51 protein-coding genes and 1 tRNA gene (2 of these 52 running past the window's edge) are annotated in these 57505 nt (G+C 69.7%); 21 read left to right on the top strand and 31 right to left on the bottom strand.

Features of this window, described 5'->3' with window-relative positions:
• Both ACN27E_RS17165 and ACN27E_RS17160 read right to left on the bottom strand, forming a co-directional pair.
• Positions 1-2203: the 5' portion of a DEAD/DEAH box helicase gene (locus ACN27E_RS17165; protein WP_422743250.1), read on the bottom strand. 326 nt of this gene lie to the left of the window's left edge; 2203 of the gene's 2529 nt are visible here — the first part of the coding sequence; it begins with the start codon at positions 2201-2203; its stop codon lies beyond the left edge, outside the window.
• Positions 2200-3516: an acyltransferase family protein gene (locus ACN27E_RS17160; RefSeq protein WP_422743249.1), complete on the bottom strand. Its 1317-nt coding sequence runs from the start codon at positions 3514-3516 to the stop codon at positions 2200-2202. Before ACN27E_RS17160 ends, ACN27E_RS17165 begins: the two co-directional genes overlap by 4 nt.
• A 59-nt stretch (positions 3517-3575) precedes the next feature.
• Between ACN27E_RS17160 and ACN27E_RS17155 the strand changes: the two genes are divergently transcribed.
• Positions 3576-5054: a phospholipase D-like domain-containing protein gene (locus ACN27E_RS17155; protein ID WP_422743248.1), complete on the top strand. Its 1479-nt coding sequence runs from the start codon at positions 3576-3578 to the stop codon at positions 5052-5054.
• A gap of 18 nt (positions 5055-5072) precedes the next feature.
• Here the strand turns inward: ACN27E_RS17155 and ACN27E_RS17150 are convergent, their stop codons facing one another.
• The 5 genes from ACN27E_RS17150 to ACN27E_RS17130 form a co-directional block, all read right to left on the bottom strand.
• The gene (locus ACN27E_RS17150) at positions 5073-6299 is read right to left on the bottom strand and encodes a sensor domain-containing phosphodiesterase (RefSeq protein WP_422743247.1); all 1227 of its coding nucleotides are present in this window, start codon (positions 6297-6299) and stop codon (positions 5073-5075) included.
• A 79-nt stretch (positions 6300-6378) separates the two neighbouring features.
• A complete protein-coding gene (locus tag ACN27E_RS17145) occupies positions 6379-7449 on the bottom strand; it encodes an aldo/keto reductase (protein ID WP_422743245.1) in 1071 nt (356 codons plus the stop codon).
• Positions 7442-8350 carry a sucrase ferredoxin gene (locus ACN27E_RS17140; protein WP_422743243.1) on the bottom strand — a complete coding sequence of 303 codons (909 nt, stop codon included), beginning with the start codon at positions 8348-8350 and terminating at the stop codon, positions 7442-7444. Before ACN27E_RS17140 ends, ACN27E_RS17145 begins: the two co-directional genes overlap by 8 nt.
• Complete coding sequence (locus ACN27E_RS17135) at positions 8347-9558, bottom strand: cupin domain-containing protein (protein ID WP_422743242.1); 1212 nt, start codon at positions 9556-9558, stop codon at positions 8347-8349. Before ACN27E_RS17135 ends, ACN27E_RS17140 begins: the two co-directional genes overlap by 4 nt.
• Before the next feature lie 11 nt (positions 9559-9569).
• The gene (locus ACN27E_RS17130; RefSeq protein WP_422743240.1) at positions 9570-9818 is read right to left on the bottom strand and encodes a BatC protein; all 249 of its coding nucleotides are present in this window, start codon (positions 9816-9818) and stop codon (positions 9570-9572) included.
• Between the two features lie 76 nt (positions 9819-9894).
• On the opposite strand from ACN27E_RS17130, the gene ACN27E_RS17125 reads away from it, so the two are divergent.
• From ACN27E_RS17125 to ACN27E_RS17100, 6 genes are all read left to right on the top strand, one after another.
• Positions 9895-10377, top strand: coding sequence for a nuclear transport factor 2 family protein (locus tag ACN27E_RS17125; protein ID WP_422743238.1), 483 nt, complete (start codon positions 9895-9897; stop codon positions 10375-10377).
• Entirely contained in the window at positions 10374-11090 is a 717-nt protein-coding gene (locus ACN27E_RS17120) for an NUDIX hydrolase (RefSeq protein ID WP_422743236.1), read from the top strand. Before ACN27E_RS17125 ends, ACN27E_RS17120 begins: the two co-directional genes overlap by 4 nt.
• 29 nt (positions 11091-11119) lie before the next feature.
• Positions 11120-11824, top strand: coding sequence for a GAF and ANTAR domain-containing protein (locus ACN27E_RS17115; RefSeq protein WP_422743234.1), 705 nt, complete (start codon positions 11120-11122; stop codon positions 11822-11824).
• Between the two features lie 61 nt (positions 11825-11885).
• Positions 11886-13820 carry a flavin-containing monooxygenase gene (locus tag ACN27E_RS17110; protein ID WP_422743232.1) on the top strand — a complete coding sequence of 645 codons (1935 nt, stop codon included), beginning with the start codon at positions 11886-11888 and terminating at the stop codon, positions 13818-13820.
• Positions 13813-14838: a zinc-binding dehydrogenase gene (locus ACN27E_RS17105; protein ID WP_422743231.1), complete on the top strand. Its 1026-nt coding sequence runs from the start codon at positions 13813-13815 to the stop codon at positions 14836-14838. The genes ACN27E_RS17110 and ACN27E_RS17105 overlap by 8 nt, the downstream gene beginning before the upstream one ends.
• Before the next feature lie 12 nt (positions 14839-14850).
• A complete protein-coding gene (locus ACN27E_RS17100) occupies positions 14851-15588 on the top strand; it encodes an SDR family NAD(P)-dependent oxidoreductase (protein ID WP_422743229.1) in 738 nt (245 codons plus the stop codon).
• A gap of 4 nt (positions 15589-15592) precedes the next feature.
• Here ACN27E_RS17100 and speB read toward each other — a convergent pair whose 3' ends face one another.
• Genes speB through ACN27E_RS17085 form a run of 3 tightly spaced genes read right to left on the bottom strand, consistent with a single transcriptional unit; the run spans position 15593 to position 18896 of the window.
• A complete protein-coding gene (gene speB, locus ACN27E_RS17095; RefSeq protein ID WP_422743227.1) occupies positions 15593-16702 on the bottom strand; it encodes an agmatinase in 1110 nt (369 codons plus the stop codon).
• Complete coding sequence (locus ACN27E_RS17090) at positions 16702-17340, bottom strand: TetR/AcrR family transcriptional regulator (protein ID WP_422743225.1); 639 nt, start codon at positions 17338-17340, stop codon at positions 16702-16704. The genes speB and ACN27E_RS17090 overlap by 1 nt, the downstream gene beginning before the upstream one ends.
• A complete protein-coding gene (locus ACN27E_RS17085) occupies positions 17337-18896 on the bottom strand; it encodes an ABC transporter substrate-binding protein (RefSeq protein ID WP_422743224.1) in 1560 nt (519 codons plus the stop codon). The genes ACN27E_RS17090 and ACN27E_RS17085 overlap by 4 nt, the downstream gene beginning before the upstream one ends.
• A gap of 179 nt (positions 18897-19075) precedes the next feature.
• On the opposite strand from ACN27E_RS17085, the gene ACN27E_RS17080 reads away from it, so the two are divergent.
• Together ACN27E_RS17080 and ACN27E_RS17075 are read left to right on the top strand one after the other, a co-directional pair.
• On the top strand, positions 19076-19855 hold the full coding sequence (locus tag ACN27E_RS17080; protein ID WP_422743222.1) for an SDR family NAD(P)-dependent oxidoreductase: 780 nt from the start codon (positions 19076-19078) through the stop codon (positions 19853-19855).
• A 30-nt stretch (positions 19856-19885) separates the two neighbouring features.
• Positions 19886-21088 (top strand): metallophosphoesterase, encoded by a 1203-nt coding sequence (locus ACN27E_RS17075; protein ID WP_422743221.1) that lies wholly within the window; start codon positions 19886-19888, stop codon positions 21086-21088.
• 5 nt (positions 21089-21093) lie between these two features.
• On the opposite strand, the gene ACN27E_RS17070 is transcribed toward ACN27E_RS17075, so the two are convergent.
• Positions 21094-21762, bottom strand: a complete 669-nt coding sequence (locus ACN27E_RS17070; protein ID WP_422749938.1) for a potassium channel family protein — start codon at positions 21760-21762, stop codon at positions 21094-21096.
• 53 nt (positions 21763-21815) lie between these two features.
• On the opposite strand from ACN27E_RS17070, the gene ACN27E_RS17065 reads away from it, so the two are divergent.
• Together ACN27E_RS17065 and ACN27E_RS17060 are read left to right on the top strand one after the other, a co-directional pair.
• Positions 21816-23312, top strand: a complete 1497-nt coding sequence (locus ACN27E_RS17065) for a potassium/proton antiporter (RefSeq protein WP_422743219.1) — start codon at positions 21816-21818, stop codon at positions 23310-23312.
• Positions 23313-23359: 47 nt separating this feature from the next.
• A complete protein-coding gene (locus ACN27E_RS17060; protein ID WP_422743218.1) occupies positions 23360-24586 on the top strand; it encodes an HNH endonuclease signature motif containing protein in 1227 nt (408 codons plus the stop codon).
• 43 nt (positions 24587-24629) lie between these two features.
• Here ACN27E_RS17060 and ACN27E_RS17055 read toward each other — a convergent pair whose 3' ends face one another.
• Positions 24630-26894: a molybdopterin-containing oxidoreductase family protein gene (locus ACN27E_RS17055; RefSeq protein WP_422743216.1), complete on the bottom strand. Its 2265-nt coding sequence runs from the start codon at positions 26892-26894 to the stop codon at positions 24630-24632.
• Positions 26895-26951: 57 nt separating this feature from the next.
• Positions 26952-27932, bottom strand: a complete 981-nt coding sequence (locus tag ACN27E_RS17050; protein WP_422743214.1) for a DNA polymerase domain-containing protein — start codon at positions 27930-27932, stop codon at positions 26952-26954.
• 40 nt (positions 27933-27972) lie between these two features.
• Between ACN27E_RS17050 and ACN27E_RS17045 the strand changes: the two genes are divergently transcribed.
• The 3 genes from ACN27E_RS17045 to ACN27E_RS17035 all read left to right on the top strand — a co-directional run bounded on the left by ACN27E_RS17045 (position 27973) and on the right by ACN27E_RS17035 (position 29876).
• Positions 27973-28617: a DUF3159 domain-containing protein gene (locus ACN27E_RS17045; protein WP_422743213.1), complete on the top strand. Its 645-nt coding sequence runs from the start codon at positions 27973-27975 to the stop codon at positions 28615-28617.
• The gene (locus ACN27E_RS17040; protein WP_422743212.1) at positions 28614-29282 is read left to right on the top strand and encodes an isochorismatase family protein; all 669 of its coding nucleotides are present in this window, start codon (positions 28614-28616) and stop codon (positions 29280-29282) included. Before ACN27E_RS17045 ends, ACN27E_RS17040 begins: the two co-directional genes overlap by 4 nt.
• 75 nt (positions 29283-29357) lie before the next feature.
• Positions 29358-29876 carry a hypothetical protein gene (locus tag ACN27E_RS17035; RefSeq protein WP_422743210.1) on the top strand — a complete coding sequence of 173 codons (519 nt, stop codon included), beginning with the start codon at positions 29358-29360 and terminating at the stop codon, positions 29874-29876.
• 3 nt (positions 29877-29879) lie between these two features.
• Here the strand turns inward: ACN27E_RS17035 and ACN27E_RS17030 are convergent, their stop codons facing one another.
• The 4 genes from ACN27E_RS17030 to ACN27E_RS17015 all read right to left on the bottom strand — a co-directional run bounded on the left by ACN27E_RS17030 (position 29880) and on the right by ACN27E_RS17015 (position 33810).
• Complete coding sequence (locus tag ACN27E_RS17030) at positions 29880-30899, bottom strand: CobW family GTP-binding protein (RefSeq protein WP_422749936.1); 1020 nt, start codon at positions 30897-30899, stop codon at positions 29880-29882.
• Positions 30872-31762, bottom strand: a complete 891-nt coding sequence (locus ACN27E_RS17025) for an endonuclease/exonuclease/phosphatase family protein (protein WP_422743209.1) — start codon at positions 31760-31762, stop codon at positions 30872-30874. Before ACN27E_RS17025 ends, ACN27E_RS17030 begins: the two co-directional genes overlap by 28 nt.
• The gene (locus ACN27E_RS17020; RefSeq protein ID WP_422743208.1) at positions 31759-32964 is read right to left on the bottom strand and encodes a mechanosensitive ion channel family protein; all 1206 of its coding nucleotides are present in this window, start codon (positions 32962-32964) and stop codon (positions 31759-31761) included. Before ACN27E_RS17020 ends, ACN27E_RS17025 begins: the two co-directional genes overlap by 4 nt.
• 138 nt (positions 32965-33102) lie before the next feature.
• A complete protein-coding gene (locus tag ACN27E_RS17015; RefSeq protein WP_422743206.1) occupies positions 33103-33810 on the bottom strand; it encodes a TVP38/TMEM64 family protein in 708 nt (235 codons plus the stop codon).
• 87 nt (positions 33811-33897) lie between these two features.
• On the opposite strand from ACN27E_RS17015, the gene ACN27E_RS17010 reads away from it, so the two are divergent.
• From ACN27E_RS17010 to ACN27E_RS17000, 3 genes are all read left to right on the top strand, one after another.
• Complete coding sequence (locus ACN27E_RS17010; protein WP_422743205.1) at positions 33898-35367, top strand: diguanylate cyclase domain-containing protein; 1470 nt, start codon at positions 33898-33900, stop codon at positions 35365-35367.
• Between the two features lie 20 nt (positions 35368-35387).
• Positions 35388-36149 carry an ANTAR domain-containing protein gene (locus tag ACN27E_RS17005; protein WP_422743204.1) on the top strand — a complete coding sequence of 254 codons (762 nt, stop codon included), beginning with the start codon at positions 35388-35390 and terminating at the stop codon, positions 36147-36149.
• A 130-nt stretch (positions 36150-36279) separates the two neighbouring features.
• The gene (locus ACN27E_RS17000) at positions 36280-36660 is read left to right on the top strand and encodes an STAS domain-containing protein (protein WP_422743203.1); all 381 of its coding nucleotides are present in this window, start codon (positions 36280-36282) and stop codon (positions 36658-36660) included.
• Between the two features lie 138 nt (positions 36661-36798).
• Here the strand turns inward: ACN27E_RS17000 and nrfD are convergent, their stop codons facing one another.
• The 3 genes from nrfD to fdh all read right to left on the bottom strand — a co-directional run bounded on the left by nrfD (position 36799) and on the right by fdh (position 42080).
• A complete protein-coding gene (gene nrfD, locus ACN27E_RS16995; protein ID WP_422749934.1) occupies positions 36799-37743 on the bottom strand; it encodes an NrfD/PsrC family molybdoenzyme membrane anchor subunit in 945 nt (314 codons plus the stop codon).
• Between the two features lie 159 nt (positions 37744-37902).
• Entirely contained in the window at positions 37903-38808 is a 906-nt protein-coding gene (locus ACN27E_RS16990) for a 4Fe-4S dicluster domain-containing protein (RefSeq protein ID WP_422743202.1), read from the bottom strand.
• Positions 38808-42080, bottom strand: a complete 3273-nt coding sequence (gene fdh / locus ACN27E_RS16985; RefSeq protein WP_422743200.1) for a formate dehydrogenase — start codon at positions 42078-42080, stop codon at positions 38808-38810. The genes ACN27E_RS16990 and fdh overlap by 1 nt, the downstream gene beginning before the upstream one ends.
• 127 nt (positions 42081-42207) lie before the next feature.
• Between fdh and ACN27E_RS16980 the strand changes: the two genes are divergently transcribed.
• The gene (locus ACN27E_RS16980; protein ID WP_422743198.1) at positions 42208-43221 is read left to right on the top strand and encodes a TerC family protein; all 1014 of its coding nucleotides are present in this window, start codon (positions 42208-42210) and stop codon (positions 43219-43221) included.
• On the opposite strand, the gene ACN27E_RS16975 is transcribed toward ACN27E_RS16980, so the two are convergent.
• The 5 genes from ACN27E_RS16975 to ACN27E_RS16955 all read right to left on the bottom strand — a co-directional run bounded on the left by ACN27E_RS16975 (position 43174) and on the right by ACN27E_RS16955 (position 49494).
• The gene (locus ACN27E_RS16975; RefSeq protein WP_422743197.1) at positions 43174-45066 is read right to left on the bottom strand and encodes a glycoside hydrolase family 15 protein; all 1893 of its coding nucleotides are present in this window, start codon (positions 45064-45066) and stop codon (positions 43174-43176) included. The genes ACN27E_RS16980 and ACN27E_RS16975 overlap by 48 nt on opposite strands.
• Before the next feature lies 1 nt (position 45067).
• The gene (nhaA, locus tag ACN27E_RS16970; RefSeq protein WP_422743196.1) at positions 45068-46243 is read right to left on the bottom strand and encodes a Na+/H+ antiporter NhaA; all 1176 of its coding nucleotides are present in this window, start codon (positions 46241-46243) and stop codon (positions 45068-45070) included.
• Positions 46244-46415: 172 nt separating this feature from the next.
• A complete protein-coding gene (locus ACN27E_RS16965) occupies positions 46416-48119 on the bottom strand; it encodes a SelB C-terminal domain-containing protein (RefSeq protein ID WP_422743194.1) in 1704 nt (567 codons plus the stop codon).
• Positions 48107-49387 (bottom strand): L-seryl-tRNA(Sec) selenium transferase, encoded by a 1281-nt coding sequence (gene selA, locus ACN27E_RS16960; RefSeq protein WP_422743192.1) that lies wholly within the window; start codon positions 49385-49387, stop codon positions 48107-48109. The genes ACN27E_RS16965 and selA overlap by 13 nt, the downstream gene beginning before the upstream one ends.
• A gap of 15 nt (positions 49388-49402) precedes the next feature.
• Positions 49403-49494 (bottom strand) — tRNA-Sec (locus ACN27E_RS16955).
• Between the two features lie 38 nt (positions 49495-49532).
• Here ACN27E_RS16955 and selD point away from each other — a divergent pair.
• The gene (gene selD / locus ACN27E_RS16950) at positions 49533-50540 is read left to right on the top strand and encodes a selenide, water dikinase SelD (RefSeq protein ID WP_422743190.1); all 1008 of its coding nucleotides are present in this window, start codon (positions 49533-49535) and stop codon (positions 50538-50540) included.
• A complete protein-coding gene (locus ACN27E_RS16945; RefSeq protein WP_422743189.1) occupies positions 50537-50917 on the top strand; it encodes a VOC family protein in 381 nt (126 codons plus the stop codon). The genes selD and ACN27E_RS16945 overlap by 4 nt, the downstream gene beginning before the upstream one ends.
• Here the strand turns inward: ACN27E_RS16945 and ACN27E_RS16940 are convergent.
• Entirely contained in the window at positions 50914-51849 is a 936-nt protein-coding gene (locus ACN27E_RS16940; RefSeq protein ID WP_422743187.1) for an SDR family oxidoreductase, read from the bottom strand. The genes ACN27E_RS16945 and ACN27E_RS16940 overlap by 4 nt on opposite strands.
• A gap of 83 nt (positions 51850-51932) precedes the next feature.
• Positions 51933-52829, bottom strand: coding sequence for a hypothetical protein (locus ACN27E_RS16935; protein ID WP_422743185.1), 897 nt, complete (start codon positions 52827-52829; stop codon positions 51933-51935).
• A gap of 69 nt (positions 52830-52898) precedes the next feature.
• Here ACN27E_RS16935 and ACN27E_RS16930 point away from each other — a divergent pair, with 69 nt between their 5' ends.
• A complete protein-coding gene (locus ACN27E_RS16930; RefSeq protein ID WP_422743183.1) occupies positions 52899-54074 on the top strand; it encodes an acyl-CoA dehydrogenase family protein in 1176 nt (391 codons plus the stop codon).
• 2 nt (positions 54075-54076) lie between these two features.
• On the opposite strand, the gene ACN27E_RS16925 is transcribed toward ACN27E_RS16930, so the two are convergent.
• The 4 genes in view from ACN27E_RS16925 to mycP are tightly spaced (at most 32 nt apart) and all read right to left on the bottom strand, a layout consistent with a single transcriptional unit that may run on beyond the window.
• Positions 54077-54394 carry a YbaB/EbfC family nucleoid-associated protein gene (locus tag ACN27E_RS16925; RefSeq protein WP_422749933.1) on the bottom strand — a complete coding sequence of 106 codons (318 nt, stop codon included), beginning with the start codon at positions 54392-54394 and terminating at the stop codon, positions 54077-54079.
• 8 nt (positions 54395-54402) lie between these two features.
• Positions 54403-55926 (bottom strand): PPE domain-containing protein, encoded by a 1524-nt coding sequence (locus tag ACN27E_RS16920; protein ID WP_422743182.1) that lies wholly within the window; start codon positions 55924-55926, stop codon positions 54403-54405.
• A 32-nt stretch (positions 55927-55958) separates the two neighbouring features.
• On the bottom strand, positions 55959-57365 hold the full coding sequence (gene eccE / locus ACN27E_RS16915; RefSeq protein ID WP_422743181.1) for a type VII secretion protein EccE: 1407 nt from the start codon (positions 57363-57365) through the stop codon (positions 55959-55961).
• Between the two features lie 13 nt (positions 57366-57378).
• On the bottom strand, positions 57379-57505 hold the 3' portion of the coding sequence (gene mycP / locus ACN27E_RS16910; RefSeq protein ID WP_422743179.1) for a type VII secretion-associated serine protease mycosin. 1220 nt of this gene lie beyond the right edge of the window; 127 of the gene's 1347 nt are visible here — the last part of the coding sequence; its start codon lies off the right edge, out of view; it ends in the stop codon at positions 57379-57381.

Here is a 57505-nt window from a genome sequence, read left to right as displayed (position 1 = left end):
CGTTGCGGACCATCGCAGTGAACGCCCGCTCGTTTCCGGTCAACGGCCGGGGTCGGCTCGGAACCTGAACGGGCGCGTCCAACGGCTGTTCCGGACTGGTGAGCTTCTCCCACTCGTCGAGCAGGCTCGAGTCGACCTGGCGGACCAGCTCGCCGAGCCATTCGACGATGTCGGTGAACTCCTCGGTGCGGGCGGCCGCGGGAACCCCGGAGCGCAGGGCCTTGAAGACGTCCGAAAGATAGCGCAGCACAGCGCCTTCCGAGCGCGTCAGACCGTAGACGCTGACGTACTCGCGGAAGGTGAATCCACGTTCCCACATCTCCCGGGCCACCGACTTGGGGGACAGCACGGCGTCCGCGGCCCAGGGGTTGGTCTGTAGGTACACCGCGAAGGCATGGGCGAGGAGCTCTTCGAGCGGCTTGGGATAGGTGACCTCGTCGAGCAGCTCGATCCGCTCGTCGTAGTCGATGCCGTCGGCTTTCATCTGGGCCACCGCCTCACCGCGGGCCTTGTTCAACTGTGCGGCCAGGATCTGACGCGGATCCTCCAGCGTTGACTCGATCACCGAGAGGATGTCCAACGCATACGTTGCAGGGTCTTCAGCGTCCTGGTCGAGCAGGTCGATGGCGGCCAGCGCGAACGTGGACAGCGGCTGGTTGAGGGCGAAATCGGCCGGCAGGTCGACGGTCAGGCGGTAGCGCCGGCCGTCGGGCTCCGGAGCATCGAGGCGTTCGAGCACTCCGGCCTGCAGCAGCGAGCGGGCGATACCCACGGCTTCGCGGATCAGGCGCAACTGCTTCTTACGCGGTTCGTGATTGTCGGTGAGCAGGCGCCGCATCGCCAGGAACGGGTCCCCGGGGCGATCGACGACATCGAGGATCATCGCGGTGGAGACGCGCATGTTGCTGGTCAGCGGTTCGGGAGTCGCCTCGACCAAGCGGTTCATGGTCGATTCGCTCCACGGCACCATGCCCTCGGGCGCCTTGCGGCGCACCAACTTCCGCCGCTTCTTGGGATCGTCGGCCACCTTGGCGAACTGCTTGAGGTTCTCGACTTCGTGCTCGGGGGCCTGAACCACCACGGTGCCGGCCGTGTCGTATCCGGCGCGTCCCGCCCGTCCCGCGATCTGGTGGAACTCGCGGGCATTGAGCTGCCGGGTGCGGGTGCCGTCGTATTTCGACAGCGCCGAGAAGACCACCGTGCGGATCGGCACGTTGATCCCGACGCCGAGGGTGTCGGTACCGCAGATGACTTTGAGCAGGCCGGCCTGAGCGAGCTGTTCGACCAGCCGTCGATACTTGGGCAGCATGCCCGCGTGGTGCACCCCGATGCCGTGGCGGACCAGGCGCGACAATGTGGTGCCGAAGGCCGAAGAGAAGCGGAAGGCGCCGATGTGCTCGGCGATCGCGGCCTTCTCCGCCTTGGTGCTGACGTTCACGCTCATCAGCGCCTGGGCTCGCTCGAGCGCCGAAGCCTGGGTGAAGTGCACGACGTAGATCGGCGCCTGTTTGGTCTCGAGCAGGTCGGCGATCGTCTCGTGCATCGGTGTGGTGGCGTAGGAGAAGAACAGCGGCACCGGACGTTCGGCGTTCGCGACCAGCGCCGTCGGCCTGCCGGTGCGCCGGGTCAGATCTTCGCGCAGCGTGGTGACGTCGCCGAGCGTCGCCGACATCAGGAGGAACTGCGCCCTGGGCAGTTCGAGCAGCGGCACCTGCCAGGCCCAGCCGCGCTCGGGATCGCCGTAGAAGTGGAACTCGTCCATGACGACCAGGCTCGAATTTTGGTTCGTCCGGCCTCCGCTGCCCTCGCGCAGCGCGATGTTCGCCAGCACCTCGGCGGTGCACGCGATGATCGGCGCGTCGGAGTTCACCGCGGCGTCGCCGGTGAGCATGCCGACGTTCTCCGCGCCGAACACCGCGCACAGCGCGAAGAACTTCTCGCTGACCAGTGCCTTGATCGGAGCGGTGTAGAAGCTCACCCGGTCGGCGGCAAGCGCGGCGAACTGGGCGCCGGTGGCCACCAGCGACTTACCCGAGCCGGTCGGCGTCGCCAGCACCACGTTGGAACCGCTGACCAGCTCGATCAGCGCCTCTTCCTGAGCCGGGTACAAGACGGTGCCGCGATCCTGCGCCCAGGCCGCGAACGAGGTGAAGAGCTCGTCGGGGTCGGCGCCCTCGGCGGCCAGCGTGGACAGATCGGTCATCGCGCCACGCGGTTCACCATCGACCGCTCCTTCGGCCGCACCCCGACCAGCAGTGCACCGGCGCCGAACAGCACGGCGACCAGCACGGGGAACCGGCCGTCCGGGGCGAAGCCGGCCGCCGAGAGCAGCGACAGCGCCAATGCGCACGCCGCCGTCCCCAGATACAGCGAACCCTCGGCGACTGCGGCGGAAACCGGTGCGGCGAAGGTCGGGATCGGTGGGGTGAACAGGCGACGCTGCCACGCCATCAGCGCGAGCAGCGCCGCGACCACCACCGCCAGCACCAGCTCCCATTCGAGCCGGGCCAGCCACCACGCCGCCGAACCCAGCGGGGGCTGGGGCAGCAGCCCGGTGGGATATCCGACGAGGGTCACCACGATGACCGGCAGCATGTGCCACAGGTACAGCGCCATCACATTGTTGTTCGCCACGCCGATCATCCGCGGCCAGGCGCCGCGGGTGAGTACCCGGTTCAGCAGGGGAACCAGCGCGAACAGCACCCCGATCTGGACCAGCGCCAGCGCCAGCAGCGCCACCGACGGGGGTGCGCTGTTCTCCACCCGGTCGCCCGGCACGCCGATCATGGCGATCGGATAGGGGCCCCAGGTGACGAGCGCGGGCAACGCCAGGGCGGCGAACACGGCCATTGCGGTGAGCAGGCGCCGACACAACAACCCGCCGTGCCAGGCGATGCCGAGCTGGTAGATCGCTGCCCAGCAGAAGAAGTAGTTGGCCATCCGGATCTCGGGAATCCCGGTGCCGATCCCGACCACGTCGACGATCACCACGCCCGCGCACAGCACCGCGGGCACGGCGAGGCCCCACCGCCGGTGCGCGGCCACCGCGATCGGGGTCAGGGCCACCACCATCAGATACACCGCCAGAAACCACAGATGCATGGCCACTGCCCAGCCACCCAATTCCAGCACCGCACCGCTGATCCCGGCCGCCATCAGCGCGGCGATCACCGCGAGGATCGCCACCGCGTAGACCGCCGTCGGCCCGAGGGTGCGGGCGACCCGTCGGCGAATCCACTCCTGCCGGGATTCGCTGCCATCAGCCGGCCGCCGCGACCAGGACACCGCGCTGGCGTACCCGGCCACCGCGAAGAACACCGGGACGACTTGGAAGAACCAGGTGAGCCACTGCGTCCACGGCATCAGCACCAGCGGGTTGTCGCGGCCGAACTCGCCGTCCCGGTACGTCATCACCGACAGCAGCCAGTGCCCGATGACCACGAGCAGTACGGCCGCCGACCGGTACAGGTCGAGGGCCAGCTCGCGCGCGGGCTGTGCGGCCCTGGTCTCGTCCACGGTTCGCACGGTAGTCGAACCCGGGTTCGCAGCCCTGCCCATGTGGTAGACACACCGCTGTGTCTGGGGGCGACGGAGGTTTGCTGCTACCCGGCGAGACCTGCTGGCGGGTCGAGCGGGCCGACCGCTACGCCTGCATCGTCGACGGCGCCGACTACTTCGTCCACGTGAAGGCGGCGATGCTGCGTGCCCGGCACCGGGTGATGCTGGTCGGGTGGGACTTCGACACCAGGATGGTGTTCGAACCCGCGGACAAATCCGTCCGCGGCCCCAATCAGCTGGGCATGTTCCTGCGCTGGCTGGTCCGCGTGCGGCGACAGCTCGACGTGTATCTGCTGCGCTCGAATCTGCGTCTGGTGCCTGCCCTGGGCGGCATCTGGGGTCAGATGACCCCGGTGGCGTTGCTGAACTGGCTCAGCAGCGAACGGTTGCACTTCGCGATCGACGGCGCGCATCCGACCGGGTCGGTGCACCATCAGAAGATCGTGGTGATCGACGACGCGGTCGCGTTCTGCGGTGGCATCGACCTGTCCGTCGACCGCTGGGACACCCCCGCCCACGAAGACCGAAATCGGTTCCGCCGCAACCTCGGCCACCCGTACGGTCCGCGGCACGACGTCGTGGTGGCAGTGGACGGCGGGGCCGCGCGGGCGCTCGGTGAGCAGGCCCGCGACCGCTGGCGGACCGCGACCGGGCAGTCGCTGGATCCGGTCGAATCCGGCCACGACACGTGGCCGCGCGGACTCGAGCCGACGCTGCGTAATCTCGATGTGGGGGTCGCCCGCACCCTGCCGGCGCTGGGCTCCCGCGCGGAGGTGCGGGAAGTCGAGGCGCTCAACCTGGCCGCGATCGCCTCGGCGCGCGACATCATCTACCTGGAGAACCAGTACCTGGCCTCGCGCGCCATCGCCGACGCCCTGTGTGCGCGACTGCAGGAGGCCGACGGACCCCAGATCGTGGTCGTCATGCCCCGCAGTTCCGAGAGCCGCCTGGAACAGCAGGCGATGGACAGCGCGCGGCACAGATTGCTGCAGAAGCTCTGGGCGGCCGACGCCTACGGGCGGATGGGCGTCTACTGGCCGGTGACCGACGCCGGCACCCCGATCTACGTGCACTCGAAGGTAATGGCGATCGACGACCGGCTGCTGCGCATCGGCTCGTCGAATCTGAACAACCGGTCGATGGGCTTCGACAGCGAATGCGATCTCGCGGTGGACGCCACCGAACCCGAGGAGCGCGGGGATGTCCGGGCGGCCGTGGTGGCGATCCGCAACGCGCTGATCGCCGAACACCTCGGGGTGTCGTTCGGGCATCTCGACGCGACGATGCGCGAATGCGGCGGCTTGCTCGAGGCCATCGAGGGTCTTCGCGGCCACGGAATGGCCGCCGGAAAGACCCTGCGACGCTTCACCCAGGAGACCGTCGCCGGCGAGGCCAGCCTGTTCGCCGAGAACGACCTGATGGACCCGGCGAGCGTGCCCCAGTCACTGACCCGCAGCGTCCAGCGCTGGATCGCCGGGCTCACCGACCAACCCTGACGCCGAATCCGTTGCCCGTCAAGGGATTCGGGCCAACAGATCGCGCGCCAGCTCGACCACCAGGGCGCGGTCATAGGTCAGGGCCACATCGGTGCGGACATCGTCCCACGGACCCGACAGATCCTTGGTCACGTCCTCGAGCCGGGTCACCAGTGCCGCGGCGAAATGTGGACCCAGCGCGAGCAGCACCCATTCGTCGCGCAGCGGATCGCCCGGATCGAGCTCGACACCGCGCACACCCGCGCCGAAGTCGGCGTCGGCCCGGTCGGCGAAGACGGCCACCAGCGGCGAATTCCGGGCGATGGCGCCGTAGCGATCGCACAGGCCCGCGTTGTAGAACTCGGCCCGCTGGATCGCGGTCAGCACGATCGCCGGATCGGCCGATTGGCCCGCCTGGTCGGCGACGAGTTGCGACAGCGCCACCATGGTGTCGATCGGCGCCGCCCGGATCGTCGTGCGCACCCCGACCGCGTCGAACAGCGAGCGGGTGGCCGGGGCCGGCAGGACATCCACCGGCGAGCGCATCCACGCGACGGGGTCAGCGTCGAATCGCAGCACCGGACGGCCGAAACGGTACCCCTGGCCGAAGGCGGCGCCGAGGCTGAGCGCCTGCTCGACGTGCTGATCGGTTTCGATGCCCTCGGCGACGATCGTCGCGCCGGTGCGCTCGTGGTACGCCAGGACCGCCGCGATGGTGCGGGTCTGCTCGCGGCCGGGCCGGCGCTCGAGCAGACCCATGTCCAGTTTCACCAGATCCGGCCGCAGGAGGTCCAGAAGCGCCACCGAGGCCGGATCGCTGCCCACGTCGTCCAGCGCCACGGACACGCCGCCGGCTCGCAATTCGGTGACCTTGCGGAGCAGACCACCCGGGTGGGCCAGCAGGTTGCGCTCGGTGAGCTCGAAGACCAGGTCGAAGTGTTCACGCGCATGCGTCACCACGGGGTCGTCGGCCATACCGTGGTGGTCGCTGCCGGGTTCACAGTTGACGAGGAGAAGGGAACCGTCGGGAAGCTGTTGATCCACAGCACCGTTGATCGCGGCGGCGATACAGGCGCGGTCGAGCGCGTCGAGTCCGCCGTGTGCCTCGGCGTAGGCGATCACCTGCTGCGGCGGGGGATCGCCCAGGCCGGGCCAACGGGCGAGCGCCTCATAACCGACGACCCGTTCCTCGGGTAACTCGACGACCGGCTGGAACGCCGACACCAACCCATCGCCCGACGCGGCGGCGCGGAGTCTCTCCGGCAAGCTGTCACCTCTGTCGTCGGGTGTTCGCGGAAGCCCAGCTGTATTCTCGCCGCAGCGCCGGGATTTCGCCTGCGATCCCTCAGATGTCGGAGCTCTCGCGCCACAGATCGATGCCCGATTCGGAGGCGTACCGGTCGATCTCGGTGAGTTCCTCCTCGGTGAAATCGAGCTTCGCCAGCGCCGCGAGGTTCTCTTCGAGCTGCGCCACACTCGACGCCCCGACGAGGGTGGAGGCCACGGCGGGGTCGCGCAGCACCCACGCCAGCGCCAGCTGTGCCAGCGTCTGACCCCGTCGCTCGGCGATGCCGGCCAGCGCTCGCAGCCGCTCCCGTACCTCGTCGGTGACCAGCTCGTCGTCGAAGGTGGGTCGCTTGGTGGCGCGGTCGATATCGGCCGGCGGCTGCTGCAGGTAGCGGTCGGTCAGCAGACCCTGTGCCAGGGCGGTGAAGGCGATGGCGCCCATGCCGGCCCGGGTCAGTTCGGCGGTGAGACGGTCTTCGATCCAGCGGTTGAGCAACGAGTACGAGGGCTGGTGGATCACCAGCGGAGTGCCGAGTCGCTGCGCGATCGCGGCCGCCTCGGCCGTCTTGTCCGCCGAGTACGACGAGATGCCGACGTATCGCGCCTTACCGGAGCGCACCGCCGTGTCGAGCGCGCCGATGGTCTCCTCGAGTGGAGTGCCGGGGTCGATGCGATGGGAGTAGAAGATGTCGACGTAGTCCAGGCCGAGCCGGCGTAGCGACTCGTCCAGACTGGCCAGCAGATACGCGCGACCGCCGAGCTGACCGTAGGGACCCGGCCACATATCCCAACCCGCCTTGGTGGAGATGATCAGCTCGTTGCGGTAGGGCTTGAAGTCGCCGCGCAGCATGCGGCCGAAGTTCTCCTCCGCCGAACCGTAGGGCGGTCCGTAATTGTTGGCCAGGTCGAAGTGGGTGATGCCCCGATCGAAGGCGTACCGCAGCACCTCCCGCTGGACGTCGAAGGGCCGATTGTCGCCGAAGTTGTACCAGAGCCCCAGCGAGATCGCCGGGAGCAACAACCCGGACGACCCGACGCGGCGGTACGGCATGTCGTCGTAGCGGGTGCGCGCGGCCACCCAGGGGTCATGGGTGAACGGAACGTCGGAGATCGTGAATTCCTCAGCCATACAAGCCATCGTAGGGACCGGAGACGATCGAGTTCAGCGTGAAGATGCGGACCCGGCCGGCCACCGTGGCCCGACACTGTGAGAACAGCGGTTCGGACTGCCCCTCGTCGAGTCGCACGTCCACGATCCCGGCTCCGGAATCGAGCACGACCCGCACCCCACCCTCATACGGTTCGACGGTCTGCGGGGACAGTGCGGCGATGCGGTCGTCGCCGTAGGCCTGCCGAGCGAAGTGCTGGGCCGCCTGCACGGCGTGCGGTAACGAGGTACGCCCACGCAGGAATCGGTCGTCGAGCCGGCCGTCGAGGTACCGGCGCACCAGTTCGGCGGAATCGGTCAGATCGACCCGTCCGTAACACAGACCGTGCGGCAGGATCAGCATGGTCGCGGCGAACCGATCGCCGCCCAGATGTGAACATTCCCAGGTGAATTCGGGATATTCGGCGGCGATGGCCGCGGCGGCTCCGCGGCCGCGCACAGCGCAGCACTGATCGTGTCTGCCGTGCGCGCAGACGACCACCAGGGGGTCGGGGGTGCGGACGCCGTCGCTTCCGTCGAGGGCCAGTTCGAGGAACTCGGCGGGACCGCTGACCTCGCCGGTGTGCAGGACCTCTTCGCCGACGTCCGACTGCGCCACGAACCACCGCCATCGCGGTGGGGCGTTCCGGCGCCCGTGGCGGCGGATCGCCGCGATGCGCATGCCGGCGGCTTCGGCTCGGCGCACGATGGCCCGGCCGAGGGTGGGATCGAGAACCGACGGTGACTGCAGGAAGGCCGACGGACCCCAGCCGCCGGGCAGTTCGAGCAGCAGCCACCGCGATCCGGCCGACGCGGTGCCGTACATCGGATCGGCGCGGGCCAGTGACTGGTCACTGCAGGGAAGTCTCGGTCCAGAACTCATCCGCACGCCGCCGGCACGACGACGGCCTCTCGCAGCAGTCTTCGGATCAGGACGGTTGCGTCGGCGGTATCCAGGCCAGGGGTGGTGGTGGCGGCGAGCACCTGCCCCCGGTGCAGCGCCTCGACGGCGGCGGCGCACAGGGCGGGGAAGCTGATGACGCGGTCCGGCAACCGGAGCGCGACACGGTCGCCCACCGCTTCGACCGTCGCGATCAGCCCGGGCCGCCAGCGCACCGGGGTACCGCCGGCCGCCTGCGCCGCGTCGAATGCGGCCAGCGGGCGAACGGCAACGGGGCGCGTGCGGTCGGCGTGGCGGCGGGTCAACTGGGCGGCGGCTCCTGCGCTGTGCAGTGCACCACCGTCGCGGAGGCTGTCGACCACCTCGGCCATCACCTTGGTCACCGTCGCCATGATCTCATCGTGGTCGGTCGGGGTGGCGGTCATCGGAAGCGACTCCCGGAAGGCGGGATCGGCGGCCAACTGGTCCACCACGGCACGGGCGACATCGAAGCGGGTCACCGCCGAGACCCCGACCGTCAGATGGATCGACGTCGAGTCCAACGCCTGAGCCGAATGCACCCACCCCCGCGGTAGGTACAGCGCATCGCCGGCCGACAGAACGGTGTCGATGACCGGCGGTTCGCCGGCCCGCTCGGCGATCGCCCCGCGATGGTGCGTCCACGGTTGTGACGGCAACGGGTGCTCGTGCACAGGGTCGTGCACAATCCAGCGCTTCTGGCCGGCGACCTGCAGAACGAAGACGTCGTGGACGTCGTAGTGCGGATCGAAGCCGCGGTTGCTCGGCGGGGTGATGTAGGCGTTGGCCTGGACGGGATGACCGAGATCGTCCACCGCGGCGCGGACGAAGTCGATCAGCGGCGGCCACAGCCGGTGCAGACCCTGCAGCACGATCGTCGCGCCGGCAGCGAATTGCGCCAGCACCTTGGCCGAATCCACCTGGTCGGGCATCTCGGCGCCGAAACCGGCAGGCGAGAGGTAACAGTCTCGGGCCAGGACGTCGCCCTCCTTGGCCAACCGGATGAAAGGCGCGCGAACCCCACGCTCGGCGATCAGCTCGTCGACCGCATCGGGCGAGAGCAGATCACCGAAGTCGTGGGGCAGCGCGTCCGAACGGCTGAGTAGCGGCCGGCGACCCCAGTACTGCTCGGCGAACGTCGCGGGGTCGACTCGGATGCAGCGGCTCAGCATGGTGGCGCGGTCTATGCGGTGCCGTCGGCCCCGCCGTCGTGGCCGCCGGGGTTGGAGCCGCCGTCGGCCGGGCCTTCGCCGGAGGCGGTGCCGTCGGCCCCGCCGTCGTGGCCGCCGGGGTTGGAGCCACCGTCGGCCGGGCCTTCGCCGGAGGCGGTGCCGTCGGCCCCGCCGTCGTGGCCGCCGGGGTTGGAGCCGCCGTCAGCGGTGCCTTCGCCCCCGCCGTCGGAGGTCGTGATGTCGTCGTCGTCGAGTGCCATATCCGAACCTTTCTGTCGCGTGTGCCTCGGGGTTGCCCCACAGCGCCCGATCGAAACGGGTTCGTATATTCGGTTGATGGGCGACGCGCAGGACATCGAGGAGATCAAGCAGCTCAAGGCGCGCTACTGCCGGCTACTCGACACCAAGGACTGGCCTGGGTGGCGCGCGCTGTTCACCGATGACTTCCTCAGTGACACCTCGGCGTCCGGCGGCAAGGTCATCCGTGGCGCCGACGACTTCGTCGCCTTCACCCGCCGGAGCCTGCGCGCGCAGCCCACCGTGCACCAGGTGCACGCGCCCGAGATCGAATTGACCTCGCCCACCACCGCGCGCGGGGTGTGGGCGCTCGAGGACGTGGTGCGGTTCGGTCCCGGCGTCAATCTGCGCGGCTACGGCCACTACACCGAGACCTACGAGAAGACCGCCGACGGTTGGCGGATCAGCACCTCCACCCTGACCCGGTTGCGCGAGGACATCTTCAACGGAGTTGTCGCGGTGTACCTGTCGCCTCGCCTACGCACGATGCTGATGAAGATGGCCGGCCGGGTGACCCGATGACGGTCCGGTACGACGAGGCGCTGCGCGAGCGCATCCGCGGTCACCTCGCCGGGCACGAACGCCGTGCGGTCTCGGATCCGAGCAAGCGGCAGGCCGCTGTGGCGGTGGTCCTGGTCGACTCGCAGACCGGCGAGGACCGGGTCGACCCGGCGCCCGTCGACGACTGGATTGCCGGCCGGCCGATGGAGGCCGGATTGGACGGGCGGATGGTCGACGTGTCGGGCGGTGCGGCATTCCTCCTGTGCCGCAGAGCCTCCCGGCTGAGCACCCACGCCGCCCAGTGGGCACTGCCCGGTGGCCGGCTCGATCCCGGTGAGAGTGCGGTCGACGCGGCGTTGCGGGAACTGCACGAGGAGGTCGGTGTCGGATTGCCCGAGTCGACGGTACTCGGATTGCTCGACGACTATCCGACTCGCTCGGGCTACGTGATCACCCCGGTGGTGATCTGGGGCGGTGGCCGGCTCGAACTGCGGCCCGCCCCCGACGAGGTGGTTGCGGTCTACCGGGTCGGTCTGCACCAGCTGCTGCGGGCGGACTCCCCTCGCTACATCACCATCGCCGAAAGCCCGCGCCCCGTCGTCCAGATCCCGTTGGGCAACGATCTGATCCACGCGCCGACCGGCGCGGTGCTCCTGCAGATGAGGTGGCTGGGGCTCGAGGGCCGCTCCGACCGGGTCGACGAACTCGAACAGCCGGTGTTCGCCTGGCGGTGACCACCCGGCGATCCGTTAGATTTCCGGATGTGGAGCAGCGCAACACCGAGAGACTCGCAGAAACCCTGGGCCGGCTCGCCCTGGAGATGCAGTCGCAGTCCAGCACCGAGGCGACCCTCAAGACCATCATCTCCGCAGCGGTACTGCTCCTGCCGGAGGCGAGCTGGGCGGGTATCTCGCTGATCGAGAACCAGCAGGTCAAGCCGGCGATACCGGCCGACCCGGTGGCCGAGGAACTCGACCGGCTGCAGACCGAACTGGGCGAGGGGCCGATGTTCGACGCGCTGCACCAGCACCACACCGTGCACGTCGGGGATCTGGGGCAGGAATCCCGGTGGCCGATGTTCGTCTCGACCGCCAGGGAGCGTGGCGTGCGCGCAATGCTGTCCTTCCGGTTGTTCACCAACGCACGAAGTCTCGGCGCTCTCAACGTCTACGGATCCGAGCCGGGCGTGTTCTCCGACGAATCCGTCACCGTCGGAGAACTCCTCGCCCAGCACGCCGCGGTGGCACTCGCGGGCGCCAACGCGGCCGAGCAGTTCGAGGTGGCACTGGCCAGCCGCGACATCATCGGCCAGGCCAAGGGCATCCTCATGCACCGCGACAACCTGTCCGGCATGCAGGCCTTCGCCACGCTCACCCGCGCGTCGCAGGAGACCAACATCAAACTGGTCGAGGTGGCGCGGTGGCTGGTCGGCGAGCACGAGAAGAAGGTGTCGACTTCGGCCCCCTGACGTCCGCCGTCCCGTTACGATACGGCGCGTAGCGTTATTGTGCCGAGGGAGAGGACGCTTCATGCGGAACCGTTATGCCGGGACTCCTTTCACCACTCCCACAGCGGAGATCGCCGCAGCGCTCGCGGAGGTGAGCGTGCCCACCCTGGTGCTCAGTCTGGTGCACATCACCGGTGACCCGCGCTACCTCGACGAGTTCACCCAGGCCGGACTGTTCCTCAACGAGATCCAGGGCTTCATGAGCGAGGAGGACAAGGCCAGGGCCCGGGCCGTCGCCCTCGACGTGATCACCGACTACCGCGATCGCGGCTGCCCGGAACCGGCGCCGCTGAGCCCCGACCTCATCCGGCGGATGATGGACTGGGCCGCCTGCGAACCAGTGGGTGAGGAGTACCTGCCGCTGCTCGGTGAGGAACTCGACCTCGACGGCGCCGACCCGCGCAGACCGGATCCGGTCGAACCGTCGGCCGCGGCCGACTGCCCGGTCCTGGTGATCGGCTGTGGCGAGTCCGGGCTGCTCGCCGCCATCCGCCTGCGACAGGCCGGGCTGCCGTTCACCGTAGTGGAGAAGAACGCCGGGCCGGGCGGAACATGGTGGGAGAACACCTATCCCGGTGCACGGGTGGACGTGGCCAACCATTTCTACTGCTACAGCTTCGAGCCGAACAACGCATGGGAACACTACTTCGCCGAGCAACCCGAACTGCGGCGCTATTTCACCGACGTGATGGACAAGTACGGCATCGCCGAACACGTCCGCTGGCGGACGGAGGTGACCGCGGCCGACTGGGATGACGTGTCCGGCCGGTGGCGGGTGACGGTACGCGGGCCCGACGGCACCACCGATGAGCTGTCCGCACGGGCAGTCATCACTGCCGTCGGTCAGCTCAACCGCCCGTTCGTCCCGGACATCCCGGGAGCAGCCACTTTCGGCGGACCCGCTTTCCACTCGGCGGCCTGGGACCCGGGCGTGGACCTCACCGGGCGGCGCGTCGCGCTGATCGGGGCGGGTGCCAGCGGATTCCAGATCGCACCCGCGATCGCCGACGACGTCGAGCAGCTCACGATCTTCCAGCGCACCGCACAGTGGATGTTCCCCAACCCGATGTACCACGACCGGGTCGGCGCCGGCGTCCGCTGGGCGATGGAACACCTGCCGTTCTACAGTCGCTGGTACCGATTCCTGGTGCTGTGGCCCGGCGCCGACAAAGGGCTGGACGCCGCACTGGTCGACCCGGCCTACGCGGCGCAGGACCACGCCGTCAGCGAGATGAACGCCATGGCGCGGATGATGTTCACCGAGTGGATCACCAGCCAGGTCGGCGACGACACCGAACTGCTGGCCAAGGTGCTGCCCGACTATCCGGCGACCGGCAAGCGCACCCTGCAGGACAACGGCAGCTGGATCCGCACGCTGCGGCGCGACGATGTCGAGCTGATCCGTACGCCGATCGAACGGATCACCCCGACCGGCGTCGTGAGCGACGGAAGAGAGCACCCCGCCGACATCGTGGTGTATGCCACCGGGTTTCGGGCCACCGAGGTGCTCGCACCGATGAACATCACCGGCCGCGACGGCGCGGACCTACGCCAGGTGTGGGGCGAACGCCCGTATGCCTACCGGGGCATCACCGTCCCCGGTTTCCCCAACCTGTTCCTGACCTACGGCCCGGGCACCCATCTGGCCCACGGCGGCAGCCTCATCTTCAATTCCGAACTCCAGATGCGCTACATCGGCCAGTGCCTGGCCCGGCTGGCCGACGGACTGCACTCGATGGAACCGACGCCGGAGGCCACCGAGCGGTGGCGCGACGCATCCCAGCACGCGATCCGGCAGACGGTGTGGGCCCATCCTTCGATCCGGCACTCCTACTTCAAGAACTCGCTCGGCGAGATCCACACCGTGAGTCCGTGGAAGCTGCCGGAATACCACAGCGCGGTGCGCGAACCGGATTGGGACGATTACACGACAAGGGAATTGAGTCGACATGCGTAGCGTGGTCATCGACACCCCGGCGGCGGTGCGGATCGAACAACGGCCCGACCCGCAGCTGCCGGGACCCGACGGTGCGGTCGTGGCAGTAACCGCGAGCGGCATCTGCGGTTCGGATCTGCACTTCTACGACGGGGACTACCCGATCCTGGAACCGGTCGCCCTGGGCCACGAAGCCGTGGGCACGGTCGTCGAGGTCGGAACCGACGTGTACACGGTGCGTCGCGGGGACCGGGTCATGGTGTCCTCGGTGGCCGGCTGCGGACACTGCGGGGGCTGCGCCACCCTCGATCCCATCCGGTGCCACTCCGGTCCACGGATCTTCGGCACCGGAGCGCTCGGCGGAGCGCAGTCCGACCTGCTGGCGGTGCCGGCCGCCGACTTCCAGCTGCGCGCGGTGCCCGAGGACATCGACGATGAGCAGGCGGTGCTGCTCACCGACAACCTGGCCACCGGTTGGGCCGCCGTGCAGCGGGCCGACGTGCCCCCCGGCGGTACGGTGGCCGTGATCGGCCTTGGTGCAGTGGGCCTGTGCGCGGTGCGCAGCGCCCTGACCCTCGGTGCGGCAACGGTTCTCGCCGTCGACCCGGTGGTGCAGCGCCGGGAGCGGGCGGCGGCCATGGGCGCCATCCCCGCCGCGCCCTCGGCGACCCAGGCGGCCATGGAGCTGACCGGCGGTCTCGGTGTCGACGCGGTGATCGATGCCGTCGGATCAGACGCATCGATGTCCGACGCGCTGACCGCCGTCCGGGCCGGCGGCACGGTGTCGGTCGTCGGCGTCCACGATCTGCAGCCGTTCCCGTTCCCTGCGACGCTGGCCCTGGTGCGCAGCGTTACGTTGCGGATGACCACCGCACCGGTGCAGCAGACCTGGCCGCAATTGATTCCGTTGTTGCAGTCGGGACGGCTCTCGGTGAACGGCATCTTCACCACCGAACTACCACTCGACCGCGCCGCCGACGGATATGCCGCGGTGGCCGCCCGCTCGGGCGATGTCGTCAAAGTGCTGCTGAGAACCTAGGAGGGTGGGCCGATGGCCGGAATCGTCGTGACCGGCGGAGCGTCGGGTATCGGACGGGCCAGCGCGGAGGCGCTGATCGCCGATGGGCGCCAGGTGATGCTGTGGGACATCGCGGACGAGGTGAGCGCTGTCGGCCGGACACTGGGGGTGCCGGCCGCGGTCGTCGACGTCTGCGACGGTGCCCAGATCGCCGCGGCGACCGCCGCTGCCGCCGAAGCGATGGCCGGGATCGACGGTCTGGTGCACGCGGCCGGGCGGGTGATTCCGGAACCGGTGGGCGCCTTCACCGAGGAGACCTGGGATGCGGTGCTCGACGTGAACCTGCGCGCCCAGGCGCTCATCTCCCAGTTGATGCTGCCGCATCTGCAGGAGGCAGCCCGCAGCGGAGGGCGCCCCGCCATCGTCGGTATCTCCAGTATCGAAGGCTTGCAAGCCAATCCGTTCATTCCCGCCTACTGCGCTTCCAAGGCTGGACTGCTCGGCCTGACCCGGTCGATGGCCGCGCAACTCGGGCCGGAGGGAATCCGCGTGAACGCCGTGTGCCCGGGCTTCATCCAGACGCCGATGTTGCAGATCGCCCTCGACGTCGAAGAGGTACGAGACGGTTTCATCGCCGCCGCCCCGTTGGGACGGCTGGGACAACCCGAGGACATCGGCGCGGCGGTCGCATTCCTGATGTCGGACAGGGCGTCATTCATCACCGGGTCGCATCTGGTGGTCGACGGCGGGGTGACCTGCCGGCATCCCTGAGGGCTCAATGTTGATGGTCGTGTGGATGGTGGTGCGGGCGGGCGCCGCCCTCACCTCGCCGGCGGGCCTGTTCGCCCTCGCGGATCAACCGCAGCTGCTCGTCGGTGCCGCGCCCGGCCAGCAGCGGCTGTGCCGGATCCCAGGTGGTGCCGTCCGCGGCGTCCTTGCGACGCCGTGCGATCGCCGAGATGACCTCCAGCACCACCCGGTTACCCAACAGCGCGGTGATATCGGCGTGATCGTAAGGGGGTGCGACCTCGACCACGTCCACGCCGAGTACCGGCAGCTCGTAACAGATTCGGCGAACGGCGTCGAGCAGCTGACGCGCAGAGAACCCGCCGGGTTCGGGTGTGCCGGTGCCGGGCGCATGTCCCGGATCGCATACGTCGATGTCCACCGACAGGAAGACGCCCTCGCAGTCGTCGGTGGCGATGCCGAACGCTTCGGTCAGACACGGCTCCAGACCGCGGGCCACGATCTCGGTCATCTCGTAGGACCGCAGCCCCTGGGCCGCCATCCACTGCAGCACCGGCTCGTCGGGCCAGTATCCGCGCAGCCCCAGCTGCAGGAATCGGTCGCCGCGCAATGCGCCGGATTCGATGAGCCGGCGCATCGGCAGCCCGTGGCCGACCAGCGATCCCAGGTGGATGTCGCCGGTGTCGGCGTGCGCATCGAAGTGGATCATCGACACCTTGCCGAATCCGTGGTGGCGAGCGACGCCGGTGTGATCCGGCCAGGCGATGGTGTGGTCGCCGCCCAGGACCACGGGAATCGCCCCGGCTGAGGCGATTTTGAAGACATCCTCTTCGATCAGCCGCACCGCCTGTTCGACGTCGCCGCTGTAGAGCGTGACGTCCCCCGCGTCGTAGACCCGCAGGTCGGTCAACCCGTCCACCCGCAACGCGAGGCTGGGCCGCGATCCGTTCTGGGGGAGATAGCAGGCCTGCCGCAGGGCCGACGGGCCGAAACGAGTGCCCGAACGGTAGGTGGTGCCGCCGTCGAGGGGCGCACCCAGGATCACGATGTCCGCGTCGGCGTAGGTGGCCGGGTCGTCCAGATCGCAGCGGGGAACACCGAGGAAGGTGATGTCCGGCCCGAATCCGCTGCCTGCCATTATGTTCCGCCTTCGTTGTGCAGTGAGGTGACCGCCCGGAACGCATGCCGGATGGTGGCGCGGATGCGCCGCTTGTCGACCGGGCCCAGCGGCCGGTAGAGGTTGTCGATCTCGAGCCCGGCCATGACGGCCATGACGGTGCGGGAATCCAGTTCGGGATGATGGGAGCCCAGATCCCGGAACAGTCGGCTCAACGCCGGCACCATCGCCGCGTACCAGGACTCGAACATGGGGCGTAACCGCTCGTCGCGACTGGCCTCGGTGACCAACTCGTAACGGGCCACGATCGCACCCTGCGGAGAGTCGAACCCACCGAGGATGAGGTCGGCGAACAGATCGGCGATCCGCTCGGTCGGCATCGCCGAGTCGAGCTGCTCGGCGGTGTGGACGACGCGTTCGATCTCACGTTCGGAGAGCTGCTGGAACGCCTGAGCGACGAGATCCGCCTTGTCGGTGAAGTAGTAGCTCAGCGCGCCGAGCGGAATCCCGGCCTGCTGGGCCACGACGCGCATCGACAGGCCGGCCAGTCCGACCTTGGCCATGACCTCCACCGCCGCGTCGATGATCTCGGTGCGGCGTTGCGCCCCCCGTGCGGTGTTGCCGGTGGGCCGGGCCGGGCTGCCGAGTCCGGCTCTCACGATTGGAAGGTCAACGTGGAGAAGTCGGTGTCCCACATCCATGCCGGCTGACTCGACCAGCCCGAGTAGCCTTTGCGCGCGGCGACCGTGTTGTGCAGATCGGACAGGTTCACCCAGCACAGCGAATCCCGGTACGCCTTGGCCGCCTCGACGTACAGAGCCTGCGAGCGGGCCGGGTCCGGCTCAGCGCTGCCCTCGTCGAGCAACGTGTCCGCTTCCGGAACCGAACAACCCTGCAGGTTCACCGGGGCGTTGGTGTAGTTGTAGATGCGCGACCACGTATCCGGATGTGCCGCATCGGGATTGAACGATGCCAGCATCAGGTCCGGACGCTGGTCGGGGTTCTCGACGAGGGCGAAGAACTGGGCCAGCGGGAAGTCGCGCACCGTCGAGGTCAGACCGGCCTGTTGCAGGACGACCTGGAGCTGGTTGGCCAGATCCTGCAGTGAGCTGTCACCGGACGGGTATCCGATCTCGACGGCACCGCCGTTCTTTCCCAGCGTCGAGAGCTTCGACGGGTCGTAGGCAGGCCGGTCGGGGGCAGCGCCGTCGGGCATCATCCCGGTGGGGTAGAACTGCGTCGAGGGGGAGCCCTGGTCGCCGAAGACGGTGGTGGTCAGGGCGGTCGCGTCGAGTCCGGCGCTGAGCGCTTCGCGCGCCGGGCGGGGGCCGAACACCGCCGAATCGGGATTGACCATGACCATCGCCTTGACCAAGGCATCATGTTGCAGGACTTCGGTGTTCGCGCCCTGGGCGACCGCCTGGTAGTCACCCTTGGAGAAGCCGTGCAGGACCATGTCCAGTTGGCCGGATTCCAGCTGTAGCCGTTGCACCGCTGTTGCCGCGATGACCGGAAGGGTGATGGTGGTGATCTGTGGCGCCGCACCCCAGTAGTGCGGATTCGTCGTGAGGGTGTAGTGGTCGGCCGCGACCGCCTCACTGAGCATGTAGGGACCGGTGCCCGCGGTATGGGCGGCCAGCCAGCCGGTGGCCCGGTCTCCGCCGACGGCGTTCTGCGCCACCGCGGTCGGGCTGGTCATCAGCGGTCCGTACGGCGAGGCGAGGTAGTCGAGGAACGGTGCGACTGGCTTTGCGAGGGTGACCTCGAACGTCCGCGGATCCGGGGTCGCCATCCCGGTGACCTCTGCCAGCATGTAGGACGGCCCGGCGGCCATGTCGATGCGTCGCTGGAAGCTGGCCTTCGCGGCGTCGGCGTCGAACGGTGTGCCGTCGGAGAACTTCACGCCGTCACGGAGATGGAAGGTGTAGCGCAGGCCGTCGGGTGACACGGTCCAGCGATCCGCCAGCAGGCCTTCCACTTTGGTCGAGTTCGGTGCGTAGCGCAGCAGTCCCTGGTACGCCGAGGTCATGATCAGCAGACCCTCGGGTTGGTAAAACGTGTCGGGATCCAGGGGTGGGGGATCACTCATCAACGGGGTGCGGATGGTCGAGGCCAGCGCGGCGTCGTCCGTCGGGGCGTTGCTCCCACCCGAACAGGCGGTGCCCGCGACGAGCAGTGTGGCGATGGCCAGGCTGGCGAACGACTTTCGTGACATTCTCGAAGCTCCTGCGATCGAATGTGTTTCGCCGAGTTTCGAGCCACTGCGTTTCGGTCGTGTGACACGACAGTTACCAGTTTGTACGAACGTCCAAGTTTTGTACGACTGACCTAGAAAGTGCGGTCCGGCCGCCATAAGCTGCGGCGCAGCATCCGCTGACCGAGAGGACCGCCACCATGTCAACCACGCTGCCCACCGCGTTCGATCTCACCGGTCAGGTGGCGCTGGTCACCGGATCGAGCAGCGACATCGGGATCGGCTTCGCCAGCGCCCGCCTACTCGGCCGGCTGGGTGCGGCCGTGATGGTCACCGGCACCACCGACCGGGTTGCCGCCCGGGCCGAGGAGCTGCAGGCCGAGGGAATCTCGGCCGATTGGCATGTGGCCGACCTGTTCTCCCCGGACGAAGCGCGCGAACTCGTCGAAGCCACGGTCGCCTCATTCGGCCGGCTCGACATCCTGGTCAACAACGCCGGACTGGCCTCGGTCAACAGTCCCGAACAGCCCAACGTCATCACCGTGATGACCGACGACGAATGGTCACTTGCGTTGCGGCGCAACCTGGACAGCGCCTTCTTCGTCACCCGGGCGGCGCTGCCCGGGATGGTCGAGCGGGGATACGGACGCATCGTCAACGTCGGCTCGACCGCCGGAGTACTGACCGCCTACACCGGCGACGTCGGATACCACACCGCCAAGGCCGCCATGCTGGGGATGACCCGTTCGGTCGCCGTGGATTTCGCCGCCAACGGCGTGACCGCCAACCTCGTGGTGCCCGGTTGGATCGCCACCGCGGCGCAGTTGCCCTCGGAGATCGAGGCCGGCAACGCCACACCGATCGGGCGGTCGGCGAGCGCCGACGAGGTCGCGGCCGGGGTGGCGTTCCTCGCCTCGCCCGGCGCCTCCTACGTCACCGGGACGACACTGGCCATCGACGGCGCCAACTCGATCTCCTGAGGCATCCCCCGGCGCGGGTACCGTCGGTCGATGACCGAAGATCCCGCCGCCCCGCCGGCCCTGGTGGTGGAGAACGCGGCCCCGCGGTTCCGCCGGCGGCGGCGATGGCGACGCACCGCGATCGTCTCGACCGTTCTGTTGCTGTTGTTCGGGGTGCCGTGCGTGACCCTGCTGTGGGTGGGCCGGCCCTGGCCCACCCCGGTGGCAGTGGCCGGCACGGCGATATTCGTAGCCGCGTTCGCCGCGCTGCCGACCCTGATGGCGTTCGGGCACGGTCGCCGCCACCGTGACCGGCCGGCCGCACTCGGCGACGCGTTGCTCGGCGTCGCCTGGGTGCTGTTCGTCTGGTCCGTACTCGGGCAGGCGCTGCGGGTGGTGCTGGCCCTGGCCGGGGTGGCCGATCCACTGCGGTCGCGGCTGGTGGTGGTCGCCGTCGTCGCGGTCGCCGCCGCGCTGCTGGTCTGGGGCTACACCGAGGCGATGCGGATCCCTCGGGTCAAGCGCCTCGACGTCGGCATCGCCGGACTCGGCCGCGGGCTCGACGGGCTGCGCGTGGTGATGGTCACCGACACCCACTACGGCCCCATCGACCGGGCGCGGTGGTCGGCCGGGGTGGTGGCGCGCGTCAACGAACTCGATGCCGACGTCGTGTGCCACGTCGGCGACATCGCCGACGGAACCGCCGCGATGCGCGAACCGCAGGCTCGACCGCTGGCGGACGTCCGTGCCCGTTCGGCGCGCGTGTACGTCACCGGCAACCACGAGTACTTCAGCGAAGCGCAGGGTTGGCTGGACTACATGCAGGGCATCGGATGGGACGCGCTGCACAACCGGCATATCGTCGTACGGCGCGGTGGCGACCGGCTCGTGGTGGCCGGTGTCGACGATGCCACCGCGCGGTCGTCCGGGGTGCGTGGACACGGAGCGAACATCGAGGCGGCCCTGGCCGGCGCCGACCGAGCCCTGCCGGTACTGCTGCTGGCCCATCAGCCCAAGCAGGTGCGCGCAGCGGTGTCCGCCGGGGTCGATCTGCAGATCTCCGGGCACACCCACGGCGGCCAGATCTGGCCTTTCCACGTGCTGGTGCGACTGGAGCAGCCGGTGGTGCGTGGTCTGAGCCGGCACGGTGAACGAACCCAGCTCTACACCAGCCGCGGCACCGGCTTCTGGGGCCCGCCGTTTCGGGTGTTCGCACCCAGTGAGATCACCGTCCTGACACTGCGCCGGGCGTGACCGGCTCAGGAACTCTCCGCCGAGTGGATCGCCGCCCGGACGGACTGCTGGGACGCGGTGCCGGAGACGAACAGCAGCTCGTCGCCGATCTCGAGGACGAGATCGGCCTGCGGCCGCAGCACGGTGCCCCGCCGCACCAGGGTCACCAGCGCGGTGTCGGTCGGCAGATCGAGATCGCCCAGGCGCGCTCCGACGATCGGGTTGTCCGCCGGCAGCGTCACCTTGGTCAGATCGGCCTTGCCTTCGCGCAGCCCCATCAGCCGTACGAGGTGGCCGACGTCGATCGCCCCTTCGACACCGGCCACCAGCGCGCCGGGCGTCGACACCGCTACGTCGATGCCCCACGCCTGGCTGAACAGCCATTCGTTGCGGACGTCGTTGATCCGGGCGACCACCCGGGGCACCCCGAATTCGGTCTTGGCGAGCAGCCCGACCACCAGGTTCGACTTGTCGTCCCCGGTCGCCGCGATCAGCACGTCGCAGGTCTGGACGCCCGCCTCCTCGAGCGCGGACAGCTCGCAGGCGTCGGCGTTGAGCCAATCGGCCGCCGCGACGGTCTGCGGTTCGAATCGGCGCCATTCGCGCTCGATCAGCAGGATCTTGTGGCCGTAGTCGAGCAATTCCCGCGCGACCGACCGGCCGACGTTCCCGGCGCCGGCGATGCCGATCCGCATTCTGCGCTCCGCCATCGCCCCATCTTGTCGCATCGGCTGATTTACTTCTGGCAGTGAGTTTGCACGAGCTCTACCTGACGCTGCTGATCGGCGGCCTGGTGCTGTTGGCCAGCATCGTCGGTACCCGGGTGGCCAACGGCATCGGCTTTCCCAGTCTGATCCTGTTTCTGCTGGTGGGCGTCGCGCTCGGGGAGGACGGGCTGGGCCTGCCGTTCGACGACGTGGAGCTGGCCCGCAACGTCTGCACGGCCGGGCTGGCCGTGATCCTGGTCGAAGGCGGCCTCACGACGAAGTTCGCCGACATCAGGAAGGTGCTGGCGCCGGCGGGCGCGCTGGCCACCGTGGGCATCGTGACGAGCACGCTGGTGACCGCCGCCGGCGCGCACCTGCTCCTGAAGATGGACTGGCAGTTGGCCCTGCTGCTCGGGGCGATCGTCTCCTCGACCGACGCCGCGGCCGTGTTCTCGGTGCTGCGGGTGCTCCCGTTGCCCCGCCGCCTGGCCGGTCTGCTCGAGGCGGAGTCCGGGTTCAACGATGCGCCGGCCGTGATCCTCGTTCTGATGTTCAGCGCGGTGCCTTTCGACTTCGACCCCGAGGGCGCGGTCACCGACGTCGTGTTCGAACTGCTCGTCGGGGCCGCGATCGGGCTGGGGATCGGATACCTCGGGGCGCTGGCCCTGCGCCGGATCGCGCTGCCCGCCTCGGGTCTCTATCCGATCGCCACCTTCGGGCTCGGCCTGGTCGCGTTCGCGGCCGCGGGCACGATCCACGCCAGCGGCTTCATCGCCGCCTATCTGGCCGCGGTGGTGCTGGCGAACTCGGGACTGCCACACCGGGCGGCGACCCGGTCCTTTGCCGAGGGGCTCGGCTGGTTGGCGCAGATCGGCCTGTTCGTCGTTCTTGGGTTGCTGGTCGACCCGAGTGAACTGGCCGCCGACGTGGTGCCGGCCGTCGTCATCGGCCTGGTGCTGCTGCTGGCGGCCCGCCCGCTGTCGGTGGTGGTGTCGTTGATCGGGTTCACCATCCCCTGGCGCGAACAGACCTTCCTCTCGTGGGCGGGGTTGCGCGGGGCGGTGCCGATCGTGCTGGCCACCTTCCCGATCGTCGAGGGCGTGGCCGGCAGCTCACGGTTACTCAACATCGTGTTCCTGCTCGTGCTGGTCTTCACGCTCGTGCAGGGCCCCAGCCTGCGCCCGCTGGCGCGGGCGTTGGGTCTGATCTCCCGGGAATCGGCGCGCGAGCTCCAGGTCGAGGCCGCACCCCTGGACGTCCTCGACGCCGAGCTGCTGACCCTCACGGTGCAGCCGGAGTCGCGATTGCACAACGTGATGATCGTCGAGCTGCGGCTGCCCGACCCCGCCGTGATCACTCTGATCATCCGAGCTGGGCACACCTTCGTGCCGCTACCCGACACCCGGATCGCGACCGGCGACGAACTGCTCATCGTCACCACCAGCAGGACCCGGGCCGCCACCGAAGCCCGGCTGCGCGCGGTGAGCCGGCGCGGCAAACTCGCGTACTGGTTCGACGAGTACGGCGACGCGGACTAGCGCACGAGGGGACCGGGCTTGTCGGACCCGTGTGCTGTGCTGGTGATATGTCCTCGGCGGCAGTGTCTTTGGTTGATCGGATGCGTCCGAAAGATCGGTTGGAGGTGTTGTTCGGGGAGTTGGCGCAGTTGTGTGGTCAGCGCAATGCCATCGATGGGCGGATCGTGGAGATCGCCGCGCAGATCGAGGGTGGCGGGTTGGCGGGGATGACCGGGGCGCGGTCGGTGGCGGCGTTGATGGCGTGGAAGACCGGGGTGTCGCCGCGTAATGCGGAAACGTTGGTGGCGGTCGCGCGTCGGGCGGAGCAGTTTCCGCGGTGTGTGGCTGGTCTGCGGGAGGGGCGGCTGTCGTTGGATCAGGTCGGGGTGATCGCCGAGAACGCCACTGAGGGCTCTGATGCGCATTATGCGCAGCTGGCCGAGAGCGCGACGGTGACCCAGCTGCGCACTGCGGTGAAACTCGAAGCCCGACCCGCACCCGAATCGGTGCCGCCGCGCGGGCCGTCGGTCACCACACACGATGACGGCGACTACACCACCTGGAAGATCCGGCTCGACAGGCTGGGGGCTGCGGCGTTCGAGGCGGCGCTGCAGTCCCACCGCGACGCGCTGATCGCCGACCACGATCCCGAGCAGGCGCGCCCGTTCCCGACCACGCTGGATGCGTTCACCGCCCTGGTGGAGGCCGGCTGGGACGCCGAGGCGGTGCGCCGCCCGCACGGCCACCGCACCACGGTGGTCATGCACCTTGATGTCGAGCAGCGCGTCGGGGCGCTGCATCTGGGGCCGCTGCTGAGTGAGGCTGAGCGCCGGTTCCTGTTGTGCGACGCCACCTTTGAGGCGTGGTTTCACCGTGACGGGAAGGTGATCGGGGCTGGGCGGTCCACCCGTCAGATCAGCCGCCGGTTACGCCGGGCGCTGGAGCATCGGGACCGGTGTTGCGTGGTGCCCGGCTGCGGGGCCACCCGGGGTTTGCATGCCCATCATCTGCGGCACTGGGAAGACGGCGGCCCCACCGAACTGGACAATCTGGTGCTGCTGTGCCCGTATCACCACCGGCTGCACCACGCCGGGGGCATCACCCTCACCGGTCCCGCCGACCGCCTGAGCGTGACCGATGACCAGGGCCGACCGTTGGCCCACGGATCGTTGGCCCGACCACCCACCACCGCCCCATCCGCGGTCGCCCCGTACCGGGGTCCGACCGGCGAACGCGCCGACTGGTGGTGGTACCAGCCCTTCCAGCCGAAACCACCACCGGCATCAGCCAGCTAGCGTTGGCCATTAACGACTTTCGCTGCCCGAGTCGGCGAGGTTGTCACTGCGGCCCCCGAGATCCGTTGACGGCTTGGGCCGGGCTACGCGCCGGAAAGCCTGCCGTCACCCGGACCGGGATGTTGCCCTGACGGGGCAGTCCCGTGATGGCGTCGTACTCGACGTCGGTCGGCACCAGCCGGCCCACGTTGCTGCCGCGGTCGCGCACCTCATCGTCCTCGGTGGGCAGTCCGCCGAACGCGTGGTGCATCGCGATCACATCCGGTCGCAGGGTGTCATCGGGCTCGACCACGCTCGGGATGCTGTCGTGCGGAGAGGTCACGGTCACCACGGTGCCGGCCGCCAGCCCCAGGGCGGCGATCGCGTCCGGATGCATATAGGCCGGGTTGTACGCCTTACCGCGGTTGAGCACGGACAGGTTGGTGCCCGACGAATTCATGAAGTTGTTGTGCCGGCGGGGGATCAACCGGAGCGGGTACGTCGAATCGTCTCGGGCGGAGGCGAAGTCCTCGGCGCGAACATCCACTAGCTCGGTGAGCAGGTGGGCGTTGCCGACGTCCAGCCGCGCCGAGCAGTCCGGGTCACGCTCCTGCACGCGCGCCTCGACGTCGAAGATGTGGCCGTGCGGGTGACGTCGCACCTCGTCGAGTGGGATACGCGACGTCGCGCACATCTGCGCGAACAGTTCCTCGGTGGTGAAATCGCTGTCGCCGTTGATGTTCAGCACGATCGGCGGGGACTCCATGAAGCGGCCGCCACCACCACCGAAGAAGTTGACGAACCAGAGGTCGAGGTTCATCCGTTTGGTCAGCCCGAGGAAGAACCGCCACTCCTCGGTCAGATCGGACCCGGCCGGCGGATCCACGACGCGGTCGACGTACTGGGCGTACGGTGCCGGGATGCCCGTGCCGCTGGTGTAGTACTTGATCAGCTCGCTGCCCATCGTCATCGCCGGCGTCTCCATCTGCATCATCGGCGCGATGACGTAGTCGGCGAGTCGCGAGGTCAGCGACATCTCGGTGTCCAGGGTCACGAGCAGTTCGAGAGCCTCCAAAGCGCGCAACGTCTTCCGCTGGTCCGGCCAAGCCGCCATCGGATTGCCGCCGACGCAGATCAGCGCCCGAACCTGACCGTCGCCCTCGAGCAGGATCTCGTCGGCCAGCGCCGCGGTCGGCATGCCCGCCACGGTGTCGGTCAGCCCGCGCACCCGCAGCTTCTCGCCGTACCCCCATCCCTGGTACGGCGGATGTGCCTGCGCTTTGGCGGTGAATGCGGGCATCAGGGTATTCGGGCGGGTGACCCGCCGCCCGGCGCGCTGCCACCGGCCGCAGATGGTGGTCAGGCACAGACAGAGGTATTCGAGCAGGTTGCCGTGCATCGCGAAGTTGGCCCCGGTGCCCGCGTTGACCATGCCCGGGCGCTCGCCATAGGTGGCGAACAGGCGCGTGGCAGCGATGAACTGCTCGACCGGAATGTCGGCGCGCTCGGCGACGTAATCCGGGGTGAAGCCGGCCACCGCGGTGGCCAGTGCGTCGAATCCGGCGACGTGCTCGGCCAGAAAGTCCTCGTCGCAGAGTCTTTCGGTGATGATCAGGTTGATCATGCCCGCGACGATGGTGACGTCCTCACCCGGGCGCGGCTGCAGGTGGATCGCCGCGCGCGCCGCCGTCTGGGACCGGCGCGGGTCGATGACGATGAGTTTCATGCCGCGGGTGATGGCCGACCGCAGATTTTGCGCGGGATTCTGGCCCGGGATGCCGATCGCCTTGGACACCAGGGGATTGGTGCCGATGAGCAGCCAGCTGTCGGCGTCGGCAAAGGGGATGTCACCGCCGAGCCAGTGACCGTGTGCGGCCAGGGCGATTTGTTTACCGGGCTGGTCGATCGTGTTCGCCGTGAAGAACATCGGTGAGTCGATACCGCGCATGAAGGCGTTGGCCATCAACGCCGATGCGGGATAGGGAAGTCCGTTGGTGCCCAGATACAGCGCCACCGAGCGTGGTCCGCGCCGGTCGATCAACTCCTGCAGCCGCGCGGCGATCTCGTCCATCGCCTGTTCGGCGCCGATGGCGGAGTGGCTACCGTCAGGGCCGCGTTTCTGGCTGTGCAGCAACCGGTCCGGGTTGTTGTGGATTTCGGGCAGCGCCCGCCCCTTCGCACAGGAGTACCCCTTGAACAGCGGATTGTCCGCATCGCCGGTGACCTTCGTCAGGGCGCCGTCGACGACGGTGGCCAGCACGCCGCAGTGCGCGGAGCAGATCCGGCAGATTCCGGGGTGCGTCGAGGGCGGAGCAGAGCTGCTGGGCACTCGCTCAGTTTTGCATCTTTGCCCGGCGAGCAGACACAGAATTGCGTGATCGGCGGTCTATTCGTGCGAATCTGCGTCTGCTCGCGGGGTTGCCGACCGGGCCCGCTTGCGCCGCTTGCCCTCGTGCATGGCAGCCACCCGGGCGACCGGGATCGTACGGCCGTGTGCGACGAGGTCTGCGGGCAGGCGCTGCGGTGCGGGCATCGCCTCAGCCCACGGGTCTCGTCCGCCCAGCGCGTCGATCGCGGTGTGCACCGTGAAATCCGACGGGCGGATCCCGTCGAGGTCCGACCAGGCGACGGGGAACGACACCGGCGTACCGGGCCGGAATCGCGGACTGTAGGCCGCCACCACGGTCGCGCCGCCGGCCCGGGTCGAGTCGACGAACACCTTGCCGCCGCGGTCGTCGACGATGAACGCGGTGGTGGCGATGCCGGGATCCAGGGCCGCCGCCCGGGCGGCCAGCGCCCGCGTCGCCGCGGCGACATCCTCGACCGGTGCGCCGTCGTCCACGGGGACGAAGACGTGCAGTCCCTTGGCCCCGCTGGTCTTGACGGCGCCGTTCAGTCCGCAGTCGGTCAGCGCCTGCCGTACCAGATGCGCCACCGCGATCACGGCTGAGAAGTCCGCACCGTCGGGCGGGTCGAGATCCAGGATCAGGTGGGTGGGCCGGTGCGTATCGGAGGCCAGACCCAGAGCCGGGTGGTATTCGACGGCGCGCTGGTTGGCCAGCCACAGCAGGGTGCGCCGGTCGTCGCACACCGGGTAGTGCACCTCGCGTTTGGAGGCGTCGGCCCAGATCGCCACCGTGCGCACCCATTCCGGGGTGTACTTCGAAGCGTTCTTCTGCATGAACGGCGCCCGGCCGCGCAGCACCCGCAGCACCGTGAGCGGCCGGTCGATGAGACCGGGCAGGATGCGGTCGGCCACCGCGTCGAGGTAGTCGACGAGATCGCGTTTGGTGGCTCCCGAATCCGGGCTCAGCTCCTGATCGAGATTGGTCAACGGCACCCCGGCGCGCTGCTCCCCGGCGCTCATGACCACCAGCGTAGGCCGGTGGCCGCTACCCTCGGCAGTCATGACCGGCGCGGGCGTCCCCATCGACGGCCTCCTCGCCCGCGCCGGCGGCATCCGGGGTCTCGTGCAAGCCGCCCTTCCGGTGGCCGTGTTCGCCGCCGTGAACGCGGCGGCGGGCCTACGACCGGCCGTCTCAGCGGCCGTCGTCATCGCGGTGGCGGTGCTCGGCTGGCAGCTGGCGCGGCGTGCACCCGTCCGGCCGGCGTTGGTCGGATTCGGCGGCGTCGCCGGTTGCGCCGGGTTGGCGTTCCTCACCGGAGAGGCCAGGGACTTCTACCTGCCCGGCATCCTGATGTACCTCGCGCTGGCGGTCGCGTTCACCGCGTCGGTGGTGGTGCGCAGACCACTGGTCGGGCTGGTGTGGGCACGGCTGACCGGACGGACCGGCGAGTGGCGCCGGAACGCGCGCGTGCGCAGGGCCTTCGACGGCGTCACGCTGGTGATGGCCGGGGTCTCGTGGGCGCGGTTCGTGGTGCAGCATCATCTCTACGACAGCGATCGCGCGGAGGCGCTGGCGATCGCCCGGATCGCCATGGGCTGGCCGTTGTTCCTGGTGACCTCGGCCCTGATCTATCTGGCCGTACGCCATGCCAACCGCGCGCTGCCGCGCACGGGGTTCCAGGTACCGAGAGAGGACCTGACGTGATACTCGACCCGACCGACACCGCAGTCGTGTTCATCGATCCACAGGTCGACGTGCTCAGCCCGGCAGGCCGCAACTGGGGAGCCGTCGGCGCGAGCGTCACCGAGAACCGCACCGTCGAGCACATGGTCGAGATCTTCCAGGCGGCGAAGCGATCGGGCTATCTGGTGGCGATCTCCCCGCACTACTTCTATCCCACCGATGACGCGTGGCTGTTCAACGGTCCGCTCGAGGCCGACGAATTCGCGTCGCGCACGTTCTCCCGTGCGGGCGCACTGGATCTGACCGGGTTCACCGGTTCCGGGGCGGATTGGCTCGACGTCTTCAAGCCCTACATCGAGGACGGCGAGACCGTCGTGGTCAGCCCACACAAGGTCTTCGGTCCGCAGACCAACGATCTGGTGTTGCAGCTGCGCAAGCGCAAGATCAGCCGGGTCATCCTCGGCGGCATGCTGGCCAACATGTGCGTCGAATCGCACCTGCGCGACCTGCTGGAACAGGGCTTCGAGGTCACCGTGGTCAGCGATGCGACGGCCGGACCGCGCCACCCGCAGTGGGGTGACGGTTACCAGGCGGCGATGATCAACTATCGCTTCCTCGCCCACGGTCTCGCCTCCACCGCCGACGTGGTGACCGCCATGGCGGCGGAGCGGATCTCGGGAACCTAACGGTTCGGTGCCGGCTGGGCATCGAATCTCGCGCGCGCGAGAGATCCCGCGAAATCCGTGGTGTGGTGGAAAGCGATGCCTCTCAACAGGATCGCGATCCTCCGCACATCCGCCGGCGCAGCCGTCTGCGCGGCCGTCATCGTCGTCGGCGCGAGCCCCTCGGCCGCCGCCCCGGCCAGCGACTCCCAGGGCTACCTCGACTCGACCGCACGGTGCGCCGCCCCGGACACCACGATGGCGTTCGGGCGTACCGCATCCTCGCGGATCGCCATCTGCGCCTCTCCCGACGGGGAGTTCACCTACCGCGGAGTGCGCGTGCGCGACGGCGCGAAACTGATCCTGGCCGCCTCCCAGACCCGCAGCGGCGTCTACACCGCGGTCAACGACGGCGTCACCTACACCGTCACCGCCGAGGACCTGACCGTCACCGCGGGCAACACCGTGCTCCGCGAGGAGCCGATGCTCGAATACGAGGTGCCGGGCGCGACGGGTTCGTCGGACACACCGGCCTCGTCCGCTCCGGCCACACCGACGACGACCACACCGCTCGGTCCGCCACTGCCGGCCGAAGTCGGCGGCAGCAGCGAGAGTTGACCCTCACACACTGAGGCGGCGGTAGCGCTGCAAGCGCCGGATCCCCGCGGTGGCCGCCGACCCCTCCCGTGGGTGGATGGCGGTCTCGAGGCGGGTGCGCACCGCATCGGTGTCGAAGCCCGTACCGATTGCGACGAGACCGTTGATGCGCGCGGTCGCGGGCGCGGCCGCGACATGCACGGAGGGGCCGACCACGTGCAGGACGTAGCGGCGCACCCGATCGCGGTAGCGCACCCCGACCGTGCCCTTGATCCGGTACACCCCGTCCGGCGGGGTCTCGGCGAAGTCGAGCAATGCCTCCGGATCGACGCAGCCGTCGGTGGTCGCGCTGACCGATACCGCGTGCACATGATGGTGGACGTCGTGGTCGTCGCCGTCGATCAGCAACTCGCGCAACGAGAGCTGACCCGTCTCGGCGCCGGCACCGGCAACGTCGTAGAGCAGCGCCGGATCGACCCGGCCGCCGACGGTGCTGACGATGTGGGCGTCGGGATTGCATTCCCGGATCCGCGTCCGGATGCGGGTCAGTTCGGCCTCGCGGGTGTCTTCGGGCAGTTGGTCGAGTTTGTTGACCACGACCAGCGACGCCGCGGCGTAGCGCGCCGGCGGCGGGCCGCCGGAGTCGACGGTCTCGAAATGCCGGGCCGCGTCGATCACGTCGACCACCCCGCCGGGGCGTACCCGATCGGCGCCACTGAACCGGATGATGCGCGAGATCGCGACCGGTTCGGCCAGGCCACTGGCCTCGATGATGATGGCGTCGAGTCCGAGCCGCGGATCGGACAGTTTCTCCAGGGCCGCATCCAGCCCGCCTTCGTCGGGCAGACAGCAGATGCAGCCGCCGGCGATCGATGCGGGCTCGTCGATCTGACCCGTCACCAGGGCCGCGTCGACGTTGAGTTCGCCGAAGTCGTTGATCACCACGCCGATTCGCGCGTCCGGGGTGCGCAGGACGTGGTTGAGCAGACTGGTCTTGCCGGCGCCGAGGTAACCGGTCAGCGCGATGACCGGAATCGATCCCACAGTCGTCCTTTCCACCGACCCCGCAGTGTAGGCCGGGGCGGATGGTTCCGGCGGACCAGGCGGCACCACAGGCCGAAGTGGTCGGACGGGAACACCCGGGGCGTCGCCGGGGAGATCGGCTCGGTGCCCAGCAGCTCGATCTCCGACGCCGCCCAGGAGTCTCCCTTGAGCAGCACGCGGTCGAACCGGACCTGCCGGTGTTTGGGCTTGCTGTCCCAGCGCATGAGGTTGATGTCGGTGTCTTCGGTGAAGCCGGGTTCGGTGGGGCGCAGCGCGGGCCAGACGTCGCGATACGGGGGCGCGATATGGCGGTTCTCGGCGTCGCGCATGTTGAAGTCGCCGAGCACCACGGCGTCACCGGCGCGGCGAAGCGCACGAAAGATCCGGCGTAGCTGGCGGACCCGCAACCCGGCCGAGTGCTTACCGCTGTCGAGGTGGATGTTGCACACCACCAACTCGGTACCGCCGACCGTACAGCTGGCCCGGAGAAATCCCCGAGACAGTCGGGTGGGCAGCGGCGTGTAGGTGACGTCGCTCATCGCCAGGCGGGACAACACCACCATGCCGTAATTACCGACGCCGGCTCCGACGACCGCGGCCCGACGGTAGTGCTGTCGGACCCAGTCCTGGCTGTCGACGATGTCGAGCGCGGCGGGCGTCACCTCCTGCAGCACCACGACATCGGGCAGGCGCTGGGCGAGCAGCTCGGAGATGGCGCGGTAGCGCTGCTCGGCGTGGTATTCGTCGAACCAGATGTTGAACGTCGCGAGGGTCAGCGTGTCAGGTCCGGCGTCGTCCCGCCAGGTACCACCGGCGCGGTCATACGACTCGACCGGCACCGTTGTGCGTCGTCGTCTGATCATCCACGGCTCATACTGCCCTGCTCAGCCTGGTCGAAGGCCCGTCCGCGCCGCTCGGCGTCGGGGTTTCCGGTGAACAGCGCGGAATCCGCTCGCGAGCGACCATTGGACCGGGCGCCCGAATCGAACTGCGGCGTCGCGTCGGTCTGGTGATCGATCCGGCGGCGGGGCAGCGCGCCGGGATTGGTGCGCTGCAGCCACTCGACCATGCCCTCGCGCACATCGCAGCGCAGATCGAAGAGCGCGCCGGCGTTGGGGGCGCTGACCAGCATCCGCACCCGCACATACCCGTCGACCGCATCGGTCACCTGCAGCACCCCGACGCGGTGATCCCACAGCGGGTTCTGCTGCAGCAGCCGATCCAGTTCGGCGCGCATATCGTCGAACGGCACCGTGAAGTCGACATCGAGTTCGGCGGTGCCCAGCAACTCGGTGGCGTTGCGGGTCCAGTTCTGGAACGGCGTGGTGGTGAAGTAGGTGCACGGCAGCACCAACCGCCGCTCGTCCCACAGGTGCACCACGACGTAGGTCAGGGTGATCTCCTCGATGCGGCCCCACTCCTCCTCGAGGACCACCACGTCGCCGACGCGAATGGCGTCGGAGAAGGCGATCTGGATTCCGGCGAACACCGAGCCCAGCGAGGTCTGGGCAGCCAGCCCCGCCACGACCGAGAGCACGCCGGCCGAGGCGAACAGCGTCTTGCCGATATCGCTGAACGCCGGGAACGTCATCAGCGCCGCCGCGCCGCCGAGGACCACGATGATCGCGATGACGAGCCGACGCAGCGTCGTGACCTGCGTGCGGATCTTGCGGCGGTGCCGGTCGGCGTCGGTCAGGCCGGTGTCGCCGCCGGCGAAGCGCTTGATCACCTGGCGTTCGGCCACCATCACGAAGCTGGCGATGAGCCAGGTGATGGTGGCGATGATCGCGATGATCAGACTGTGGTCCAGCCAGCCGCGCCAGCTGGCGTCGGCGTCGGACGCCCGCCGCAGCGCGGCGGTCGCCGCGATCACCATCAGGGTGGCGCGGACCGGTCTGCGGGTCAGCTGGGCGATGTCGCACACCACCGCCGAGCGGCGGCCGATCCGCGCCACCACCCAGGTCAACACTAGGCCCACGAGGTAGGCGACGGCGACGGCGCCGGCCACCCAGGCGGCGGTGACGGCGAAGTGGGTGGCGGATTCGAGCGCAGGTGCGTCGGGCATGGAGAAGTCTGCTCCTGAGATCGGGGGCGGACGGATTGCGGCTTCGGCGGCGCCATCCTCGCGACTCAGTGCAGCCTTCCCGGCCCGCCGCGGCGCCCAAACCCGGCGAACAGCCGCTGACCGAGATTGAGAGTGAGTTCACACGTCGGGATGACGGTGCGCGCGCCACCGGCGATAGCCCCTGCGCGCCGCGATCGCCCCGATCACCGCGGTCACACACCACACCGCGATCGCGGTGTACATCAGCGGTGACGACGGGTCGCCGACGGATGCGCCGAGCGCGGTGTAGACGAACGCCCGCGGCAATGAACCGATCAGCGCGCCGAGGACCATCTGCCACAGCGGCACCCCGAAGGCGCCGAATGCGTAGGAAGCGAGCGCATCGGACACCCCCGGTACGAACCGCTGCCCGACGACCGCCCACAGCCCGCCGCGGTCGACCATCGCGTCGACCCGTTCGGCCCGTTGCGGGCCCAGCAGACCGCGGGCGCTGTCGCGGCCGGCTCGCCGACCGACGATCGAGGCCACCGCCGCGGTGCCGACCGTCGCTCCCAGTGTCACCACCGTGCCCAGCACCGGGCCGAACAGCACCCCGCTGCCCGCCGCCAGGATCGGGCCGGGGACGAACAGCGCCCCGAGCGCCGCGGACAGCACCACATAGGTCAGCGGGGCGGCCGGCCCGGTCGCCGCGACCGCGGCGCGCACCTCATCCACCTCGACGGCCCGCACGACGGCGAACAGATAGAACAGACCGGCCAGAAACGACGCGAACACCGCCAACTGCAGCAGGTGGCGCCGCCGGCCGGCTGGGGCCGGGCCGTCATCGGCCCGTACACGGTCAGACATCGTCACCCGATCCTGCCGCACGGCCCGGTAAGGTTTCCGCACGGCGTCGCGGTCGACGCCGTGCCGTGGGGGCGTGGGGGGACTGCATTGAGCGATCGGCCGGAGCGTGACCGGTGGCGGCGACGCCGCACCCGCACCGAGACCGATCTGTCCGACCAGATCTTCGCCGAGCACTACGGCAGCACGGTGCCCCAGCTGCGGGCCATGCTGAACATCTCGCACGCGGTGATGCGGGCCGAGTTCTTCGACGAGGCCCTCGAGGTGATCGCCGAACAGTCGCTGCGTGCCCTGAACGCGGCGTCGCTGTCGATCAGCCGCTGGGAACGCGACGAGGATGTGCTGCGCACCCTGATCAACGTCGGCCGCCTCGGTCCGGGGGAGGAGCGTTGGCCTGAGGACGAGACCTACGCCATGGGCGAAGAGGCCCACGTGAAGCGACTGCTCCAACACGGCGCGCCCTACATCAATTCGATCGACGAACCGCCCGCCAAGGGGTCCACCCACACCGTGCTGTACCGGCTGGAGAAGGAGAGTGAGGTCGCCGTCGCCGTCATGCACGACGGCGTGATGTGGGGGGAGTTGTGGGCTTCGGGCACCGACGGGCGCCGGTTCGGACCCGACGATGTCCAACTGCTGCAGGCGATCGCTGCGCACGTCGCGGTGGCACTCGGCCGATCTGAGCTGTTCAGCACGGTGTGGCGATATTCCTACGAGGATCCACTGACCCAATTGGCGAACCGGCGGGGTCTGGACATGCACCTCGAAGCCCTCGACGACGCCGAGGGGGAGCGGGCCGTGGTGGTCTGCGATCTCGACGACTTCAAGAACATCAACGACCGGCACGGCCATCCGGCCGGCGACGCATTGCTTCGGGTGGTGGCCGATGCGCTGACGGCCGCGGCCGACGCGCACCCCGGATCGGTCGTCGCGCGCCTGGGTGGCGACGAGTTCTGCGTCGTGCTCGCGCACGCCGACCGCGCCGACGCCCAGCAGATGATCCGACGGGTCTGCGCGACGGTCGAAGAGGCCGCCGCACACCGCGTCACGATGACGTGGGGCGTGGCGAGCGGCGCATCGCCCGGCGAAACGGGAGCCACCCTGCTCGCCACGGCCGACGCGGCGCTCATCGAGGCCAAACAGGCCCGCGACCGGCTCTCGCGTATCGAGGGCGCCGGGCACGACGCCGCCCGGGGTATGGCGGCGGGATCCGATGACCTGGTCTCGCGCGTGGTGGCCTGCCTGGACCGGCTGCGGCCGTCGTCGCCGGTGCAGGCGCTGACCTGCCTGGCCGAGCAGGTCGCCGACGCCGTTGACATGGATGCCTGGTCGATCGCCGAGATCACCGACGCCGGCGCGGGCGAGCGGGTCGAACGGGCCGCATCGGCGCCGGGTCCCGCGGGCGACCGCGATTGTGTGGTGACGGTCGGCGCCGGTGGCGACCGCCGGTTCGTGGTCCGGCTGCATCCGCGCGGCGACCCCGACGAACTGCTGAGCCTGCTTCCGCACCTGCGGGTTCTCGCCCACTTCTGCAGCGGATTCACCGACGGCGGTGCATGACCCGTGCCAGAATCCCGCGCATGACCAGCGAGCGGCCGGCTGAATTCGCCCGGCTGGTCACCACGTCGGAGGCGATTCTGTCGCTGCACGACGTCTTCGCCGCCGAGGAACCCCTCGACGAGGTGCTGATCCGCATCGCGCATGCCGCGGTACGGGCGATCCCCGACGCCGATGCGGTGTCGCTGACGGTGCTCGACGAGTCCGGACCGCGCACCGCCGCCTCGACTGACGAGCGGTCACTGACCCTGGACTCCGAGCAGTACGCCGCCGGTGCGGGTCCGTGCCTGGACGCCGCCCGTACCCGCCAGCCGGTGCGGGTGGCCCTCGAGGCACCCGGCGAACCCGACCGGCAACGGTGGACGCGGTTCCTCACTGCCGGGCAGCAGGCGGGGGTCTCCGCGGCGCTGTCGGTGCCCCTGCTGGTGGGGACGCCGGGGCCGCAGGCCGACCTGGTCGGGTCGTTGAACGTCTACAGCGTCACCGCCGGCGCATTCGACCCGTTCGACGAGGAACTGATGCGGCTCTACACCGTCACCGCGGGTGCGGCGATCACCAACGCACGCCGCTGGCAGCAGACCCGCGACACCACCCTTCATCTGGAGCGCGCACTGACCTCTCGAGCCGTGATCGACCAGGCCAAAGGTGCGCTGCAGGCCATCCACGGCTGCACTGCCGAGGAGGCGTTCGAGCGACTGGTGAAACGGTCGCAGGATTCCAACGTCAAGGTGCACACGGTCGCCCAGGAGCTGTTGGACTCGCTGCGCGCGCCGGGCCAGAACTGACCCGCAGGCGCTATAGCCAAGCGGTGTGCGCAGGACTAGGCTGAATGCATCCGAGTGGGGGTTGAAACCAGAGCCTCGCTGAGCAAAAGGCCCGCCAGAATTCGTGGCGGTCGAAGCATCGAGGCACATCGTGAGCAGTTCCCTCATCGATCCGCAACCCATTCCCGTCCCCGACGTCGTCATCCGTGAATCGACGCGCAACGGCGCGTTGGTGCTGCAGGTCAGCGGCACCGTCGACATGGTGACCGGCCCCAAATTCCATGCCGCCGTCGAATCGGCGCTGGGCGCGGCCCCCAAGGTTCTGGTGATCGATCTGTCGGAGGTCACCTTCCTGGCCGCGGCGGGACTGCACGTCCTCGATGTGGCACGCGCCGCGGCGGGAGACTCCACCGTGTTCGCCGTGGTCGCCGACGGCCCGGCCACCGTGCGCCCCATCGAGCTCACCGGGCTCGACGGCGTCCTCGGCCTCTATCCCACGATCGACGACGTCATCGAGCGGCACGCGGCCTAGCGCAGACCGTTTGGGTCCGGCTCCGGCGGGGCCGACGACCTGGAGATCGTCGACGTCGACGTCCGATCGACCGTGCACCTGGGAACCGCAGCACGGGTGCTGCCCGACAGCGTCAAGGCCGTGGGCAGCCGGCTGACGTCACTGCCGTTGGGCCGGTAGCTCGGCGCGGGCGTTGAGCCGCTCCCGCTGCGGGACGACCACGTATTTCGGGTCCTTTGTGGAGGCGACGCCGGCCTCGAAGATGCCGAATCTCTGCAGCGCGCTACCGGCGAGCAGGGCCGCGCCCGACGCGGCCACCGCCCAGCGCCTCCCCCCGGACACCACCGCGCCGACCGCGCCGGCGACGGTGAGGAGTTCCGAGGCCTGCCGCAACCGGTGCGGGCGGCCCGTCGTGTATGCCTCGCCGGCCAGCCCGATCCGGTGCTCCATCGCCCGCGACGCCGCCACCTCCAGCGTCGCGCCGGTCACCGCCATCCGGCGGGCCGGGCCGCATTCGTCCACCGGGGCCAGCAGCAGGCCCAAGCCGGCGCCGCTGGCCGCCGCTGATCCGGCGAAGACGAACGGCAGATACGGGTGGGCCTCGCGCCACGCCGGAACGGCGTTGTGCGACAACAGAACCGCGGTGTAAGAGGCGACGCCGGGCGCGACCGCGGCGGCTTCCAGGCCCGCCGGCCGCGCGGCCCATGACACCAGCCGGCCCAGCCGGGAACGGCGCAGCCACCCGGGCATCACCTCGGCCACCGCGGCCAACCCGGCGCCGGGACCATAGGCCGACAGGATCCAGGTGCCCATGCTCATCGGCGAACTGGGTTTGGCCACCCGCAGCATGTGGTGGAACCGTTCGGGCCGGCCGAGGTCGGCGATCAGGAAGTAGAGGCTGGCCAGGATGCTGGCGAGGGCACCGAGGCGGGACACCCGGCGCAGGCGGGGCAGACCGCGCAGGTCGGCGCCGGCTCCCAGCAGCGCGGATCCGGCCGAGAGCCCCCCGAGGAACAGATACGCCGCGATCATCCAGTTCCACGCCGGCGGTTTGAGGATCGGCCGGCCGTAGTACGACCGGAAGTCGGCGGGCTCGACGGCCATGTCCTCGCGGCCGCCGCGGCGGTGCCGCGACTGCGCGTGGATATCCTGCGCCCCGGTGTCGCTGCGCTTTTCGCGCAGCAGCGGATCGTCGTCGCTCATCGCTGTCCTCGGCTCTTCGCGCAAGCGCTCATCGCTTCCCTCGGCTCTTCGCGCGAGCGCTCATCGGCTTTTCCCCAGGAAGGCCGACACCGCGATCCCCACCAACGCCGACCCGGCCATCGCCGCGTAGCGCCACATCGCCCCCGCGTCGCGGGTCGGAACCACCGGATCGGGTGGCAGGCCGTACACCTCCGGCTCGTCGAGCAGCAGGAAGAACGCGCCGTCCCCGCCGACTCCGTCGTCGGGATCCTCGCCGTAGAGCCGCGCCTCGGTGACGCCCTGCTCGTGCAATTCGTTGACCCGCAACGCGGCCCGCTCTCTCAGCTCGTCCAACGGGCCGAACTGGATCGAGTCGGTCGGGCAGGCCTTGGCGCATGCCGGCTCGAGTCCGTCGTGCAGCCGGTCGTAGCACAGCGTGCACTTCCACGCCCGGCCGTCACCCTCGCGGCGTTCGATCACCCCGTACGGGCAACCGGATACGCAGTATCCGCAGCCGTTGCAGATGTCCTGCTGCACAACGACCGTGCCGAACTCGGTACGGAACAGCGCACCCGTCGGGCAGACGTCCAGGCAGCCGGCGTGGGTGCAGTGTTTGCACACATCGGAGCTCATGAGCCATCGGAAATCCTGGCGCGTCTCGGCGCCGGTGGCGTCACCGGGCCGGTCGAAGCCCGGCATGCCGAGTTCGACGGGCTCCCGGGCGGGCTGCTCGATGAACGCCACGTGGCGCCACGCGCTCGCGCCCAATGCGCCGGTGTTGTCGAACGACATGCCGAGCAGGTTGTACCCGTCCCCATCATGGGCCACGGGCACGTCGTTCCATTCCTTGCAGGCCACCTCGCACGCCTTGCAGCCGATGCACACCGACGTGTCGGTGAAGAACCCGACCCGCGGCGGATGATCGTCGGCGTAGCCGGCGTTACCCGCCGGATCGTCCAAGGGGCCGTAGAAGTTGTTGGCGCCCATCACGTCTCCTCGGTGTGGTCGTGTGACGGCGCCGTGGTGTCCAGATCGGTGTCGGTGCGCGGGGTGATCTGCGCGCGCGCCCGGTAGATGTCCAGATACTCGAGCAACGCGGGACCGCGCGGCCGCCGGCCGGGCTGGATGTCGCAGGTGGAGACCTTGCTCTCCTGGATGAAGACGTTGGGGTCGGCCACCACCCCCAGCAGGTCGTTGACGACGTCACCGTCGACCAGGCCCTTGTTGCCCCAGTGGTACGGCATCCAGATCTGATGCACCACATGGTCTTCCACCCGAAGCGGGCGCATGCGGCTGGTGACGAACACCCGCGCGTCCACCGCCGCGCGGCTGGTGACCACGTGCGCCCAGTCCATGTGTTCCAGCCCGCGGATCTTCGCCAGTTCCGGTGACACCTCGACGAACAACTCGGGCTGCAGTTCCGACAGGTAGGGCAGCTGCCTGCTCATCCCGCCCGCCGTGTGGTGCTCGGTCAGCCGCGCCGCGGTGAAGACGAACGGGAACACCTCCCCGTGCGCTTCGGGCGGCGACGGGTTCGACGGATTGTCCGCGCGTCCATACACTTTGCGCGCCGGGTTGCCCTGCTGGGCGTACAGCGGGTTGCGCACCGGTGATTCGTGCGGCTCGTAGTGGGTGGGCAGGGGCCCGTCCTGCACACCGTCGGGGGCGAACAGCCAGCCCTTGCCGTCGGACTGCATGACGAACGGGTCGTCGCCGCGCAGCGCCTCGACGCCGACGGCACCGTCGGGCGGCCGGTAGTCCGGCGACTTGGTCTTCTCGAAGTCGGGGACGTCGTGGCCGGTCCACTCGCCGTTGTCCCCCTTGTCCGGATCCCACCACACCAGGGCTTTGCGCTCGCTCCACGGGCGGCCCTGCGGGTCGGCCGAGGCGCGGTTGTACAGAATCCGGCGGTTCATCGGCCAGGTCCAGCCCCACTGGTTGTCGTAGGGGCCCTGTTCGGTGTGCGGTTTGCGGCGCGCAGCCTGGTTCACCTCGTCGGCGTAAACGCCGCTGTAGATCCAGCAGCCGCACATCGTGGAGCCGTCGGCTTTCAAATCGGTGTAACCGCCGACGGCCCGGTCGGTGCTCAGGTCCACGCCGTTGATGCGGCGCAGCACATCGGCGCCGTCGGGTTCGTCGCCGTCCATCGCGTAGTCCCACGACAGATTCAGCACCGGCTTGTCCCGCTCATCGGTGGAGCCGGAGAGCTTTTCGCGCAGAATTCGGCCGAGGTGGTAGAAGAACCACAACTCCGAGCGGGCGTCGCCCGGTGGTTCCACCGCCTTCTCCCGCCACTGCAGCATCCGCTGGGTCTGGGTGAACGTGCCGGCCTTCTCCACGTGCGACGCGGCCGGGAACAGGAACACCTCGGTGCGACAGGTCTGTGGCGAGATCTCACCGGTCTCGATCTCCGGGCCGTCCTTCCAGAACGACGCGCTCTCGATCTCCACCAGGTCGCGCACCACCAGCCAATCGAGGTTGGCCATCCCCAGCCGCTGCAACCGGCCGTGCGCCGAGCCGACAGCGGGATTCTGTCCCAGAAGGAAGTAGCCGAACACCTTGCCGTCGACCATGTCCATCACGGTGCGGTAGGTGCCGTGGTCGCCGTTGATGCGCGGCAGGTAGTCGAAGCAGTAGTCGTTCTCGGCGGTCGCGTGCTCGCCCCAGTACTCCTTGAGCAACGAGACCATGTAGGCATCGGCGTTGCGCCAGAAGCCCTTCTGGTTGCGCGCCATGATGCGGTCGAGGTAGTCCGGCAGCGTCGCGTCGCCCGCCTTGGGCATCGCGAGGTAGCCCGGTAGCAGGTTGAACAGCGTCGGCACGTCGGTGGAGCCCTGGATGCTGGCATGACCGCGCAGCGCGATGATGCCGCCACCGGGCCGGCCGATGTTGCCCAGCAGCAACTGGATGATCGAACCAGCCCGGATGTACTGCGCGCCCACCGAATGCTGCGTCCAACCGACGCTGTAGATCAGCGCGGCGGTGCGCTCGCGGCCCGAATTCTCGGTCCACGCCTTGGCGATCGCGAGGAACTGGTCCGCCGGCACCCCGCACACCCGTTCCACCATCTCCGGGGTGTAGCGGGCGTAGTGCCGTTTGAGGATCTGGTACACGCAGCGGGGGTGTTGCAGCGTGGGATCGCTCGGGATGTCCCCGGCGCCGCCCTCCAGCGGAGGGCCACCCGAACCCTGCTGGTCCGACGAGGCCCGCTCCTTGTTGCCCTCGTTGTCGCCGCTCGAACCGGTGGACTCGTAGTGCCAGCTCGACGTGTCGTAGGACGCACTGCGCTCGTCGTATCCGGAGAACAGGCCGTCGAGATCCTCGGTGTCGCGGAAGTTCTCGTCGACGATGAAGGACGCGTTGGTGTACGCGGTCACATACTCCCGGAAGTCCAGCTCGTTGGACAGGATGTAGTTGATCACCCCGCCCAGGAACGCGATGTCACTACCGGCCCGCAGCGCCACGTACTGATCGGCGACCGCACTGGTCCGGGTGAACCGCGGGTCGATGTGGACGACCTTCACCCCGCGCGCCTTGGCCTCCATCACCCACTGGAACCCGACCGGGTGCGCCTCGGCCATGTTGGAGCCCATGATGACGATGAAGTCGGAGTTGACGAGATCCTGCTGATAGTCCGTCGCCCCGCCGCGACCGAAGGAGGCCCCCAGACCGGGAACCGTGGCGCTGTGTCAAATACGCGCCTGATTCTCGATCTGCAGGGCGCCGAGCGCGGTGAACAGCTTCTTGATCAGATAGTTCTCTTCGTTGTCCAGTGTGGCCCCGCCCAGGCTCGCGATGCCCATGGTGCGGCGCAGGGTGTTGCGGTCGGAGTCGAAGTCCTGCCAGCCCCGGTCCCGCGCGTCGAGCACGCGGTCGGCCACCATCTGCATCGCGGTGTCGAGGTCGAGGTCCTGCCACTCGCTGGCGTACGGCGCGCGGTAGCGAACCTTGGTGAGCCGCTGCGGTCCGGTGACGAGCTGCTTGCTGGCCGAGCCTTTGGGGCACAGCCGCCCGCGCGAGATCGGGCTGTCCGGATTGCCCTCGATCTGCACGACCTTCTCGTCTTTGACGTACACCTTCTGCGCGCAACCAACGGCACAGAACGGGCACACCGAGTGCGCGACGTGGTCGGCCTCAGCGGTACGCGGCGTCAGCGTCAGCGAGCGCGGGGACTGGGCGGCCTGGCCGCGGCCGAGCTTGTCGTCGCCGGTGAGCTGCCGGTACACCGGCCAGGACTCGATCAGCTTTCTGAAGTCCACCCGACCGCCTTCCTCTGACCCACGGTCCGATCCAACCGTCGCCGCACCGCGTTTGGCAAGTGGGGATACCCACTGCCACGGCGGCCAATCGCGCCGAGCGGTCGCACGAGCAGGTACAAAGGGGGGCATGCTCGAGATCAGCGTGCTGACCTGGGCCGTGACGATCGCGGTCATCGTCACCCTGCTGGCGGTGGACCTCTTGCTCGCCGCGCTGCGCCCCCATCGGGTCGGGTTCGGCGAAGCCACGGCGTGGTCGGTGTTCTACATCGCGGTCGCCATCGGCTTCGGGCTGTGGTTCCTCTGGGCCTACGGAACCGATCCGGGTACCGAGTACTTCGCCGGATACATCGTCGAGAAGAGCCTGTCGGTCGACAACCTCTTCGTGTTCGTGATCATCATGGCGACGTTCGCGGTGCCCGAGGAGCATCAGCACAAGGTGCTGACCTTCGGGATCGTGCTCGCGCTGATCATGCGCGCCATCTTCATCGTGGTCGGCGCGACCCTGCTGTCGTTGTTCTCGTTCATGTTCCTGGTGTTCGGTGTCTTGTTGATCTACACGGCGGTGCAGTTGTTCCGGCACCGCGACGAGGACCCCGACATCGAGAACAACGTCATGGTGAAGGCGACCCGCCGCCTGCTGCCGGTGACGTCCGAATACGACGGCGGCAAGCTGTTCACCCGTCGCGACGGGCGGCGCATGGTGACCCCGCTGCTCGCCGTGCTGATCGCGATCGGCAGCGTGGACCTGTTGTTCGCGCTCGACTCGATCCCGGCGGTGTTCGGTATCACCGCCGAGCCCTACATCGTGTTCACCGCCAACGCATTCGCGCTGCTGGGGTTGCGCGCCTTGTTCTTCCTGGTGAAGGGCCTACTCGACCGGCTGGTCTATCTGTCGACCGGCTTGTCGATCATCCTGGCGTTCATCGGCGTCAAACTGGTCCTGCACTGGGCCCACGTCGACATCGACCCGCGCATCCCGGAGATCGACACCTACGTCAGTCTCGCGGTGATCGTGGTCATCCTCGCCGTGGTCACCACCGCCAGCCTGATCAAAACGCGGCGCGACCCGCAGGCCAAGGCCCATCCCGGCGCACTACGCGCGACCCGTCGGCGTGACCCCGCCGCCGAGCCCGATCAGTGAGCGCCCGCGCGCCGCGGCACCGCCGGCTCGGGCATCGAGGCGGCGCGCCAGGTTGAGTCCGGAGGAGATCACCCCGATGTGGCTGAAGGCCTGGGGGTAATTGCCCAGGAACGCGCCGCTACCCGGGTCGATCTGCTCGGGCAGCAGGCCCAGTGGCCCGGCGCGGCCGCACAGGGCGTCGTAGAGTTCGGCGGCCCGGTCCAGCTCACCCTGGGTGGCCAGATTGTCGACCAGCCAGAAACTGCACAGCAGGAATGCGCCTTCGTGTCCGCTCAGACCGTCCGGTGAGCGGTCCGGGTGATACCGGTACAGCAGTCCGTCACCGGCACCGAGCTGCGCCTCCACCGCGCGGGTGGTGGCGACCATGCGCGGATGATCGGCGGGCAGGACGCGGCGCAGCGGCAACGCCAGCAGGCTGGCGTCCAGCTCCTCGCCGCCGAGCTGTTCGGTCAGCGACTGCACCCGCTCGTTCCACGCCTCGGCGAGGATCAGTTCCCGCAGCGCATCGGCTTCGGCGCCGAAGCGGCCGGCGGCGTCGGCCCGCCCGATCCGGCGGGCGAGCCGGGCGGTGCGATCGAGAGCCACCTGGCACATCGCGACCGAAAAGGTGAACGGCCGGCCGCTGGAGCGCACCTCCCAGATGCCGTGATCGGGTTCGCGGGCCTGTGCGGCCGCGGCTTCTGCCAACTGCACCATCCGCGCCCAGATGCGCTCGTCGACGGGATCGCCGGCCCGCACCCACTGGTGCACGCAATCGGCGATCTCGCCGTAGACGTCGTTCTGCGTCTGGTTCGCGGCCGCATTGCCCCAGCGCACCGGATGGGAGCCGCGGTAGCCGGCCAGGATCGGGTCCAACTTTTCGGCAGGCGGCCGGCCGGCGTCCAGGGTGTACATCACCCGGGGGGTTCCGTCACGTTCGACGGCGTCGAGCACCCACCCCAGAAATCGGTCCGCCTCGTCGGGCAGTCCGATCCGCCGCAGCGCGTACACGCTGAACGCCGCGTCGCGCACCCAGGTGTACCGGTAGTCCCAGTTGCGTTCACCGCCGATCTCCTCGGGCAGGCTCGAGGTGGGTGCGGCGATGATGGCGCCGTTGCGGGTGTGGTCGAGAAGTTTGAGCGTGAGCGCCGAGCGGCGGACCAGATCCCGTTGCGGCCCTTCGTAATCGATTGCCGCGGACCATCGCTGCCAGGTTCGGATCGTGGGTGCCAGATTGCGTGGCCAGTCGCCGTGCCGGCTCCGGGCCGATCCGGGTTCCCAACGCAACACGATATCGGCCTGGCTGCCGGCGTCGAGCGTCACCGGTGCGTCCGGATCGAGGCTGGGGTCCACGAACAGCCGGAGGTCTGGTGCGCCGCCTTCGTGCGGACGCAGCAGGAGTCCACCCCAGAAGTGCGACTGCTCCGCGCCGCCACGGAGAGTGACGTCCGCATGCACCGTGACCCGGCCGGCCAGCACCTGTATCCGCCGGAGCAGCTCGCCGGCACCGAGGTAGGCCTGGCGGCTCAAATCGGCGTCGGGACCGAACAGGAAGGCATCGGTGATCTCGGCGACGCCGTGGGCGGTTCGCACCCGGGTGACCGTGACCGCGGTGTCCGGCAGATAGACCTGTGCGGCGGCCACGACGTCGTCGCACAGGACGCGGAACGTGCCGCCGCGGTCGAGGTCGAGCAGACCGGCGAGCAACGGTGGGTCGTCGAAACGTGGGATGCAGAGCCAGTCGATCACCGAGTCGCGACCGACCAGCGCACAACCGTTGCCGTCGCCGATGAGGGCGTGGTCGGCGATGGGCAGATGCCCGTCGACGATGTGCAAGGGGCGCATATCGCGAAGCGGATCGGTCATGTCAGTGCACCTCGGCATTCGCAGCGGCGCGCCGGTAGGCGCGGTCGCGGACTGCCAGGAGGGTGGCCCCGAGCACGGCCGAGACGAGTGAGCCGGCCACCACTCCGACCCGCACCTGGTCGGTCACGGCGCTGCCCTCGAAGGCCAGATCCCCGATCAGCAGGGAAACGGTGAAGCCGATACCGGCCAACAGCGCGACACCGCAGACGTCGAGGGGGTGCAGCGACTCGCCGGCGCGGGTGAATCTCTTGATCAACAGCGTGATACCCGCGATGCCGACCAGTTTGCCGAGCACCAGACCGGCGATGATGCCCAGCGTCACCGGCGCGGTCAGCGACTCGGTGAGCCCGGACAGCCCACCGACGGTGACCCCCGCGGCCAGGAAGGCGAAGACCGGCACTGCAAACCCGGCCGAGATCGGGCGCACGGCGTGCTCGTAGCGTTCACACCACCGGGCAGCGGGTACGACGAGGCCCAGCGCAACCCCGGCGATGGTGGCGTGGATACCCGAGGCATGTACCAGCGCCCAGGTGACGGCGCCCACGGGTACCAGCAGCCACCACCGGGTGGGGTGCCGCCGGACGAGCCAGGCGAACAGTGCGAGCGGGAGCGCGGCGGCGAGCAGCGGGGGTAGAGCCAGCGTGCCGGTGTAGACGACGGCGATGATCGTGATGGCGATGAGATCGTCGACGACGGCCAGGGTGAGCAGAAAGATGCGCAGGCTCGCGGGCAGATTCCTGCCGACGATGGCCAGCACAGCCAGCGCGAAGGCGATGTCGGTGGCGGCGGGGATGGCCCAGCCCTGCAGGGCGGACGAGTCGGCAGCGATGTTGACCACGACGTAGGCCGCCGCGGGAACCGCGATACCGCAGACGGCGGCGACCACCGGCACCGCGGCGCGGCGCAGATCGCGGAGTTCACCGTGGACGAACTCGCGTTTCAGTTCGAGTGCAACGACGAAGAAGAACACGGCGAGCAGGCCGTCCGCGGCCCAGGCGCCGAGCGACAGATTCAGGTGCAGTGACTCCGGACCGAAGGTCCACGCGCGCAGCTCGTGATATCCGGCCGACCACGGCGAATTCGCCCACACCAGAGCACCGACCGCCGCCGAGAGCAGCAGCACGCCGCCGACGACGTCGCGACGGAGAAAGTCGGACAGGCGGGACAGCCGAGGCACGGGCGGGCCGGTATCGGAAACTGTTGAACCGCAGTCGTTTTCGCCAATTCGCGAAGACCCGCTGGCGTTAATCGAAATATCTTGCACAGGAACACCTTTCGACACTTCGGACGTATGTGCCGACCAGGCTTCCCGGCGCTCCTGATATCAGCCTAGCAGCTGCCGGCGGAGCTCAGGAAGTGCCGGTGTCCACCACGGTGCGGGAGCCATTCGGCAGGCGTTTCGTAATGCCTTGCCGGTCAGTCGATTCCAGCAGTGGAATGGCGACTCGACGGGTGGTTCCCAATGCGCGTTTGGCCTCGGAAACGGTGAACGGCTGCGGAAGGGTGCGCAGCACTTGCGCCGCGCGTTGGAGAGCATCGGCGCCGAGCACCACGCCGTCGGCGATGCGGATCAGCCGCCCCGCCCGTACGGCTGCGGCCAGCTCTCGGGGGCCGAGGTGGACAGCGGTGAGCTCGTCGGCTTCCGGCGCGCGGAACGGGGCGTCCGCCAACCGCTGCTCGACCGCCTGCACCGCCTGATCCACCCGTGGCGGCAGACCGGCTCCGGGGCTGCGCACGAGTCCGTCGGCCAGGCGAAGGCCGGTGTCCTCGAGCAGCGGTGCGATCAGCTCCGGATCGGGCAGGTCGAGTCGGCGGCGCAGCGCTTCGATGGGCATCCCGGCCGCGACGTCGTGATCGGCCGCCCATGCCCGGACCGCCTCGAGGGCTGCGGTCCGCTTCCCGGCCCACCAGCGCGGGTCGACCACCCAGTCTCCGATGCGGGTGCCGACCTCGGGCAGACCCATGGCCGACAGGGCGGCTCGCCGCGCCAGCACCGGTGGTGGGGCCTGTCCACCGGCCAGATCCGCGGCGCGAGCCCGGGCTGCGCCCCGCCGTCGCAGCGGTGGCGGGGCGACGTCGAGCACCTGCACCCCGGCCGCGATGCGGTGGGCACCCGGATCGCGGAGGACGCCGATGTCGCCGACCCGCAACGGCAGCGGACGGGCCAACCGCAGCCGGGCGGCCCGCTCACCCAGCGGCCGCACCGTCACCGGCACCGCGGCCGAACCGACGTGCAGTACGAGCTCGCGGTGCACACCGTCGGATGCCGTCAGCGCCACGTCGATCTCCCCGGCGGCCAGCCACGCACCCGGCGTGCACAGGGCCTCGCCACGGCCGATCCGGCGGTGGTCCACGCCGCGCAGATTGACCGCGACGCGCGCGACGGCGCCCACCTCGCCGTGATCCCGGCCCAGCGACTGCAGACCACGGATGACCACGCGCCGCCCGTCGTGGTCGAGTTCGTCTCCGACCCGCAGCGTGCCGGCGGCCAGCGTGCCGGTGACCACGGTGCCCGCGCCCCGCACGGTGAACGAGCGGTCGATCCACAGCCGCACGTCGGCGGCCCGGTCCGGCTCGGGCAGCCGGTCGACCAGGGCACGCAGCTCAGTTCGGACCGCGTCCAGGTCGGCGCCCAGCGCGACCGGCGCGTCCGGCAGATGCGCCCGCGTCTGGGCGAGCGCAGGCGCCGGGTCGGCGAGGTCGGATTTGCTGATCACCACCAGGATGTCGTCGATACCCAGTGCGCGCAGCGCGGCCAGATGTTCCTCGGACTGCGGCATCCACCCCTCGGTCGCGGCCACCACGAACACCACCGGATTTCGTCGGGGCATCGGCCCACATCCGGCCAGCATCGTCGCCACGAACCGTTCGTGGCCCGGCACGTCGACGAACGCGATGTCACGGCCGTCAATCTGCGTCCAGGCGAAGCCGAGCTCGATGGTCAGGCCGCGGCGCTGTTCCTCGGCCAACCGGTCGGGCCACATCCCGGTGAGCCGATGCACCAGCGTCGACTTCCCGTGGTCGACGTGCCCGGCGGTCGCTACGACGTACACGCGCGGATCGCCGCGACCAGCGTCTGGTCCTCCTCGGGCGCCACCGTGCGCAGGTCCAGGACGCACCGCCCGCCCTCGACGCGGCCGACCACCGCGGGAGTGCCGGTGCGCAGCGCGACGGCGTAGGACTCGGGCAGGCTGAGCCCGGCGCTCGGCAGGGCGACCTCCGGTGCCCCGCCGCCGCCGACCGCGGCCACGCAGTCCACGGCGCCGGCCTCGGGCAGCTGATCGGCCAGCCGCCGCGCCCGGGCCCGCAGCCACGCGATGTCGGCGGTCAGCGCCCGCTCGACCGGTGGTGGTGGTCCGGTCAGGGTGGCTTCCAGCGCGGCGAGGGTGAGTTTGTCGACGCGTAGCGCGCGGGCGGCCGGATGCCGGCGCAGCCGTTCGATCAGCTCGGCCGCGCCAAGAAGCAGCCCGGCCTGCGGACCGCCGAGCAGTTTGTCGCCGCTGGCGGTCACCAGATCGGCGCCGTGGCGCAGCGCTGTGGTGGCGTCCGGTTCGTCGGGCAGTACCGGATGCGGGGTGAGCAGTCCGGATCCGATGTCGACGACCAGGGGCGCGTCGAGGGCGGCCAGATCGGCGACGGCGACCGCCGAGGTGAATCCGCTCACGTGGTAATTAGACGGATGCACCTTGAGCACGAAGCCGGTGGCGGGGCCGATCGCGTCGGCGTAATCCCGCAGATGTGTGCGGTTGGTGGTGCCGACCTCGCGGATCCGTGAACCGGTGGACTCGAGCAGTTCGGGGAGGCGGAAGCCGTCACCGATCTCGATCAGCTCGCCGCGGCTGACCACGATCTCCCGCCCGGGGGCCAGGGCGAGCGCGGTCAACAGCAGCGCCGCGGCGTTGTTGTTGACCACGTGGACGCCGCCGGCGCTGGGCACCGCGGCCGCCAGCGCCGCGAGGGCCCCGCGGCCGCGCCGGGCACGGCGGCCGGTCTGCAGGTCGAACTCGACGTCGGTGGCGCCGCTGGCGGTGACCATCGCCTCGACCGCCGCCGTCGACAGCGGAGCCCGGCCGAGATTGGTGTGCACCACCACCCCGGTGGCATTGATGACGGGTTCGAGACTCGCCGCCCGGGCCGGCAGCGCGGCGACGGCGTGGTCGGCGACGTCCTCCGGATCGATCTCCCCGGCCCGGGCCTGTTGCTGGGCGTCGGCGATCGCCGTTTTGACCAGCGCCCGGCCCAGCACGCGTTGCGCCTGCACCAGCCGTGGATCGGCGAGCAGGACGTCGGTGCGCGGTACCCGGCGGCGGGGATCGCTCACGGTCTGACCTGCGGGCGGAGGCGGACGGGAATCGAACCCGCCAGCGACAGCTTCTGCCGCTCAGCGATTTTGAAGATCGAGCCGGTCACCAGACCGAATACGCCTCCCTGCCCCACCGATCCATCATGGCAGGCAGCATGGAGCCGTGACGACAGGACAGACCTACCGACTGACCCAGTACGCCCACGGCGGCGGCTGCGCCTGCAAGATCCCGCCCGGCGAGCTGGAGGACGTGGTGCGCGGTTTGACGCACGCCACACCCGTTGATCCCATCGGCGAGCTGCTGGTCGGCCTCGACGATGGTGACGACGCCGCTGCCGTGCGCATCGCGAACGGGACGGCGCTGATCGCGACGACCGACTTCTTCACCCCGGTGGTGGACGATCCGTATGACTGGGGCCGCATCGCCGCGGCCAATGCCCTGTCGGATGTCTATGCCATGGGCGGGCGGCCGGTGGTCGCGGTCAACCTGCTGGGCTGGCCCCGTGAGGTGTTGCCGTTCGAATTGGCCGCCGAGACGCTGCGCGGCGGTCTGGACGTCTGCAACGCCGCGGGCTGCCATCTGGCCGGTGGGCACAGCGTGGACGATCCCGAACCCAAATACGGGCTGGCGGTCACCGGTGTGGCGGACCCGGACCGCCTCCTGCGCAATGACGCCGGCAGACCCGGCACCCCACTGTCGCTGACCAAGCCACTCGGGGTGGGAGTGCTCAACAGCAGGCACAAAGCCACCGGTGAGCGCTCCGAGGAGGCGATCGCCTCGATGACGACGCTCAACGCCGCGGCCGCCGAGGCGGCGCTGGCCGCCGGTATCGACTGTGGCACCGACGTCACCGGGTTCGGCCTGCTGGGCCACCTCTACAAGATGGCGCGGGCCAGCGGCGTGACCGCCGTGATCGACGCCGCGGCCGTGCCGTATCTGAGCGGAGCCCGCGAGGCGCTGGCGGCCGGTCACGTCAGCGGCGGCACCCGGCGCAACCTCGAATGGGTCGCCCCGCACACGGATCTCGGCGCCGTCGACCACGACGAGGCGCTGCTGCTGGCCGATGCGCAGACCTCGGGTGGTCTGCTGCTCGCCGGGCAGATTCCGGGCGCCCCGGTCATCGGTGAGTTCGTGCCGCGGGGCGAGCATGTCATCGTGGTGCGCTCATGACCGGCCCGGTCGGCAGCCTCGCCTCCATCTCGATCGACTGCCCCGATCCCGATGTGCTGGCCCGCTTCTACCGCGATCTGCTGGGCCTGGAAGAGGTGTTCGCCACGGCCGATCGCGGCATCGTCTCGCTGGCGGGCGCCGGGCCGATGCTGACGCTGATGCGGGTGGACAGCTATGCCGCACCGTCGTGGCCGGCGGGCCCGCAGCACCAGCAGATGCACCTCGACGTCGCGGTCGACGACCTCGACGCGGCGGTGTCGGCCGCGCTGGCGCTGGGCGCCGTCGAAGCCGGCCATCAACCTGCCGCCCAGGCGTGGCGGGTGCTGCTCGACCCGGCCGGACACCCGTTCTGCCTGAGCACCGTGCGGCCGGATTAGCGATCCGGCTGGGTGATCGCGGTTTCCGCCTCGCGGATCGCGTCGTTGACGCGCGAGTTGTGCATCAGCACGTCGTCCATGACGGCGGTGAACAGGCTGCGGGTGGCCAGCAGGGGGCCGACCCACGCAGGGGCGGTCACGCTCGCCGCCCGGCGTTGCACGCCGTCGAGTACGGCCACCGCGGCCGCCTCGGCGGTCATCGGCCGGGTGATGAAGTCCGGAGCGACGTCGCGGATGGCGGCGGCCTGTTCATCGGCGAAGGCGTCGGCGGCCAGATCGGTGTCGATGAAGCCGAGGTAGGCGATGCCCGCGGTGACGCCGTGCTGTGCCAACTCGACCCGCAGGGTGCGCGAGAGCTGTTCCACCCCCGCCTTGCTCACCGCGTACGGCGCGGCGAGCACCCCGTTGAAGAAGGCGTAGATCGAGCCGACCAGCGCGATGTGGCCGCGCCGGGCGAGCACCGCGGGCAGCGTGGCCCGCACCGTGCGCCACTGGCCCAGGAGATCGACTTCGACAGTGCGCTCGAAGTCGTCGGGGGCGATCGTGCCGACGGTGTGCGACGGCGGTGCGATACCGGCGTTCGCGATCACGACGTCGATACCGCCGAACCGGGCCACCGCACCGTCGGCCGCTCGCTGCAGCGCCGCGGCGTCGGTCACGTCGGCTTCGAACGCCGCGGCGCCGTCGCCCAACTCGGCGGCCAGATCCTCCAGCGGCGGCAGGCGGCGACCCACCAGCGCCACCCGCGCACCCCGGGCGTGGGCCTGCCGGGCGATCTCCGCACCGAGCCCCCGCGCGGCGCCGGTGACGAACACGACGCGTCCGGTCAGATCCAGCCGCGGCGGCGAACCGAAACGGGCCCCGAACACGGGCACGGTCTGCGCGATCCGCACTGCGGTGCGGCCGAGTAAACGCACGGCGTCGTCGATCATCGGTCCTCCCGGGTCGGTGCGTTGGATCTTGCCCTACCGCCACGACGGTCACACGCAGCGGTAACCGAAGCCGCTGTCGGGCCTCAGAGGCGGACGAACACCCGCTCGAGCACCACGGGTCGCCCCGCGCGCAGCGCGGTCCGTCGCGAGACGGTGTTGTGCCGGTCGATGGTGCCCAGCAGCAACCGCTGCCGATCGCCGGCCCGCTCGGCCGCCCACACCGTCTGGGCGGCCGCGGCGTATCCGTGTCCGCTGTGGGCGGCGGCGATCACCTCCTCCTGCACCACGTCCCCGGACAGCCATGACACCGTGTCCGGGGCGACGGCCAGCGCGCCGACGGTGCGGTCGCCCGCGCGCACGGCGCGGAGCTGCCCGACGTCATGCCAGCGGTGGATGTCGACCGGATCGGCTGCAGAGATGTTGCGCGCCAGGACCGGATCGTCACCGGCCAGCCGACGGTAGCGGTCGTCGACCAGTGCGATCGCGTCTTCGGCGTCGGTGAACGGCTGCAGGTGTACTCGGCCGTCCGGTGCGGCCATATCGGCGTACCGCGCGGCGTGGATGCTCACGTCGAGCACCATCTGAGGGCCGGTGAGCCGCCCCGGCCGGGCGCAGGTCCGCAGATATCGGACGTTGAAGGCCGACCATTCGGCACGCACACAGTCGGACAGCGCGTCGAGGTCGGTGAAGGTGTGCGCGACGACCTCGACGAACGGTCGGCTGACATCTCGGTGGTAGAAGCGGATACCGGCCAGCAGCGAGCCGTCCGCGCCGGACACCAGACGATGTGCGTACTCGTCGGGCTCGACACCGGCCAGCTGGACGTGGTCGGTGAACGTGCGGACGAACGCCGCGTCGTCGACTCGGGCGAGCTGCTCGAACAGCCACTCGGCGAGCAGTCGCGCGCCCCCCTCGCCGTAGAGCTCGCCGGCCACCGCCCGTTCGTCGGCCAGCGACGGCCAGCGCAGGAGATCGTCCATCACCGGCAGCATGCGTCCTGCTGCCCGTCGTTTCAACGCATTATCGGGCGCAGGGCGTACGGTCATCCGATGACCCACACCGACATCGATGTCGTGACCCGGGCGCGTAACCTGCGAGAGGTCGTGCGCGCCAACGCCGGCGAGTCGGAGCGGCTGCGTACGCTGGCTCCGGAGATCGTGGAGGCCATGTGGGCCGACGATCTGATGTCCTCGTTCAACCCGGCGCCCGCCGGTGGTGTGGAGCCCACGTTCACCGAGATGATCGAGACGTGGATCGAGATGGCTTGGCAAGACGGGTCTTTCGGCTGGATCGGCATCGCCAACCTGCCGTCGTCCTTCGCCGCGGCGAGCTATCTGCCCGACGAGGGTTTCGCCGAGGTGTTCACCGCCAACGACAACCGGATCACCATGGGTGGGCAGTTCTTCCCGAACGGGCAGGGTGTGACGGTCGACGGGGGCTACCGGCTGACGGGTTCATGGAGCTTCGGCTCCGGTACCGGCCACGCCCAGTATGTGGCCGCCGGGTTCCTGCCATTCGACGACGGCGAGATGCGTTGGGTCAGTGAGGGTGTCCCCGACATGCAGGTGGCGATCCTGCCGCGCGCCGACGTCACGTTCACCGACGGCTGGCATGTGCAGGGGCTCCGCGGCACCGGATCCTACGACTACAGCGTCAGCGACGTATTCGTCCCGCAGTCCCGCACGTTCGCGCTGTTCGAGCGGGTGCCGCGGCGCGGGTCGTCACCGGCCACCAGGATGGGCATGATGCCGGTGACGGCGGCGGGCCATGCGGCCTGGGCGCTGGGGGTGGCCAAGAGCATGCTCGACGACGTCCAGGAGTTGGCCGCCACGAAATTCCGGATGAGCGACATGGCCTCGCTGGCCAGCCGGCCCACGTTCCAGAAGGGGCTGGCCCACCACGTCGCCGCCTGGCGCGCGGCCCGGCTGCTGGTGCTCGACGCGTTCACCACCGCGGAGGCCCACGTCGCCGACGGTGGTGAGCTGACGCCGGCCTCGCGAGCCGATATCCGAGTCGCCGCGGTCTACGCCACCGACGTCGCGCGGTCGGCTGCGGAATGGGCGCATCTGGTGGCGGGCACCAGCGCGATCCGCGACGGCAGCCGCCTCGAGCGGGCCTTCCGGGACATCTACACCGGAACCCAGCATGCGTTCATCAGCGAGAAGGTGGCCATCGACGCCGCACAGATCTGGCTGGGGATCATCGAGGACCAGCCGGGCCTCTAGGGTCAGTGCTCCCGGTCGGTGAGTTCGGCGACCATGGCGTCGATGCGTTCCCGGTCGGCCTCGATCGCCGCGGTGGCCGCCGCCGTCGCATTCTGCAGCGCCTCGTTGAGCCGGGCCGCGACGGTCTGCGCACCGTGGCGGAGCAGACCCTCCTCGATGTAGACGTCGGTGAGCTGATGGTGACCGTCGAGGGTGACCTCGACGGTGCCGGATTCGTCGGAGCCGACGAAGGTGTCGGAGTTCATCTTCTGCAGCTGCGCATCCATGATCGACTGCAGCTCGCGGGCCTGCCGCAGGACGGCGGCGACCGCGGGATGCATCTCGTCGGTCACTTCGGATCCTTGCCTTCCTGCGGGCCCCGCCGGGCCTGACGCCCGATGATCGCCTCGGTGTACGGCCGGTCCTCGACGTAGAGATCCTCATCGGGCGACAGGCCGGGTGTGCGCTTACGGTCCTGACCGCCGCCACCGCGGCCGCCGCCGTGTCCGCCGCCCATCGGCATGCCGCCCATGCCCATGCCGCCGGCCCCGGCGCCCGCCGGCGCTCCCGCGACACCGCCGCCGGACGTGCCGCTCGCCGGGGCGGGGGCGACCGAATGGGCGCCGACCGCCGGTTGCAGCGGACCGGCGGGTACACCACCGGCGCCGGCGCCCCCGCCCGCACCGCCGCCGGGGCCCCCGCCGCCGGCACCGGCCGGCTTGAGCCCCGGGTCGTCGGGCAGCGGCGGCATCGGCTCCGGCTCGCCGCCGGGCTCCCCGCCGAGACCACCGGGCAACCCGCCGCCCGGGGCGCCACCGCCGGAGGACCCGCCACCGGGTGCGCCGCCGCCGGGTGCGCTACCGCCGGCGGGCGATCCGCCGCCCTGACCGCCGGCCGACGCCGGGGACATGGCCGGTGCGCCGCCCTGCGACCCGACGTCGCCCGGTGCGGGCATGCCCTTCGCCGGTCCACCACCGCCACCGCCGCCACCGCCGCCGACGGTGGCCGGTCCGGTCGGTGCCGCCGAATCGGGCGCACCCGGCATCGCCGGGCTGATGTTCGCCTGCCCGGCGTAGCCGTCGCGCAGATCGTCGGACTGCTGCTGCAGCTGGTGCATGTCGTTCTGCAGTTGGGCGATCACCGGATCGTTCGCCGACCGCTGCCGGTAGGCCGTGGCCAGCTGCTGCTTCTTGACCATGTACTGGTCGTAGATGCTCTGATGGGCGGCCTTGGCGGCCAGATGCGCATCGCGCAGCTTCTGGGCCGACAGCGCGAGGTTGCGATAGGCCTGGCTCAACTGCTCCAGCCAGGCGTTGAAGGTGTTGTGACGCTGTAGCGCGGCGTCGGCCGCCTGACCCTCCCAGTCGGTGGTGTCGGGTGCGCCGGAGCGGGCATCGAGGTGATCGGCGAGCACCCCGAAGTTGACCGCCATGACCTGCAGTGACGCGCCGCCGTCACCTTCGGCGAACAGCTGCTGGGTGCTCTCCACGTCGCTGTAGGAGCCGGCCGCGACGGGCTCGAACGCCGGGCTCTCGGGGACCGGGGGCAGCGGAATAGAGTTGTCGGCGATGGTGATCCGGTCGACCGCCGCGGCCCGGTCCGGGTTGTCGATCGCGACGCCGTACTGCTCGTCGACCTGCTGGTAGGCATCGGCCGCCGAGCGCAGCGCGCCCATGATGTTCGCGTTCTCGGTCTCGGCGTAGGACCAATACCGGCCCAGCGCTTCGGCGTTCGCATTCACGTTCGCCACCGCGGCGATGGTGGCGGTGAGGCGGTCGGGCCGTTGCGCCTGCGCGGGCAGCTGCACCCACGGGAACGTCATCGACTCCGCCTGGGCCCGCAGCGTCTGCGGATCGACCCGTTGCCCGGACATGCGTCAGCCCCCTTCCCCGCGCCGGTTGTGCCTCATTGTTCCAGCGCCATCTGGTAGCGGCTCTCCTCACGCGGATTGATCAGGTGTATCGGCAGCTGCCGGTGTCGCGGTGTGTCGATGAAGTTGTGCCGCAGAATGACTCGGCTCACCCCGGGGTGCGGCTCGAGGTAGGTGGTGACCTCGCCTCCGTGGCCGGGCCAGGACACCTTCGCGACGTCTCCGATGCGCCCGTTGACGAAACCGGCGAACTCCCGGAATCGCGGGCCGAGAGTGACCACGGCCCCGGCGGCCGCCGACCGCACCACGAACTGGGTGAACAGTCGCGCATCGCCGAGGTTGATGCTGACGTCGATATCGTCGAACGGCATGTACACCGGATAGCGGTCGGCGGTCTCGCCGACCAGGATTCCCGCCGAGCCGATCGGCAGTTCGTAGTGCCGGTCGGTCACCGGGCTGATGCCCTGCAGCGCGGCCCGCTGACCGCCGAACAGACACGAGAAGCCGCGCGGCGTCGTCGGATTCCCCAACGTGGTCAGCAGCACCGTGGTGGTGGGCGCGTTGCCGGGACGAATGCGCATCCGGGTGATGGTGTGGTCCGCCCGCGCCGACCACCACACGTCCGGACCGCCCGGTGCGCTGTAGGCGGCGGTGAACGTGCTGCGGCCCTTGATCGTCGACCACGTCTCACGTTCGAAGCTGACCTCGGTTGCGCGGTCGAAGTCGTCGAAGCTGCGGCTGCAGCGGGCGTCGATGCCGTTGCTGGCCAGCTGATCGGCGATCCGTGTCGTCGAGGCGACCAGATAGCCGGCCAGCCCGGCGACACCGGATGCGCGGCGCTGTGCGGTCTTACGCGTCCGTTCGGGATCGGCGCGCAGCACGATCCAGGTCCGCCGGCTGGCCGGCGCCGGATACGGACCGACGACCTGTTCGTAGAGTGCGACCAGGCTGGCCGGCGCGGTCTTACCAACGCGATAGCCCGCAGCCACCACGTCGGCCTCCAGATCCGGGCAATGCGCGGCGATGAGTTCTTCGACCAACGCGGTGTCGAGGACGTCGTCGGTGAAGGACTGGCCGTTGACGACCACCGTCGGGGTGAACGGCCGCGGGACCAGTTCGATCGCCGACACCAAGTGGTCGCCCTGCCAGCGCACCGCGACGTGGTCGCCAGGCAGCACCGTCGCGCCGACCGCGGGTTCCGAGGGCGCGGTCGGTACGGCGCGGTGGCGCCGTCGCCAGGAGAACAGGACGGCAATCCAACCGGTGAGCCGTCGGCCGCGCAGGGTGACCACCGCGAGCAGGGCGATGGCCGCGGAGACCGCGATCCCGAGCCACAGCCGGCCGCTGGGGATGCAGGCCGCGAGGCAGGCCGGGATCAGCACCGCCGCCCAGATGAGGTGGCCGGTGGTCAGGCGCAGCCCGAACTGGCGCAGCAGGTTCATCGCGGTGCCACCTTCACCGCCGCCTCAGCGCCCGGCGGGTCAGCGCGCCGATGCCGAGCGCCAGCGCCAGCCCGGCGCCGATGACGACGACCCAGGTGATCGGCCCGCGGTCCGGGGGCGGGACGTACGGCGGCGGCGGG

It is taken from the genome of Mycobacterium sp. WMMD1722 (assembly GCF_049315205.1).
Lineage (GTDB): Bacteria > Actinomycetota > Actinomycetes > Mycobacteriales > Mycobacteriaceae > Mycobacterium.
The sequence above is the reverse complement of the archived record's forward strand: the minus strand, read 5'-3'. Positions and strand labels throughout refer to the sequence as shown.

Coding starts and splice junctions, on each gene's coding strand:
- ACN27E_RS17060 (WP_422743218.1), top strand. CDS start 23,360: ATGTCCTCGGCGGCAGTGTCTTTGGTTGATCGGATGCGTCCGAAAGAT.
- ACN27E_RS17130 (WP_422743240.1), bottom strand. CDS start 9,818: ATGGCACTCGACGACGACGACATCACGACCTCCGACGGCGGGGGCGAA.
- ACN27E_RS17105 (WP_422743231.1), top strand. CDS start 13,813: ATGCGTAGCGTGGTCATCGACACCCCGGCGGCGGTGCGGATCGAACAA.
- ACN27E_RS16975 (WP_422743197.1), bottom strand. CDS start 45,066: ATGACCGATCCGCTTCGCGATATGCGCCCCTTGCACATCGTCGACGGG.
- nrfD (WP_422749934.1), bottom strand. CDS start 37,743: ATGGCCGTCGAGCCCGCCGACTTCCGGTCGTACTACGGCCGGCCGATC.
- ACN27E_RS16980 (WP_422743198.1), top strand. CDS start 42,208: ATGCTCGAGATCAGCGTGCTGACCTGGGCCGTGACGATCGCGGTCATC.
- ACN27E_RS17080 (WP_422743222.1), top strand. CDS start 19,076: ATGTCAACCACGCTGCCCACCGCGTTCGATCTCACCGGTCAGGTGGCG.
- eccE (WP_422743181.1), bottom strand. CDS start 57,365: ATGAACCTGCTGCGCCAGTTCGGGCTGCGCCTGACCACCGGCCACCTC.
- ACN27E_RS17140 (WP_422743243.1), bottom strand. CDS start 8,350: ATGAGTTCTGGACCGAGACTTCCCTGCAGTGACCAGTCACTGGCCCGC.
- ACN27E_RS17070 (WP_422749938.1), bottom strand. CDS start 21,762: ATGCGGATCGGCATCGCCGGCGCCGGGAACGTCGGCCGGTCGGTCGCG.
- ACN27E_RS16990 (WP_422743202.1), bottom strand. CDS start 38,808: ATGGGCGCCAACAACTTCTACGGCCCCTTGGACGATCCGGCGGGTAAC.
- ACN27E_RS16925 (WP_422749933.1), bottom strand. CDS start 54,394: ATGCATCCCGCGGTCGCCGCCGTCCTGCGGCAGGCCCGCGAGCTGCAG.
- ACN27E_RS17125 (WP_422743238.1), top strand. CDS start 9,895: ATGGGCGACGCGCAGGACATCGAGGAGATCAAGCAGCTCAAGGCGCGC.
- speB (WP_422743227.1), bottom strand. CDS start 16,702: ATGGCAGGCAGCGGATTCGGGCCGGACATCACCTTCCTCGGTGTTCCC.
- ACN27E_RS16945 (WP_422743189.1), top strand. CDS start 50,537: ATGACCGGCCCGGTCGGCAGCCTCGCCTCCATCTCGATCGACTGCCCC.
- ACN27E_RS17005 (WP_422743204.1), top strand. CDS start 35,388: ATGACCAGCGAGCGGCCGGCTGAATTCGCCCGGCTGGTCACCACGTCG.
- ACN27E_RS16940 (WP_422743187.1), bottom strand. CDS start 51,849: ATGATCGACGACGCCGTGCGTTTACTCGGCCGCACCGCAGTGCGGATC.
- ACN27E_RS17045 (WP_422743213.1), top strand. CDS start 27,973: ATGACCGGCGCGGGCGTCCCCATCGACGGCCTCCTCGCCCGCGCCGGC.
- ACN27E_RS17075 (WP_422743221.1), top strand. CDS start 19,886: ATGACCGAAGATCCCGCCGCCCCGCCGGCCCTGGTGGTGGAGAACGCG.
- ACN27E_RS17100 (WP_422743229.1), top strand. CDS start 14,851: ATGGCCGGAATCGTCGTGACCGGCGGAGCGTCGGGTATCGGACGGGCC.
- ACN27E_RS16935 (WP_422743185.1), bottom strand. CDS start 52,829: ATGGACGATCTCCTGCGCTGGCCGTCGCTGGCCGACGAACGGGCGGTG.
- ACN27E_RS16930 (WP_422743183.1), top strand. CDS start 52,899: ATGACCCACACCGACATCGATGTCGTGACCCGGGCGCGTAACCTGCGA.
- ACN27E_RS17020 (WP_422743208.1), bottom strand. CDS start 32,964: ATGCCCGACGCACCTGCGCTCGAATCCGCCACCCACTTCGCCGTCACC.
- ACN27E_RS17025 (WP_422743209.1), bottom strand. CDS start 31,762: ATGATCAGACGACGACGCACAACGGTGCCGGTCGAGTCGTATGACCGC.
- ACN27E_RS17135 (WP_422743242.1), bottom strand. CDS start 9,558: ATGCTGAGCCGCTGCATCCGAGTCGACCCCGCGACGTTCGCCGAGCAG.
- ACN27E_RS17035 (WP_422743210.1), top strand. CDS start 29,358: ATGCCTCTCAACAGGATCGCGATCCTCCGCACATCCGCCGGCGCAGCC.
- ACN27E_RS17145 (WP_422743245.1), bottom strand. CDS start 7,449: ATGGCTGAGGAATTCACGATCTCCGACGTTCCGTTCACCCATGACCCC.
- ACN27E_RS17015 (WP_422743206.1), bottom strand. CDS start 33,810: ATGTCTGACCGTGTACGGGCCGATGACGGCCCGGCCCCAGCCGGCCGG.
- ACN27E_RS17110 (WP_422743232.1), top strand. CDS start 11,886: ATGCGGAACCGTTATGCCGGGACTCCTTTCACCACTCCCACAGCGGAG.
- ACN27E_RS17085 (WP_422743224.1), bottom strand. CDS start 18,896: ATGTCACGAAAGTCGTTCGCCAGCCTGGCCATCGCCACACTGCTCGTC.
- ACN27E_RS16920 (WP_422743182.1), bottom strand. CDS start 55,926: ATGTCCGGGCAACGGGTCGATCCGCAGACGCTGCGGGCCCAGGCGGAG.
- ACN27E_RS17050 (WP_422743214.1), bottom strand. CDS start 27,932: ATGAGCGCCGGGGAGCAGCGCGCCGGGGTGCCGTTGACCAATCTCGAT.
- ACN27E_RS17120 (WP_422743236.1), top strand. CDS start 10,374: ATGACGGTCCGGTACGACGAGGCGCTGCGCGAGCGCATCCGCGGTCAC.